Raw genomic sequence first — 55648 nt, 5'->3', positions numbered from 1 at the left:
CCCGTCCGTCAACGTCTTCGGCTGCTCCCAGACGGTCTTGCCACCGGGGAGCACGATGGTCGAGCGGTCACCGAAACCGCGCACGCCCTTGAGCGCGCCGAAATAGTGATCGAAGCTGCGGTTCTCCTGCATGATCACGACGACATGCTTGATGTCACGGATGTCGCCGTACGGCTTGGGCGGGTGACCGGGCTTCTTCTGCGTGGTGGCTGCGGCGGCGCTCGCGTTGGGCAACGCGACGCCGACGGCGGCCGCTCCTGTTACGGCAGCGGCAGTGCCGAGAAAATTCCTGCGGGACAGTTCAGGCATGGCTTAAGACCTCCGCGTGCGGGATGTGCCGCACGACGCTAGCCGCGAGATCTTGCCCGGAGACGACGGGAAGTCGAAGCCGACATTGCCGATTGGTGCTGTCCATATAGCTATGAACGCAGCCAAAGCGGACGAAAGGATTGAGCGGGCACCGCGTCAGATCTTGAGCATGTTCTCGCTCAGCTCCCAGAGCCGTTCGGCCGATTCCAGGTCGATGGCGTGGGGCGCGACGTCGGACGAGGGAAACTGGTCGGAGCCGAAGGCGACGTCTACTGGAGACTCGTCCAGCGGCGAGATGTCGTTGTCCTTCAGATAGACGCCGCCGATGTCGGCGAGCAGCGGGCTGGTCGCGGCGAACACGCTGGTGCTCGCGCCCTGCTGCGGCGTCTTCCGCTCGCGGTCGGGGTCGATGATTGGGCGGCCGGATTCGTCGAGGATCCCCATGGACCGCAGATCGTCGTCGCTCAGCCAGGCTTTTCGCTCCTCGCCATCGGTCAGCAAGGGGCCCAGGTCGGTGCCGAAGACGACGCCCGGGTGCACGGCGTAGCCGCGGATTCCGTCGGCGGCCCATCGACGGTCCAGCTCGACGGCGAACAGGACGTTGGCGGCCTTGGACTGGCCGTAGGCGAGCATGGGGTCGTACCCGGTGGTGAAGTGCGGGTCGTCCCAGCGGATGCCGGAGATTCGCTGGGCGCCGGATGACACGTTGACGACTCGGGCGCCGTGCGCGGCGCGCAGCGCGGGCAGCAGGCCCAAGGTCAGCTGGAAGTGGCCCAGATGGTTGAGCGCGAAGTGCGATTCGTAGCCGCGCGCGTCCCGGACGAGTTCGCCGCCCATGATGCCGGCGTTGTTGATCAGGATGTGGAGCGGACGGCCGGAGCCGAGATACCGGGTGACGAAGGCGTCGATCGATGCCGGGTCGAGGAGGTCCAGGCGAGCGGTGTCGACCAGCTCAATCCCGGCCAGCGCGGAGGCGGCGCGGCCGGGGTTGCGCGCGGCCACGGTGACCGAGGCGCCGGCCTTGCTGAGCGCACGAGTGGTCTCCAGGCCGATTCCACGGTGGCCGCCGGTGACGATGACGTTCTTACCGGACAGGTCGATGCCTTTGAGCACGTCGTCGGCCGTCGATGCCGCGGTGAATCCGGTTGCGATGGGGTGTTGTCTCTGGGTCATGGCACCATCGTGCTCGCGACCGTTCGTACTCTGAATAGTTGTGAGTCCGCATTTCTTGCGCGATAGTACGGTCATGGTCGCCGACCAACTGTCCGAGGTGTTCGATCTGGTCGAGGTCCGCGGCCTGCTGACCGGCGGGATCGCGATGCGGGGCCCGTGGGTGTCGTGCGCGGCCATCGACGCCCCGCTGAAGTTCTTCGCGATGGTGTACGGCCGGGCCCGGCTGACCATCGACGGTGTCGACGGGCCGATCGAGCTCGGGCCGGGCGAAGTCGCCGTACTGAACAACCGGTCGTGGATGGAGATCGAGGGTGGCTCCGGGGACGGACCGCGCCGTGAGGTCGTGCCCGAGGCGGACTTCTCGTCCGCCGGCCTCACCGGCGCCGACCGCGGTACCGACGACGTCCTCATCGGTGGACGCGTCGACCTCAACGCGGCCGGCCGGGCACTGCTGCTGCAGGCGCTTCCGCCGGTGGGGCACATCCGGGCGTCGACCAACGCGGCGTCCGACCTGCGTGGCGTCCTCGACCGGCTGTTCGACGAGGTGACCGGCAACCGGATGGGCTCGGCGTTCGCGATCCGCCAATACGGCCAGCTCCTGCTGCTCGAAGTGCTGCGCGCCTTTGTCGACCAGGCCGAGCTCCCCCCGGGATGGCTGCGGGTGCTGGCCGACGAACGCCTGCGCCCGGCGCTCCGTCTCATGCACGCCGAACCCGGAAGGCCTTGGGGCCTGGAGGAGTTGGCGCGGGCCGCGACGATGTCGCGGACGTCGTTCGCCGAACGGTTCCGCACCGTGTCGGGCATGCCGCCGCTGACGTACCTCAACCGCTGGCGAATGCTGCTGGCGCAGCGCGCTCTCCGCGACGGGGACGTCCGGGTCGGGTCGCTGGCGGCGGAGCTGGGGTACGCGTCCGAGAGTGCGTTCAGCACAGCGTTCAAACGTGAGGTCGGCGAGTCACCGCTGCGCTACCGCCACCGGGTGCGCACCGCACTCGCGGCCCGGTCTTCTCGCGCAGGTGATGCGTGATCGCGGGAACCGCCGCGGCGCCGCCCTACGCCGGAGCGGTGATCACGGTCAGGTGTTCTTCGGTACGGAAGCCGGCCGACTCGTATACGGACTCGGCCATCGTGCTCGCGTAGAGGTAGGCGGTGGTGGCGCCGGCGGCGTAGCCCGCGCGGACCATCGCCATCGTGACGGCCCTTCCGTACCCGCGCCGTCGGTAGCCCGGGAGCGTGGTGATGTTGAAGATTCCCGTCAAGCCCCCCGAAACGGCCGTCATTCCCGTTCCTACCGGTATGCCGCGCAGCTCTGCCAGGTAGAAGGTGCGCCCGTCGACGTTCGCGAGAGATCGGTCGGCCAACACCGTGAACATCTCGCGTGGCGCCTCGAAGCCGTCGGCGACAGTCTCGGCGTAGAGGTCGAGTTCATCGGCCGGCACGGCGCGAATACGCAGGGAGTCGACGGCCGGTTCGGCCGGAAGTCCTCGCTCGGGCCTGCGTATCATCAGCGGCTGCCTGGTGAATCGGGTCAGCCCATGCTTTGCGGCCACCTGGGTGACGAGAGACCCCGCCTCTCCGCGTACGTGGATGCTCCAGGGAACCTCCCATCGGCCTTCGGAGGCCGCCAGCGCCGCTATCTCGTCAGGGATCGGCTCCACGTCGGGGCTGATGATGGCGTTCAGCGTGGCGATCGGAGCCCCGGAGACGGCCAGTACAGCGCCGTTCGGCCCTCGTCGTGCGTGACCGGTGGCAGCGGCGAGCTTCTCGAAGGTGGCCGCATACGCCGCCACAACCGGCTTGATCGGGTCATCGGCCGGAATAGTCGGGGTAACCATACGTAACACCTGCTCGCAGTCCGTCAGGCGGTCGAAGGCCGGCGGTCGACCCAGTCGACGATGAGCCGGCGCTCGGCGAAAAGCCACCGGCCGTCCTGCCGGACGAAGGCGTCGTGGTAGCGAATCGACATGACCATGAGGGTGCGCTGCCCCTCCTCGGTCCAGAGATGGTGCGCCAGACAGTAGGTTTCCCCGGTCGCGCGGTCGCCGTCGACGGTCACCGTGCTCTGACCGATGAAGTGCGTCGTCTTGTCGTAGGTCCGCAGCGAGCCGAAGGCGGCGGCCAGCTCGTCGCGGCCGTTGAGGGTCTGCGCCGGGTCTGTGGTGCCGGGCTCGCCGTCGTACACCGCGACGCGGGCGTCGTCGGTGAAGAGCGCCGCCTGGCCCTGGGCGTCGCGTCGGTCCGCCAGATGGGCGTAGGCGTCGACCAGTGCGCGGATCGCCAGCCGATCGGCGAACTGTTCGGAGAACATGTCGGGACTGCTCATGGTGGTTCCTTGTGCTCGGCGGGGCGGTGTCCCCTGCTGCATTGCCAGGAGCGATACTGGCCCGGCCGGTTCCGGAGAGGCCAACAGCGATTGCCTGGCGCGGTGGCAGACGAGGCCTGTGGTCCCTGGCCGAGGTCAGCCGGTGGCGGTGAGGTCCGTCGTGGCGGCCAGGTCGGTCACCACGTCCACGATCCGGCGCAGCGCCGCCGAGGTGTTGCCGCGCCGCCAGACCATCTCGGTCGGCATGCTCTCCCCGGCGAGCGGGATGAACACCACGCCGGTGCGGCGCAGGTTGTGGGCCGACCAGCCGAGCCGGGTGATCCCGACACCGGCGGCGACGAGGCCGAGCAGCCCCTGCACGCTTGCGTCCCGGGCGACGACGTCGGGAGTGAACCCGGCGGCGCGGAAGCTCTCGTCGAACTTCTGATGCCAGGGTTCCCAGGAACTGCGCGGGGTCATCACCCAGCGTTCGTTCGCCAGCGCCGGCAGGGTCAGCTCGGTGTGGTCGGCGAGCGGATGCCCCTGGGGCAGGACGACGCACACCTGTTCGGTGGCAACGGTACGGGCGGCAAGGCCGGGAACCTGCGGCGGGCGGGTGAACGCGAGATCGTAGCGGCCGTCGAACAAGCCTTCGACGAGCGGCCCGATGGTGGTCTCCTCGGTGGTGAGTCTCAGGTGGGGGAGATGTTCCCGGGCGGCGCGGACAACCGGTGGGAGGAGGTGGTTGGCCGTCGTCGCCAGGAAGGCCAGACGGAGCTCGCCGATCTCCCCGCGTACGGCTCCTTGAACCACGGCGACGGCCTCGTCGGCACGGTCCAGCACCGCGCGTGCCTCGGGCAGGAACAACGCTCCGGTATCGGTCAGGCTGGTGCCGCGACTGTCTCGGTCGAACAGTCTCGCGCCCAAGATCCGTTCCAGTGTCTTGATCTGCTGCGACAGCGACTGCTGCGTGATCATCAGCCGAGTGGCGGCCCGAGTGAAGCTCGACTCCTCGGCGACGGCGACGAAATACCTGAGTTGTCGCAGGTCAGGGGTCACAGGCTGAGCCTACCGCCGCACCAGGCAACCGGTGTTGGCCGTGGTCGGCCACCCGCGGGCAGCATCGTCGGTGTTCACGACGACCACATAACGGGAGCGGAAAGATGCAGGACGACACGCAGGGCCGGGTCTGGTTGATCACCGGGTGTTCCTCCGGTTTCGGCCGCGAACTGGCCCTGGCGGCGGCGGCCGCCGGAGACCGGGTGATGGCCACCGCCCGGCGGCCGGAAACCCTGAGCGAGCTGGCCGGCCAGGGCGAGGGCCGGATCAGCACCGTGGCGCTCGAGGTCACCGAACCGGCCTCGATCGACGCCGCGGTGCGGGCCACGCTGGCGTTGTACGGCCGGATCGACGTCCTGGTGAACAACGCCGGGTTCACCATGATCGGGGCTGTCGAGGAAACCTCGATGGAGCAGCTGCGGGCACTGATGGAGGTGAACTTCTTCGGCGCCGCGGAGGTCACCAAGGCGATCGTCCCCCTGATGCGAGAGCAGCGCAGCGGGACGATCGTGCAGATGAGCTCCCTGGGCGGCCGGATGACCTACCCGGGGCTGGCCGGCTACGACGCGGCGAAGCACGCGCTCGAGGCCTTCAGCGAGGCGCTGTCGAGCGAACTGGCACCGCTGGGCATCCGGGTGCTGCTGGTGGAACCGGGCATGTTCCGCACCAAGATTTCCAGCAACATGGTTCTGGCCCCCGAGAACCCGGCCTACCAGGCGAGCTCGGGAGGTCTCCGGCAGATGGTCGCGGGGATCGCGGGCAACGAACCGGGTGACCCCGCGAAGGCCGCTGCGGCCATCATCAAGGTGCTCGACGCGGAGAACCCGCCGCTCCGCCTCGTGCTCGGCAGCGACGCGGTGGACGCGTTGCGTGCCCACCACGAGTCCCTGCTGGCCGACATGGTCACCTGGGAGACGCTCAGCCGTTCGACCGCGGTGTCGTGACCGCACCCGATTCGAGCGTGAGTGCGCCGTTCGCCAGGCGCGAGGCAGGCGAGACCCGCAGCATCCTTGAAGGAGAGAACTGACATGCCCAGTCCACAACAACCGGTCGGCTCCGGATTCGGCGCCGCGTCGACCGCCGCCGACGTGATCAGGGGGATCGACCTCTCGGGCAGAACCGCAGTCGTCACGGGCGGCCATTCCGGCCTCGGCCTCGAAACCACCCGGGCCCTGCGGTCCGCCGGCGCGACGGTCGTCGTCCCGGTGCGGTATCCGGACCGTGCCCGCGCCATGCTCGCGGGGATCGACGGCGTCGAGATCGACCAGGTGGATCTGATGGATCCGGCCTCGATCCACGCGTTCGCCGACAGGTTCCTCGCCACCGGGCGGCCGCTGGACATCCTGGTCAACAGCGCGGGGATCCAGAACGTGCCGCTGACCCGGGACGCCCGCGGGTATGAGGCGCAGTTCGCCACGAACCACCTGGGACATTTCCAGCTCACCACACGACTCTGGCCGGCCCTGCGCCGGGCCGGGGGCGCGCGGGTGGTCACGGTGTCGGCCTGGGCGCACCATCTCTCGCCCGTCATCTTCGACGACCCGAACTTCGAACGGCGCGAGTACGACGGGTGGCTGGGCTACGGCCAGTCGAAGACCGCCAACATCCTGTTCTCGGTCGGGCTGGACCGGCGTGGTGAGGCCGACGGCGTTCGCGGCTTCTCCCTGCATCCGGGCCTCATCATCGGCACCAACCTCAGCCCGTGGACCACACCGGAGTATCTGCGGACGAACGACTTCGTCGACGAGCACGGCAACCGGGTCGTCGACCCGCAGTCGGGACGCAAGACCGCCGAACAGGGAGCGTCGACCATCGTCTGGTGCGCCACCGCCCCTCGGCTGGACGGCATGGGTGGCGTCTACTGCGAGAACAACGAGATCTCCCCGGTGCTCACCTCGCACGACGAGACCGTCGACGTGATGACGGGCCGGGTGGAAACACCTGTCGGGGTGATGTCCTACGCTGTCGACCCGCAGCTCGCCGACCGCCTGTGGAACCTGAGCGAGCGGCTGACCGGCGGCACGATCTGAGGCTCCGGCGGCCATGGCGAGGAAAGGCCGCCGTCGCCGCGCGGACCGGATGCCGATCGCCCTCGGCTGACCTCCGTGCCTGTCCGAAGCGGCAGGCCGGAGGCCGGTTCCCGGTCAGACCTCCTCAGCTCAGCGCCTGCTTCAGGAGCGCGACGATCTTCGCCTCGACCTCGGGGGTCAGCTCGGTCAGGGCGTACGACGCCGGCCACATGGACCCGTCGTCGAGGTTCGCCGCGTCGCTGAAGCCGAGCGTCGCGTACCGGGCCTTGAACTTCGCCGCGGCCTGGAAGAAGCAGATCATCTTGCCGTTGTGGGCGTACGCCGGCATCCCGTACCACAGCTTCGGGGTCAGGGTGGGCGCGCTGGCCTTGATCACCGCGTGCAAGCGCTCGGCGATGACGCGGTCGAACTCCGGCATCTCGGCGATCTTCGCGAGCACCTCGCTCTCCGTGTCGGCCTTGGCGCCCCGCCGAGCGCTCGTCTTCAGCTCCTTGGCGCGCTCCTTCATCGCGTCGCGCTCTTCCTCGGTGAACCCGTCGTACTTCTGGCCCTTGGCGGTGGTGGTCTTCGGCGTGGTCGACATGACGACTTCCTCTCTCTGTGATGTGTGGCTTCAAACGGTGCTGGGGGACGGCGTCACCACTGGCCCGCCTGCCGGCGGGTCGGCACGTTGAGCCGGTTGAAGGCGTTGGCGATGGCGATGTTGAGCAGGAGCGCGGCCAGCTCCTTCTGGTCGAAGTGCGTGGCGGCCATGTCCCACACCTGGTCCGGCACCGGGTCCGGCCGGTCGGCGAGCCGGGTCACGGCCTCGGTCAGGGCCAGCGCGGCGCGCTCCTCGTCGCTGAACCACGGTGTCTCCCGCCACGCGGCGACGGCATGCATCTGGTCCGCCGTCACGCCGTGCCGCTGAGCCTGCTGGACGCCCCCGGCGACACAGGGAGCGCAGCCGTTGATTTGGCTGGCCCGCAGATGGCTCAGCGCCAGCAGCCTGCCGTCGACTCCGGCGCCTGTGACGGCCCTGTTGAGCGCCATCAGGGCCTCCGTCGCCTCGGGGATCAAGGCCGCGGGGTTCGGCATGCGCTCGGTCGACATCGCTTCTCCTTCGTCGCGGGGTTCCGGCAGTTCGTTTCGGGTGTTTCCGACAGGAGCTATCCGACCATCGGCGTGCCCGGTCCCGCCTGGTCCGTGGGACACCGTGGGACACCCAGAACCCGGCTGAGCTGCGCGAACGCGTCGCCGATCCGTCCGTGTGGGCCGGGACGGGTACGGTGTTGCACGTGTCCAGCCCCCAGGAACGACTGGTGGCTCAGCTCGCCCGGATCAAGGAGCTGAGCGGGCTCAGCCTGCGTGCCCTCGCCCGCCAGACGGGTCTGAGCAGCTCGTCGTTGTCGCGATATCTGACCGGCCGGCTCGTGCCGCCGTGGGATGCCGTCGTGGCGCTGTGCCGGGCCGTGGGACGCGATCCCCGGCCACTGCGCGCCCTGTGGGCCGAGGCGGCCGAAGCCGGCGCGGCGCCCGCCCGGCGCCGCAACGATCTGCCGGCGGACCTGTTCGATTTCACCGGCAGGGAAGCGGAGTGCGCGCTGGTCGAGGAGCTGATCCGCACCACCGGCGCGGCCGCGATCGACGGCATGGCGGGCGTCGGCAAGACCAGCCTGGCCGTGCATGCGGCCCATCGGCTCGTCCCCGCGTTTCCGGACGGCGGGCTCTATCTCGACCTGCAGGGATTCACCCCGGGGCAGGAGCCGCTGGAGCCGCACGCCGCGCTGGGCCGGCTGCTGGGCGCGCTGGACGTCACCCACCCCCCGGCCGGCACCGCAGAACGCGCGGCGCTGTGGCGGTCGGAGCTGTCCCGCCTGCGGGTTCTCGTCGTGCTCGACAACGCGGTCGACGCGGAGCAGGTGCGTCCGCTGCTCCCGGGCGCGGGGAAGTCCGCGGTCCTGGTCACCAGTCGTCACCGGCTGGTCAGCCTGGACGCGGTGCCGCCGGTGTCCCTGGAACCGCTGGCCGACGACGACGCGGCGCACCTGTTCGGCCGGGCGGCCGGGCTCTCGCTCGCAGAAGAGGAAGCGGTCGGTCAGGTGCTGCGGCAGTGCGGCGGGCTCCCGCTGGCGCTGCGGATGGCGGGCGCGCGGCTTCGCCACCGCCCGGGCTGGACGGTGGCCGTGCTGGCCGAGCGGCTGCGTGCCACCCCCAGCCGCTTCGACTCGGCCTTCGGCATGTCGCTGCAGCAGCTCGACACGGTCCAGCGCCGCATGTTCCGGCTGCTGGGCGTGCTGCCGGGCACCGACTTCGACGCGCCGGTGGCGGGCGCGCTCACCGACATGCCGCCCGACCGGGCCGGCGCGGCGCTGGAGGAGCTGGTCGACGCCCACCTGGTCCAGGAGCTCTCGCCCGGGCGATACCGGATGCACGACCTGATCCGGCAGTACGCGGCGGACCTCGCCGCCGACGAGGAGCCACGGGCCGAAGCCGCCCTGCGCCGGGTTCTGACGCACTACCTGACGCAGGCCGTCGCCCACGATCGGACCCTGCCTTCGCCGCACCGCAGGGAACCCTCGCCGGGAGATCCGGCGAAGGCCATGGCCTGGTTCGACCTCGAGTACGTCAACCTGGTGGCCTGCTTCGACTCCGCCGTACGGCTCGGCGTGGACGAGGTGGTGGCCGAGCTGCCGCAGGCCATGCGGGTCTGGTTCTTCCGGCACCGCGGAACCGACGACCAGGCCCGCCTGCTCGAAGCCGCCGCGGACGCCGCGGCGCGTCTCGGCCGCGATCAGCAGCGGGCCGCGCTGCTCGCGGACCTCGGCTTCGCCCGTGCCGCCGCCGGACGCCTCGGCGAGGCGCTCTCCGCCTACGAGGCGGCCGAGCGTTCGGGACCGGACGACGACACCGCGGCCGCCCTCGCGCTGCGCATCGGCTTCGTACGCCGCGATCTCGGCGACCTCGAAGCGGCGCAGGCGCACTTCCGGCGGGCACGCGAGCTGTTCGAGAAGCTCGGGCGCCGCATGGGGCAGTCGCAGGCGCTGGCCTTCGACGGATGGGTGACGCTTCACCTCGGGCGGCGCGGTGAGGCCGTCGAACTCGCCCGGGCGGCCATCGCGCTGGCGGACGGGCCCGCACAGGTCACCGGGCTCGTCACCCTCGGTCTCGCGCTGGCGCCGGACGACCCGGCGGAGTCGCTGCGCATCCTGCATGACGCGTTGAAGCTGTCCGAGCAGCACAGTCTCCAGCACAACCAGGCGTGGTGCCACAACTATCTCGGTGTCGCGCTGCGGATCACGGGTTCACACGAGAAGGCGCTCGAACACCACCGGCGGGCCTTCGAGCTGCTGGAGCCGCTGGCCGAGGTGCAGCTGGAGATCGATGTCCTGCACGCGTACGCCGAGACGTGCCGCGCGGCGGGCCGCTGTGACGAGGCGCTGGCGCTGCTCGACCGGACGATCGAGCTCGCGCGTGAGCTGGACCGGCCGCACGATGAGGAGCTCGCCCGCGCGGCGCGGGAGGCCGTGCGCGCCGCCTGCTGAACCGTCCCCGCCGTCCGCAGGCCTCTCCTGTCGGCGAGCCGGAACGGCTGTGGAGCGTACGGGTGTACACGCGGGCCGATGACGAAGCGGATCCGCGGGAGCAGTTCTTGGTCCAGTTCTGGCCGTGGGAGCCCTCGACATAGATCCGGATCTTGCCTGCGCAGGGTCGGGAGAGAACAAGATCCGGCCAACTGTTGGCACGGCCACACGTGTCGTGCCGCTCCTCTCGTCCACGTCGGACGAATCTTCCGTGCGGTGCCAGCGCCGGTCGTACGGCCTGGTGAATCGCCACGACGAGAGGACGCTAATGATGAGGCACATCCACAGGATGTGTTACCCCGTCGCCGCCCTGGTGGCGGCGGCGGTCCCCCTGGCGCTGTCCGGAGCGGTCCCCGCCGACGCCGCGCCCGCCCGCACCGAGGCCGTGGCCACGGTGACGCCGCGGGCGGCGGCGCCGGACCCCGCGTCGTGTCCTGAGCAGGTGGCGCTGGTCAACGGCGGTTTCGAGAAGCCCGGCGTCGCCGGGACGTGGGCTCCGTTCCCCGACGCCTCGCAGAAGAACCCGAATGCGGTGCCGGGCTGGCGGACGACCGCCACCGACCACATGATCGAGCTCTGGAGCCCCCGGATGAACGTTCCGGCGGTCGAGGGCGCGCAGTTCGCGGAGCTGAACGCCAACCAGGTCTCGACCCTCTACCAGGACCGTCCGACCACCCCCGGGCAGAAGCTCTACTGGCGGCTGTCCCACCGCGGGCGGCTCGGCACCGACCAGATGGCGCTGGACATCGGCGCTCCCTCGGGTCCCGTCCAGCAGGGGACCATGTCCGACGGCAACGGGAAGTGGGGCACCTACCACGGCACCTACACCGTGCCCGCCGGGCAGACGACCACCAGGTTCGCCTTCCGCTCCATTTCCGCCGCCGGCGGCAACGCGTCGGTCGGCAACTTCCTCGACGACGTCTTCTTCGGCACCCCCGCGTGCGTGGTCGTCACCAAGTCGGCGAGCCCGCAGGGGCCGGTGAACGTCGGCGCCGAGATCACCTACCGGCTGACCGCCGTCAACAAGGGCGGCGACGTGGCGCAGAACGTCCGGCTCACCGACAAGGTCCCGGCGGGGACCGCCTACGTGCCGGGCTCGCTGCGCGTCGTGGGCGGCCCGGGCAGCGGCGCCATGACCGACCAGGCCGGCGACGACCAGGCCGAGTTCGACGCCGCCACCGGTGTGATCTCCTTCAGGCTGGGAGAGGGCGCCACGGGCACGGCGGGAGGCAGGCTGGCCAACGACACCGCCCTGCCGGACGGCGCCACCGTGGAGTTCCGGGTCAAGGTCGGCAGGCAGGCCGCGGGCAAGCAGGTCGTCAACAGCGGCGCGGTCGCCTACGAGAACCGGCTCGGCTCCGAGCCCGAGCCGCTGGCCTCCACCAGCGGTGAGGCCGTCACCGGGGTCAACCCGGCGGTCGACCTGAGCGTGGTCAAGTCCGCGGACAAGACCGAGGTCACCGTGGGCGAGACCGTCATCTACCGCGTCACGGTCGCCAACGCCGGGCCCGACGACGCCACCGGCGTCGCCGTCAAGGACGTCCTGCCGGCCAACCTCGCCTTCGTGTCGTCCACGCGCTCGACCGGCACGTACGCCGGGGGAACGTGGAACGTGGGAACGCTGGCCAGTGGCGCGACGGCCACGCTGGTCGTCCGGGCCAAGGCCACCGCGGTCGGAGAGACGGTCAACACCGCCACCGTCAGCGGCAAGGAGCTCGACCTCGACCGGGCCAACGACAGCGACGCGGTCAAGGTGTGCGTCCAGCGCGAGCCGTTCTGCCCGTTCTGCGCGCCCGGGAGCACGCGGAACGCCGGGTAGTGAGCCGCTGAAACCGCTACTGGCCGCCGGGACTACCGTTGTCGCCGAAGACGCGCCACGACGGAGAGGACCGACATGGCAGGCACTCTTCTGGACGACCTGTACGAGGCCGAGCGGCGGCTGCAGAAGGCGCAGCTCCTGGGTGACGTGGAGGAGCTCGACCGGCTGCTCGACGAGCGGCTGGTCTTCACGGGACCGCCGGACGGCCGGCTGCACACGGAGGCCAAGCCGCTCGATCTCCACAACCACCGTTCGCGTACGCAGGTGATGACGAAGGTGGCCGAGGAGGACCTCACCGTCGTCGTCTCGGGGACGACCGGAGTCACGTGCTTCCTCGGCACCCTTGAAGGCGCCTTCGCCGGCGAGCCGTTCGCCGGCCGGCTGCGCTACACGCGCACATGGGTGCACACCGACGAGTACGGCTGGCGCGTCCTGGCGGCCCACGCCAGCGAGGCGTGACGCGAGGTCTCGACGTCGTGAGGCCCCTCCGGACCATCATCCGGAGGGGCCTTCACGCGTGCCGGGCCGGAAACCCGCGAGCAGCGGATCGGCGGGGGTGCGCGTTCACACTGCATGGATCGTGAATCCCAATGGCCGACGGCGCTCGCGCCGCCAGGACCTCCTCCCCAGGCCGATCTGGCGGCTCTGTATCGCGAGCACCGGGTCAGTCTGGTGCGGCTCGCGGTGCTGCTCGTCGGCGACCTGGAGACGGCCGAGGACGTGGTGCAGGACGTCTTCGCCCGGCTGCACGGCCGGCGGCGGCCCCTGGATCTGAGGCTCGCCTATCTGCGGACCTGTGTGCTCAACGGGTCGCGGTCGGTGCTGCGCCGCCGCGCGGTCATGCTGCGGCGCACGCAGCGGGTCACCGACCTCGCCGACTCGGCGGAGACCGCCGTCCTCATCGGCGAATCCCGCAGGCAGGTGCTGCTGGCGCTGGCCCGGCTGCCCCGGCGCCAGCGGGAGGCGCTGGTGCTGCGCTACTACCTCGACCTGGCGGACTCCGAGATCGCCCTGGTCATGGGGGTGGGGCAGAGCACCGTCAGATCCACGACCGCACGGGCCCTGGCCAGACTCCTTCGCGAACTGGGAGAAGACGATTGAGCACCATCGAGGATCGGCTGCGTGACGCCATGGCGGCCCGCGCGCGTACGGTGCCGGACGACGACCTCGACCACGCGCTGCCCGCCCCGCGCGGCATGCGGCCGCGCGGCCTCGCGATCGCCGCGGCGGCCCTCGCGGTGGCGACCACGATCGTGGGCGTGGCACGGCTGGCAGAGCCCTCTCCGGACCCCTCCCCGGACGCCCGGGAGGCCGGCGTCGCGGCGGTCTCGTCCGGCTGGGCCGACGTCTCGGTCTTCCTCTGTACGGATCCCTCCCCCTTCGAGGGCTGCAAGGACGGCGCGGCCACCGACAGGGAGAAGGGGAACATCATGCGGGCCCTTCAGACCCGCCCCGACGTGCGGACCGTCGTGTTCGAGGACCGGTGGACGGCGTTCGAGAACTACCGAAAGAGCGAGACGAACCCCGGGCCGCTGAAGGAGACCAGGGCCGAGGACATGTCGGAGTCCTTCCGCGTCAGGGTCGCCCCCGGCGCCGACCCCCTGGCCGTGGCCAGGGCGGCGAGCGAACTGGCCGGGGTGTCCGACGTCGTCGACGAAGGGTGCCTGAGGGACAACCCGACGGACAGCTCCGGGCAGTGCGACTTCCGGGGCAGGGGACGCTGAGCGTGCCCGGACACGCGGAAGGGGCACGGGCGGGAACGCCCGTGCCCCTTCGTGGCCCTACTGGCTGTCAGGACCTCGCTTCCCGGCTCACGGGTCGCAGTCCTCGCTGCTGGAGGAGTGCATCATGGGCCGGCTGTAGCTGGTGACCTGCCGCGACTCGGTGACGTACCGTGTCTCGGTAATCGGGCGCTGGTAGGTCATCATGCGGGTGTAGCTGACCGGACGGCTCTCGGTGACGAAGCGCGTGGACTGCACCTCGCGAGTCTCCGGCACCATCCGGGTGTAGCTGACCGGACGGCTTTCCGTGACGAAGCGCGTCTCGGTGACCGGACGCTTGAAGGTCTCCTGACGGGTCACCGGACGTGACTCGGTGACGTACCGCGTCTCGGTGACGGGCCGCTGGAAGGTCTCCTGGCGGGTGACCGGACGGCTCTCGGTGACGTAGCTCACCACGGGACGCTGGTAGGTGACGTACCGGGTCACCGGACGTGACTCGGTGACGTACCGCGTCTGGGTGACGGGCCGCTGGAAGGTCTCCTGGTGGGTGACCGGACGGCTCTCGGTGACCATGCGCGTGTAGCTCACGGGACGCTGGTAGGACACCTGGCGCGTTTCGGTGACCGGACGCATCCGGGTGACCGTCTGCGTCTCGGTGACCGGGCGCTGGAAGGTGATCTGCCGGGTGAACGTGACCGGACGGCTCTCCGTCACCATACGCGTCTGCGTGACCGGACGCTGGTAGGTGATCGTCCGCGTGGAGCTGATCGGACGGCTGTACGACGACTCCTCGCTGAGCCTCGGATTGCTGCTCCGCAGCAGCGACGAGCGCAGCGACGACTCGCGCAGTGACGACGAGCGCAGTGACGACTCGCGCAGCGATGCCCGCGAGCGCTGGTAGCCGAGGTTGCTCTCCGACTGGCTGCCGCTCGACTCCTCGCTCGACGAGCCCTTCTCTTCCTGGGCGCTCTCCCGCCCGTACCCGCTCTCCTCCTCGTACGCGCGTCCGCTCTGCTGAGCCGCCTCCTCCGACTGTTCGCCGAGGCTGGTGCCCGGCTCCTCGGCCCGCGGCGCGCTGAGCGCGGCGGCGAGGCCGGAGGGCTGGGCGGCGGTGGCGGCCGATGCGATGGCCGGCCAGAGCGTGACTGCGGACAGGACTGCCGGACCCAGCAGTAATGAGAATCGAGTGCCGTGCATAGAGATACTCCTCTCCGATCAGCGATCGGGTCGTATCTCAATCGTTGTCACACGCCTCGGGAGCCCGTCCAGGCAAGTTGACCCCTCTCGGCCCGTTCGCTGTGGCATTCCATGTGCGCAGTTGGGCGTGGCTGTCGATGACGACGCGGATGACCGGGCTCCGTTTTGCCCCCGCATTCCGCCGGCAATGCGCTTCGACTAATTGCCGAGACGTTTACGGAATCGGCATTGCGTGTTTTCCGCAGAATACGCAGCTCAGCGGTTGGCGATTACGGCGTATCGTTCGTCGTGGATGGGCCTGCCCCACAGCACCGGGTCGGGCAGCGGCTCCACCGCCACACTCGCGGCGTACGGCCGCAGCACCTCGACGAGAGGTCCGGCGCTCACCCCGCCCAGCCAGGGCAGGGCGCCGGCGCCCGGCACGTACGGCGGGCCGTCCCCGGAGGCCTGCCAGTTGCCCTCGATGAGGATCAGCCGGCCTTGCGGGCGCAGCAGACCCATCCAGGTGCGCAACGCGCGCTCCGGGGCGGGCAGGGTCCACAGCAGATGCCGGGCCAGGACGACGTCGAAGGAGGTTCCGGCGGCGGCCGGCGGGTCGCTCGCATCGCCGGTGAGGACGGGCGCGGCGAAGCCCGCGGCGGCGAGCTTGCCCCGGGCCGCCTCGGCCATCCTGGGGGACAGGTCCACGCCCACCGGCCGATGTCCCTGCTCGGCCAGCAGCAGCGTCAGCGAGCCGGTGCCGCAGCCCAGGTCGAGGACGTCGGCGGGAGGACGCGGCATCCAGGACCGCAGCCGCCCCGCCCAGGCCGCCCGGACCCGGAGGTCGCGGAGCCCGTGGTCGGCCTCGTCGTCGAAGGTGTCTGCCTCCGCATCCCAGTAGGAGGCGATCGACTGCGGATCCAAATCAGGCACGGACGCATCTTGTCACCCGCAGCCGACAAAAGTGGATGCAAAGGGGTAAGGCGGGTGATATTCGCGGGGGTCAGGCGGCCTGCGGCGGTGAACGGTTCACCCCCGGGGGCGCGTGGAGGCCCCGGTAGACGCCAGGACCCCGGCAGGAGGATCTCCTGCCGGGGTCCCGCACGTGTGGTGCCGGTGCCGGGTCGCCTCTCGGCGAAAGGCACAACGCGGCTCCAGCCGAACGGTAGTCCGCGAAGGCAAATTAGGTGAGGCCCGGGGACACCTGCACACCGGCCACGCTTCATCCAACCATGTCTCCGCACTCGTTGTTCCCGGGCCACGCCATCTTTTTCCGAGCCGGTCGCCGAAGCCCGTGCTCAACCACGGAGGAAGAGGGTCTTTCCGGGCTCGGCGTCCGGCAGGGAAGGCGCGGCCGGGGGAAAAGGTGTTGCCCGCTCTCGTCGTGCTCGGGGAGCCTCCCTCCTGTGGAACGAGTGATGCTGACCGGGGCGGACGGCGCTCCCGCCGTCAGTTATGTGAATAACCAGCGGTACGGGCTGCCGTGCGCCGACCTGGTCGAGGTCGTGGGCCCGGGGGCGGTCGACGCGATCATGACGAAGCTGCCGGGCTGGGCGGTGGCGGGGCCGGTGGACCTGGGCGAGGCGCTCGTCGCGCGCGGCGCCCGCGTGATGCGGCACGCCCACGAGATGACCTGTGAGCTGCGTACGGCGCCGCCCGCCGAGGCCGGCGCCCCCGGCGGCCTACGGTTCACGCCCTGCGACCGCCCTGCGGAAGAGCTGTTCGACGCGTGGCGGGCGGCCTATCCGCCGGGTCATCCCGACCACCGGCACGTGGACGACGCCGCCGCGCTGCGCGACGTCCTCACCCCGTTGCTGGAGGGGAAGGTGACCGGTGAGCTCCTCCCCTGCAGCGTGCTCGCCGTGGACCGGGACGATGTGGTGGCCGGCGGCGTGCTGGTCACGCTCTTCAACGGCCGGCCCTGGGTGGTCGAGGTCTTCCGGCACCCCGCCCGCACGCCCTCCGGCCTCGGGGCGCGCATGCTGGCCGCCGTACGGGAGAGGGCGGCGGCCGATGGATGGGAGCGGCTGGGCCTTGCCGTGTCCGAGGGCAACCCGGCCAGACGTGTGTACGAACGGCTCGGCTTCACCCTGGTCGCCAGCTCGATGACCGTGGTCGTCCCGGGCTGACCCCTACAGGAGCTCCCGAGCGCGTCGTCACAGGGACGAGACGAACTCCTTCAACTCCCGCTCGTAACGCCCGGGGTCCGCGTTCCAGGAGCCCGTGTGCCCGCCTCCGCTCGTCCGTACGAGCCTGACGATGTCGGGGCGAGCCTCGGCGAACCGCAGCGCCGGACCGACCGGCACGGTCGCGTCGTCGTCGTCCACGAAGACCAGCGTGGGGATCGTGAACTCCCGGGCGTGCCGCAGGTGGTCGACGTCGTCGAAGGACACGCCGGTGCGCCGCGCGATGACCCATTCGCCCACCGACACGAGGAAGCCGGGCACGCCCATCTGCTCGGCTCCGAGGGCGATCGGCGCCCGCCAGTCGATGACCGGGCTGTCGAGGATCATGGCCTTGATGGGTTCGCCGGGCAGGTTGCGCACGGTCATCGGCACGATGCCCCCGCCCATCGACCAGCCGTACAGGACGATGCCGGTCGCGCCCTGCTTCCTGGCGTACGTGATGGCCGCCGCGACGTCCTGCCATTCGGTGGCGCCGAGGTGGAGCTTGCCGTCCGAGCTCGCGGGGGCGCCCTCGTCGTTGCGGTAGGTGATGCCCAGCACCGGCATCCCCAGGCTGTGGAAAACCGGCAGCACGCGCAGGGCCTCCCCCGGGCCGCCGTTGCGGCCGTGTACGGCGATCACCCAGGTCGCCGAGGTGCCCTCGGTCCGCCAGCCGGGGAAGTCGCCGAGCGGTGAGGGGACCTTCACGTCCGTGTACGGCACGCCGACGGCGGCCGGGGTCGCGTGGCCCCACATCCATCGGTCGAGGTAGGCGTGCACGCCGGGACGCAGCTCGCCGCGGACGACCTCGGTGACCTTCCTGGTCACCGTGCCGGCTCCGCTCGCGATCACCTGGCCCAGCAGTGCGTTGCCGTCCGCCCAGGTCAGGCCGTACGTGCCGGGGGCGGCCGTGTCGGCGCCGCCCTTGATCGTGACCTGGTCGCCGCTGACGGCCGTCACCTCCAGGGGATAGCCGGAGGTGTGGACGGGGTCGATGACCAGGCCGGAGTAGTACCAGCCCGCGCCGCCGACGGCGGCCACCGCGAGCACCACGACGACGGCGAGCGCCTGCAGCAGGCGGCGCCGCCACCGTCTCGTCTTGCGCATGGCCCAGAATCTACTGGGCCTTTATCGGTTGGTTAAGTGCGGATGACACCTTTTGTACGCATGAGGAACTCGCCGAGGTAGGAGTCGTGCGGAACCCACGGCGGCATCAGATACGTGGGGGTGTCGCCCAGGTAGACGTTCCTGATCGACGGATCCTCCACCAGGTGGTCGACCAGCCCGTCGTCATCCGTGATCGCGGTCAGCACGAGCGTGTCCCGCAGCGGTTCGACGCCGTCCGCCCGGCTCCAGGGCGCGAACCACACGCAGGGAAACGACAGCTCGATGCCCGTCTGGGGCGCGTCAGGCCGGTCCACCCGGAAGACGGCGGGTCGCAGGACCGCGCTCCCGTCGCCCAGGTCGTCCACCACGCCGTCGCCGCCGAGCACGGGCGTGGCGCCGTTCACGTGGTCGAGCAGGTACTTCTCGATCGCGTGCGCGTCCGCGACCGGCTGGACGGGCAGCACCGCGCCGTCGTCCTCCGGCGGCAGGCTCGGGATCGCCGAGAGCCGTTCCGCGACGGCCTCGGCCACCGGTGCGGGATCGCCCTCCACGAAGACGGCGGTCGTGTTCACGCAGGCCGTCCCTCCGAAGGCGCTGACCGAGTCCACGATTGTTTCCAGGTGGGACTCCCAGTCGTGCCCGGTGAGCAGGATCTTGGACCGTCCCGGGCCCTGCGGCAGCACCCTGACGTCGTTGCCGTACTTGTTCACGACCTCCTCGCCGCCGTACACCATGGCGAGGTCGGCGTCGCGGATGACGTCGTCGGCCACCGCGTAGTCGGTCGGCAGGAGCACCACCTGGTCGTCGCCGAACCCCGACTCCCGCAGCGCCGTGATCAGGCGGTGCGGGGTGAACGGCTCGCGCCGCGACGGGCGCACCGCGACCCGGTAGCCGAGCGCCAGGGCCTCCAGCCACAGCGTGTGCACGCCCGGGTGGTTGCCCGCGGCGTGTACGGCGAAGACGTCGCCGCGCCGCGTCCAGACCGCCTGGCCGTTGCGGGTGAGCGGGTCGCGCCAGTCGTCCACCGCGCCCTGCGGCCGGGCGTACCGGGTGGTGCGGTACGCCTCTCCTGCCCGCCGCCCGATGCCCGCGGTAGCCGACCGGACCACGGTGATCGGCATCCCCGAGACGCGGCTGACGATGTGCTGGTATTCCTCCGCCGGGATGCCGTCCACCACGCCGGTCGCGAAGAGCCGCCCCGCGCGGGCGAGTGCCGTCGCCCGCTCGTGAGCCGGCAGGGTCCGTGCCTCGCGCAGGGCCGCCATCGTCCGCTGGACGAACAGTCGCGGCACCAGGCTCAGCTCGGCGGCCGGCGTCCCGGTCAGCTCGGTGATCGTCAACCGGCTGCGGCTGTGGTAGGAGCCGCCCGCGCCCAGTGCGTCGAGCCGGATCAGCTCGTCCATCAGTACACCCCCTCGATGACCGTCTCGTTCTCGAAGGTGGGGAGCGGGCCGACGTCGGCGACGGAGTCGCCCAGCTGCCCCGGCGGCGGCGCCACACGGGTGGCCAGGTCGCGTTCGAGGTTGTTGGGCAGCAGGAAGCTCTTGCTGACGTGGTGCATCACGACCTGGCCGCGGTCGCCGTACCGGACGGCCTCGCCGGTTTCCTGGTCCACCACCGAGAACATGATGTAGGGCGAGAACGCGTCGAAGATGACGAGGTCCTCCTCCGGTGGCACGACCCGCTCTGCCAGTCCGCCGAGGATCATCGTGCTGCCGTACGTGCCGTACAGCTTGACGTTCGGGAAGACCTCGGTGCGGAGCAGGTAGCGGGTGTCGGGGTCCATGTGCGCGCCGCCCCAGCTGATCGCGGCGACCTTCGCGTTGATCAGCTCGACGAGCGCGCTCCTGCGGGCCAGCCGGGTCAGCAGCGGCGGTGTGGTCACCAGGACCCGCACGTCCTGGGTCTCCAGGATGTAGGTGCTCTGGTCGATCAGGTGCTCGGCGTAGCGCTCGGCCTCGTCTCCACGGCCCTCGGCGATGCACCTCTTCACCCACCGGGGATCCATGTCGACCGTGAACCGGATGCCGCCCCGCCGCGCGGCCTGCCAGCGGACCAGCTCGCCGAAGACGTGCGGCCCGGTCGGCCCGAGCGCCAGCCAGTGGCCGCTCTCGGGATAGCCCCTCTCCTGCAGACCCTGCTGGGTCCGGTGCATCAGCCTTTCCAGCCAGTCGCGCAGCAGCACGACGCGCTTGGGCGGCCCCGTCGTGCCACCGCTCTCGTACACGCCGATCACGTCCGCGTCCGGGCCGTACCCCCGGGGGATGAGGTCCTCCACCCGGACGTCGCGCAGCTCGTTGGCCACGTTGGGGAAGCGGCGCAGGTCCTCGAAGGTGCGCACGTCCTCACGCGGGTCGAAGCCGAGTGTCTTCGCCCGCTCCAGCCAGAACGGCGAGCCGGTATCCGGGCTGAAGTGCCACCGCATGGCGGCCTCGATGAACTCCGGACCCTCCGGGACCTGGTCGAGCGGGCAGTCGAGGATCGGATCTGTTGACATATCCGGCCCCTTTGACTCGGAAATCCCCTGAAATGCCAGGCTATTTCCGGGCGATTCGCCACCAGGTCAAGGGATTCTGGAACTGTGGAAAAAGATCGGGCACCAGATCTCAGAGCCGCATCTCAGAGCGGATCCGGGGCCGGATCCAGGGCCTGATTCCGGGGGCGGCTCTCGGCAGGGTCCTCAGCGGTCGGATCTCAGGGGCCGCATGGACGAGGGGAGGTGCGCTGCCAGAGCCGGCCCTGGCCCTTCCCCGTCGCGGCCCGGCAGTGGGGACACACCCTCCGCACCTCGTCAGCCGCCCACGGCGGCAGGCGTCGCGGCACAAACGCCTCATGGGCGGTAGGGGAGCGGACGCGCGGGTGGTGCCTGGCGAGTGTCACCCAGGGGGGCTGGCGAGGGCACGCTCGAATCCGGTGAGAGCGCTGATGAGATCCGGTACCTCGAATGCGCGGTTGCGTCTTCCAATAGTGGTCTGTTTGAGCACACCTGCTGCCGTGAGCTGGTTGACAGCGTCGTTGGCGCGCTGCGTGGATCGTCCGATCAGATCGGCGGCGGTGGCGACTGTGAGTACGGGAGCGGAGGGAAGCACTCGCAGGAGGAGATCGACGGACGACTCCGCACGAACTCTCCCCAGCTTCTTCCGCCACTCCGTTTCCATGGCGTCCAGCTCCGCGCCGAATCGGTCTGTGTCGATGACGGCCCGAGTGGTGTCCGCGGTGAATCGATCGATGCAGGCGCCGATTCCCTCCTGGTCTCGGCGTGAGTCGGCGGCTCCTTTGTAGCGGTACGCGGTGAGCGCGGAGACGTAGGCATTGTTTCCAAGGACGGCGTAGGCCGTGTCGTCATGCGTCTCTATGCCGGTACGTGATGCCACATCCGCCTTGGCCAGTCGCCAGACGTTGATCTGCAGACCTTCGATGAAGGAACTCGCCACGGCTTCGGCTCTCAGGAGGAGCCTGGCCAGGGCTCACAGGTGTTCCTTCCCCTGATCCATGTGAACACTTGTATGTCAACTGTTCGTATGGCAGTGAGGGGCGGAACACTTCGAGCCGCGGTGATCGGTCCAGATCGCCCGGGGCGAGGCCGCCCCCTCCCTTCGCTCCTTAGGAACACTTGGTCCCGAACCGTTCCTTCCGGCCGTTCCTCGGTGGCTCCGCCCGAAGAGTGTCTCGACGGCGTGGCCGGCGAAAAAGAGATGCCGCGTGTAGATGTGGTGAGTAGCCTGCGCGGGAAGCGCACGAACACATCCGAGCAGGAGATCCGCGGTGGGGCATGTCGAGGTCGGGCATCTGACGCATGTGCTGCCGGACGGCAGGATGCTGCTGAACGACATCTCGTTCCGGGTGGGGGAGGGCGTCAAGGCGGCCCTGGTCGGCCCGAACGGCGCGGGCAAGACGACCCTGCTGCGGATGATCGCGGGCGATCTCCAGCCGGTCGAGGGCTCGGTGGCCCATTCGGGCGGGCTCGGCGTGATGCGGCAGTTCGTCGGCAACATCAGGGACGGCCGTACGGTCCAGGACCTGCTGCTCAGCGTCGCGCCGGAACGGGTCAGGACGGCGGCGGAACGGCTCGACGCCGCCGAGCTGGTGATGATGGAGCGGGACGACGAGAAGACCCAGATGCGGTACGCCCAGGCGATCACCGACTACACCGACGCCGGGGGCTACGACATCGAGGTGCTCTGGGACGCCTGCGCGATGGCCGCACTCGGCACGCCGTACGACCGGGTGAAGTATCGCGAGGTCGCCACGCTGTCGGGCGGCGAGCAGAAGAGGCTGGTGCTGGAGGCCCTGCTGCGCGGGCCCGACCAGGTGCTGCTGCTCGACGAGCCGGACAACTACCTCGACGTGCCGGGCAAGGTGTGGCTGGAGACGGCGCTGCGCGAGACGCCGAAGACCGTGCTGCTGGTCTCCCACGACCGGCAACTGCTTGCCAACGCCGCCGACCGGATCGTCACGGTCGAGTCAGGCAACGTCTGGATCCACGGCGGCGGCTTCGCGACGTACGCCGAGGCGCGGCGGGAGCGCAACGAGCGGCTCGACGAGCTGCGCAGGCGCTGGGACGAGGAGCACGCCAAGCTCAGGCGCCTGGTGGTCATGCTCAAGCAGAAGGCCACCTACAACGACGGCATGAGCTCCGCCTATCACGCCGCGCAGACCCGGCTGCGCCGGTTCGAGGAGGCCGGGCCGCCGGAGCTCTCGGCGAAGGACCAGGTCATCAGCATGCGGCTGCGCGGCGGACGCACCGGCAAGCGCGCGGTGATGTGCGAGGGCCTGGAGCTGACCGGCCTCATGAAGCCCTTCGACCTGGAGGTCTGGTACGGCGAGCGGGTCGCCGTGCTCGGCTCGAACGGGTCCGGCAAGTCGCACTTCCTGCGGCTGCTGGCCGGGGAGGACGTGCGTCATTCGGGCGCGATGCGGCTCGGCGCGCGGGTGGTCCCCGGGCACTTCGCGCAGACCCACGCCCGGCCCGAACTGCTCGGCCGTACGCCCTGTGAGATCGTCATGACCGAGCACGCCCGGCTGAAGAACGAGGCGATGAAGGCCCTGGCCCGCTACGAGCTCGCCGGCCGGGTCGCCGAGCAGCGGTTCGAGACGCTGTCGGGCGGCCAGCAGGCCCGCCTGCAGATCCTGCTGCTCGAACTGTCGGGCGCCACGCTGCTGCTGCTCGACGAGCCGACCGACAACCTCGACCTGGCCAGCGCCGAGGCCCTGCAACAGGGCCTGGACGCCTTCGCGGGCACCGTGCTGGCGGTGACGCACGACCGCTGGTTCGCGGCCGACTTCGACCGCTACCTGGTCTTCGGCTCCGACGGGCGGGTGTACGAGTCGCCGGAGCCGGTCTGGGACGAGACACGCGTGGTCCGCCCGCGGTAGCCGCGTCTTCTCGACAGGGTCAGGCGTCGGTTCAGGTGGCGCTGTGCGGACCGAGCAGGTCCGCCAGTCCGATGCGGGTGAGGAAGCGGGCGCGGATGCGGTCGGCGACCTCGCTCACCTCGGCCGACCCGTCGTCGAGCGGATCCACGTGCACCCGGAAGGGCCGCGTGCCGTGCGGGGTGTCCACGACCTGGACGACGGCGTCGGCGACCAGGGACACGTCGGCGCCGGGCGGCTGCAGCGCGGCCAGCCGTTCGCCCACCTGCTCCATCAGCGCGCCGTACCGCTCCTCGTAGGCCGCGAGCACCGTCTGCTCGGCCGGGTGTCCGGCGTTGGCGAAGTGGTTCGTGCCCGAGGTGAACGCGCCGGGGATGACGATGGTGGTCTCGATGTCGAAGCGGGCCAGCTCGGCCGCGTACGACACCGCGAGGGCGTCGGCCGCCGCCTTGGCGGCGAAGTAGGGCGCGAGGTACGGCGGGGTGCCGCCCCTGGTGGAGCTGGAGCCGATCCACAGCAGCAGGCCCTGCCGCCGCTCGCGCATGTGCGGCAGGACCGCCCGGTTGAGCCGCTGGCTGCCCAGCACGTTCGTGTCGTAGACGGCGGCGAGCTCCTCGGGGGTGAACGCCTCGGCGGGGCCGAGCACCATGTGGCCGGCGTTGTGCACGACCACGTCGATGGCGCCCGTCTCGGCCAGGACGGTCGCGACCGCGGCGTTCACCGACTCCTGCGAGAGCACGTCCAGCTCGACGGTGCGCAGGTCCACGCCGAGTTCCTTGGCGTAGCCGGCCGCCTCGGCGACGTGCTGGGCGTTGCGGCCGGTGGTGGCGCGCATGGCCGCGTACACGGTGTGCCCGGCCCGGGCCAGGGCGCGCGCGGACAGCGCGCCGAATCCGGAGCTCGCCCCGGTGATCAGGATGGTCTTGCTCATCGATATTCCTTACGAGTCACGCGAAAGTGATGACGCGGCGGCCGCCGCCGGACCCGCCGCCCATGGCGTCGAGAACCGCTGGTGCCTCGTCGAGGCCGATCGGCGTGACCTTGGGCAGGATGCGGTGCTGGGCGGAGAAGGCCAGCGTGTCGCGCAGATCGTGGGGCGATCCGGACGGAGAGGCCATGACGTGCAGCCGGTTGAGGACCATCGGCTGGGCGCTGAGGGTGAGCGGGGTGTTGTCGTAGCCGCAGAGCACCATCGTGCCGTCGGGGGCGAGCCCGGTGAGGACGGCGGAGGCGGCCTCGTTTGAAGGTGCGGCGTTCAGGATGACGTCAGCGCCGCCGCCCCACGCCTTGAGGGCGGCGGCCGGGTCGGTGTCCCGGCTGGCCACGTACATCTCCGCGCCGAGTTCCTTGGCGGTCCCCTCGCCCGTGGCCGACCGGCCGATCACGGCGACCCGGGCGCCCATGGCGACGGCGTACTGGACGGCGAGGGCGCCGATGCCGCCGGCGCCGATGATCGCCACCCGGGAGCTCGCGGTGGCCCCGGCCCGGCGCAGGCCGTTGAACGCGGTGAGGCCCGCGCACATCAGCGGCGCCGCGGCCACCGGGTCGAGCCCGGCCGGGAGCGGGGTCACATATCCGCCCTTGAACAGGCCGTACTCGGCATAGCCGCCGTCGGCCGTGACGCCGGTGATGCGCTTGGCCGGGCAGAGGATCTGGTCGCCGGACACGCAGTAGTCGCAATGGCCACAGGAGTCGTACAAGAACTGGGCCCCGACCGCGTCGCCCACGGACAGGCCGGTGACGCCGCTGCCGAGCGCCGCGACCGTGCCGGTGATCTCATGGCCGGGCACGATCGGGAAGCGGGCGAACGGGAAGTGCCCGCGGAGCAGGTTGAAGTCCGTGAAGCACACGCCGCAGGCGGTGATCTTCACCAGGACCTCGCCCGGGCCCGGCTCCGGGATCTCACGTTCGATCAGGGACAGCGGGGCGCCGACCCCGCTGGCGAGTGCTGCACGCATGTTTCCTCCGTCTGCACGGCTGACGCCCCCGCGCCGCCTTCACCAGCGTGCTGGGCATGCTCCGGTGCTGCCAGGGGTGCTCAACCCCAGGTTCCGGCCAGCCCGAACGCCGGCCCGGGCGTGTCGCGCCAGACGTCGGCGGGGTCGAGCGAGCGCAGTCTCGGCACGACGCCGGCGTCGTCGGGGACGAACCAGAGCAGCCGCTGGGCGGCGTCGGCGGTGACGATGCTGTTGCAGGTGACCTTGAGGGTGCCGAGCACCGGGTTCACGACCCGCTTGTACTCCTCGTGGCGGACCTTGACCTCGTGCGCCCGCCACAGCCCGGCGAACTCGTCGCTGGCGTCCAGCAGGTGGCCGACCAACTCGCGGCTGACGGCGTCCGTCGGGCCACGACGAGCGACCGCGGCGCGCAGATCGGAGACGAGCAGCCGGGAGTGGTAGTCGTGGTCCTCCGGGGGATAGAGGTCGCGGGTGGCCGGGACGGTGAACCAGTGGTAGAGGAAGCTGGCCCGAATTCCGGTCAGCCCCGCCTGCGGGCCGACGAGGACCTGCGCGGTGTGGTTCTGCACCACCACCTCGTGGATGTCGGTGATCACCATCGCGGGTGTGTTCTCGAGCCGCGTCATGAGCTGCTGCAGCGCCGACTGCATCTGCACGGGCTCGGCCCCGAACGGCGCCGGATGGCCCGCCAGGTGGAACAGGTGGGCGGTCTCGTCCGGGCCCAGGCGCAGCGCGCGGGCCAGGGCGTGCACGACCGGCTCCGACGGGGTCTGGCCGCGCCCCTGCTCCAGCTCCGTGTAGTAGTCGGCGGACAGGCTCGCCAGCTCCGCCACCTCGTCCCTGCGCAGGCCGGGCACCCTTCGCCGGCCGCCGCCCGGCAGGCCGACGGCCTCCGGGCGCAGCCGGTCCCTGCGCGACCTCAGGAACGACCCCAGTTCCCCGAGATCCACCGTGTCCTCCCCGTTCCTCCTCGGCCGGTTTCCGCATGTCCCCGCTTCCATACTTCCCCACCGCACTTCGATGGGCTCGCGGGGGGAAGAGGAGCGGAGAGGGCGCGGCGTCGTGGCCGGTCCGGGACGAGACACGCGTGGTCCGCCCGCGATAGACGGCCGGTAAAGATACCGGCGGGGGCGCGCGTGTCCCGGAGGCGACGTCCCATTCAGCGGTTATGACGGCTAAGTGACGCGACGTTGCCACATGACCGTCGCACTCGCCCTCGCCGCTCTGGCGATGGCGTCGTGCGCGAGGGAAGACAAGCAGGAGGGCCCGCAGCCGCTGGCCCTCAAGGAGCAGGTGTCCTCGATCGTGCGCTCGGGGGCCGGGTACGCGGTGACCTGGGCGGGGGTGCTGAGCAACCCGAACCGCTGGCACTTCGGGGAGAACGCCATCGCCGTGATCACGGCCGTGGACGCCGCCGGCAAGGAGGTCGTCCACCTGGAGCAGCCGCTGGACGCGGTGCCGCCCGGCCGCCCGCTGGCCTTCAGCGGCCAGGCCGCGAGCCCCGCCCAGCCGGTCCGCGTGAAGATCGACTATCGTCCCGCCTCGTGGCGGTCCATCCCGCGCATCCCGTCGGCGTTCCTTAAATTTCCGATCTCGGACGTCCGCACGGACAAGCTGACGAACGGGTCCTATCTCGTCACCGGCTACGTGCTCAACCCGTTCCGCAAGCCCGCCTCCGCCCTCGCCGTCACGGCCCTGCTGCGTGACACGGCGGGCAAGCTCGTCGGCGGGGCCACGTCGTACGTGGACGACGTGCGGCCGGGGGGCAAGCGCAGGTTCGTCATCACCGTCGAGGGTGTGCGCGGATCGGCGGGCGCGACCGACGTGCAGGCCACGACCTGGGGCTCGACCGCCAAGACATACGAGGACCTGGCCCAGGCGGGAGCCGTTCCGCTGCACACGGTCGCGCCGACGACGGAGCCGTTCGCGAAGGACCGCGGGTATCCGCCGCCCAACGACCGGCGCCAGTGAGCGGCCCACTGCCGATCTTGAGCGGACAGGCGGGTTACCGTAGCGGGATGGCCACCCCCAGGATCGTGCTGTTCGGAGCCACCGGCTTCACCGGCAGGCTCACCGCCGAGGCGCTCGCCGCGCGCGGGGCCCGGCCGCTGCTGGCCGGGCGGGACCAGACGCGGCTCGCCGCTCTCGCCGACGCGCTGGGTGGAGACCTGTCCATCGCGGTCGCCGACGTCGGCCGCCCCGAGTCCGTACGAAAGATCGTCGCGCCGGGAGACGTGCTGATCTCGACCGTCGGCCCGTTCGTCCGGCGGGGGGAGGCCGCGGTCGCCGCCGCGACCGAGACGGGCGCGATCTACCTCGACACCACCGGAGAGCCGACGTTCGTCAAGCGGATCTTCCAGCGGTACGGTCCCGCCGCGGCGGCCAGGGGCGCGGCCCTGGTCACCGCCTTCGGATACGACTACGTTCCCGGCAACCTCGCCGCGGCCCTGGCCCTGCGCAAGGCCGGGGCGGGAGCCGTACGCGTGGACGTCGGCTACTTCGTGGAGGGCAGCGGCGCGGCGCGGCGCGCGAGCGCCGGGACCCGCGCCTCGGCGCTGGGAATGGTCCTCGAACCGATGTACGGCTTCCGTGAGGGCCGGATCGTCCCCGAGCACGGCCGCACCCGCAGGTTCCTCGTGGACGGCCGTGTGCGGCACGGCCTGGCCATCGGGGCCTCCGAGCACTTCACGCTGCCGCCCGCGCATCCCGGTCTGCGCGAGGTGAACGTCTACCTCGGCTGGTTGGGCGGGCTGACCAGGGTCGCGGGTGTGCTGGCCAAGGCGACGCCCGTCATCGCCGCGCTGCCCGGGATCCGCCGGGCGACCGAGGCGCTGGCCGATCGGGTGCTCCGTACGGGCGGGAGCGCCGCCCCGGCTCCCGCCGGAGCGGGCGTGTCGTCGAGCGTCGTCGCCGAGGCGTACGACGCGGGAGGCCGCCGCCTGGCCGCAGTCCACCTGGTCGGAGGCGATCCGTACGAGTTCACGGCCGGCGTGCTGGCCTGGGCGGCGACGACGGCGCTGGCGAAGGGTGTGCACGGCACCGGCGCCCTGGGGCCCGTGGACGCCTTCGGCCTCGACGCGCTCACGCGCGGCTGCGCCGAGGCGGGAATGGCCGTGCGCGAGTGAGAGGCGCCCGTACGGCGTCTTGTGCCACGGGCCGGTTTTTTCGCGATTAGTCATGCAATAGAACGGCGAAGTCCGGCAAATGAACCGGATGGCAGAGTGTAAAAGCTGACGATGTAGGTGTGTGACTTCGCAAGAACGGGTGGAGCGGGGAGTTACTGAGCATTTACTCTCAGTTATATGAATGATGGCGTCCTGGTCGAGGCGTTGCAGGCCCGGGATCCGGGAGCGCTGGCCGCCCTTTATGACACATATGCGGGCAATCTCTACCGGTACTGCCGCACGTTGCTGGCCGGGCCCGACGCCGCCCAGGTCGCCCTGCGCGACACGCTGATCGCCGCGGAGGCCCTTGTCGGCTCGCTGGCCGACACGGACAGGTTCCGTCCCTGGCTGTACGCCCTGGCCCGCGGCGAGTGCATGCGCCGCCGGACGCCGGGCGAGGAGGGCGTGCCGGAGGACACCGGGCCGCTCCCCGTCGCGACCGTGCCATTCCCCGGCGTCACGGCCGAAGGCGCCGAGGCCGACCTGCGTCTCGTCGCGAGCAGCGCCGTGGGCGCGCTGTCGGTCGAGGACCGGGAGGTGCTCGAACTCGTGGCCCGGCACGGGATGACCGGCCGTGATCTGGCCGCCGTGCTCGGCACCGGCGAGCGGTATGCCGAGGCGCTCCTCGACGCGGCCACGGAACGCCTGCGTGAGACGGTGACCGTCGAGATCCTGGCCAGGCGTGCCACGCACGACTGCGCGCGGGCGTCCGACATCCTCGCCGGGTTCACGGGAGAGCTCACCCCGCAGACGCGGATCCAGCTCATCCGGCATCTCGCGCGGTGCGAGACCTGCGCGCAGCAGCGCGTCCGGCAGGTCTCCCCGGCCAAGGTGTTCGGCCTGCTCCCGCAGATCGCCCTCCCCGAGACCCTGCGGGTGCGGGTGCTCAGCAGCTTCATCGACCCCGAACTCGTCCCCTATCGGCGGTACGTCGCCAAGCGCGTCGGCGGGCTCAGCGCCGCGGGCTTCCCGAGAGCCGGCCGCCGCGAGGGCAGGCTGGCGCAGGCGGTGGCGGGCGCCGTGGCCGCCCTCGCGGCGGTGGCGACGATCGCGCTCGTGTTCGCCCAGTTCGCCGGCGACCTGCGTGAGCAGGCCGCCGACACGATCGGCTCGCTCCGGCTCCCCACGGCGGAGGCCCCGGCCGGCCCGTCCGGCGGCACCGCCTCCCCCGAGGGGACGCCGGACGAGGACGACGGGGACGACGGGCGCTCGCCCGCGCCTCCGGTCTCCCCGGACCTGGCCGAGCCGATCGTGCCCGTGGCTCCCGCGCGGCCGGTCGCCCTGCCGCGCCCGGCGCCGCTGCCCGCTCCCGTGCCGCCCTCCGCCGTCCGGCCGCACCGGCCCGCGCCGCACGGGAACCCGTCCGCGCACCCCACAGGCTCCTCGCAGGGCCCGGGCGTCTCACCGTCCGGCCCGACGCCCGAGCCCACCATCACTCCCGGCACTCCCGGCACCCCCGGCACCGGGCCGGGGGAGCAGCCCACCCCCGGCGGCTCCGGCTCCGGCGGGCCGGGCTCCGGCGGGCCGGGCTCCGGTGGGCCCGGTTCCGGTTGGCCGGGCTCCGGTGGGCCCGGTTCCGGTTGGCCGGGCTCCGGTTGGCCGGGTTCCGGTGGACACGGCTCCGGCGGACACGGTTCCGGCGGCCCGGGCCCTGGCTGGCCGCCCCGGGGCGGACCGCCTCCCGCGCATTGGCCGGGACACCGTCCGCCCTGGCATGACCACCAGCACCATCCCCGTCCCCACAGGGACTGGCCCCCGGCTGCCGCGCCTTCCCGCAAGCCCTCCGGTGGCCACGGCGGGCCATCGTCCGTCCCGCCGTGGCGCGGTGGAAGCGGCGGCCGGTACGAGGCGCAGGGCGCCTGGAAGGCTCGGGAATCCTCAGGCGGGAGGCCATCCACAGGCTGGAGGCCACAGAGCGCCGGAGGCGGTGGAAAGGCAGGGAGCGCCGGAGGCAGCGGGAGGCCACAGAGCGCCGGAGGCGGTGGAAAGGCACGGAGCGGCGGAAACGGTGGCCCGCCGCGGCAGGTCCGGCCCGGCGGCCCCGCCCCGGACGGCTCGCACCGCGACGGTCCGGGTCCCGGTCGTCCCGGCCGGGACGGCTCCCCGCCGGGCGTGCCCGGCGGAACCCGGGACGGCGGCTCCGACCGCGGACCGGAGCGTCGTGACACCTCCGGCGCCCCGGCCGGAGGCTCCGGAGGGCCTGGAAGGGCTTTCCCTGTCTAAACGGGACGACCTACCACATAGGTTGATTACTGGGCGTAACTTCAATGTGTACGGAGAGTAGTCGCCGGGAAGTGAGGGGAGTGGAGCAGGGAAGGGGAAGGAATTGCCACTCCTCAGAGCATCGGGGCTGGTCGCCGGGCTCGGGTCAAGTCTCGTCCTGACCTTCGGAGCCCCGGCGGGAGCCGATCCGAAGCCGTCCGCCAAGGACGTCGCCAAGGCGCGCCAGCAGGTGCAGGAGCGCGTACGGGAACTGGGCAAGGCCGAGGCCGATCTCGCGAGCGCGCAGGCCCGCCGGGAGGACTTGGACGCCGAGGCCGAGCGGCTCGTGGAGACGTACAACGGACAACTCGTGCAGCTTGAGCAGGCGCGTGCCGCGTACGAGCAGTCGGCGCGGCGGGTCCGCCAGGCGTCCGACCAGGTCGACCGGCTGCGCGGAGAGGTGGCCGCGAGGGTGGCCGAGGGGTACGGCGCGGTGCGGCTGTCACCGTCCGCCGCGGCCATGATCGGCGGCATCGGCGACGTGCGCGGTTTCCTGCGAAGAGCCAGCATGCTGACGCAGCTCGGCGACGAACAGACCGCTTCGCTGCAACGGCTGAAAGACGCGCAACAGGTCTTCGAGATCCTCCGAGAACAGGCGGCCCGTGCCTACACCGAGCAGTCGCACAGCGCCGACGAGGTGCGACAGGCGAAGGACGCGGCACAGCGGGCCGTCGACGAACAGCTTGAACAGACCAAGCAGATCGAGCAGGAGAAAGCGGACATCTCCAAACGTCTGGAGGCCGCACGCGACCGCGTCGACAAGCTGAAACAGGCGAGGACCGAGGCCCGCCAGTCGGCCAGGCGGACGGCGCTCCCCGCACGCATAAGCCTGAAGCCGCCGGCCTGGACCGGGCGGTTCGGCTCGGGGCCCGGCGAGATGGCCGCCCAATGGGCGCTCAAACAGATCGGCAAGCCGTACGTGTGGGCCGCCGCAGGCCCGTCCGGGTTCGACTGCTCGGGGCTGACGATGCGGGCCTGGCAGCGGGCCGGGGTGTCACTCGATCACTGGACCGGCACGCAGTGGACGTCGGGACAGCACGTCCCGCTTAAGGAACTGCGCACCGGCGACCTCATCTTCTACGGCCGGCTGAGCCGGAATCCCGGCGACATCCACCATGTGGGCATCTACATCGGGCGCGGCATGATGGTCCACGCCCCCCAGACGGGGGACGTGGTGCGCATCTCGCCCATCTGGCGCCACGATCTGGTCGGCGCCACCCGGCCCGGCTAGGGACGCGCCCCTTGGATCCTTCGCCTACCGCGGTCGCCCAGGCGGCGCCTCGCTACGGCACGATCCGCGGGACGCTCCCTGAGTCAGTGCTCCTCGTCGTGGTGCTCGGTCTCCTCGAAGCGCTTGATGCTGGCGACGATCTCGGCCTCGGCCTCGACGCGGCCGACCCAGTTGGCGCCCTCGACCGACTTGCCGGGCTCCAGGTCCTTGTAGACCTCGAAGAAGTGCTGGATCTCCAGCCGGTCGAACTCGGCGACGTGATGGATGTCGCGGATGTGCTCCATCCGCGGATCGGTCGCCGGAACGCAAAGGACCTTGTCGTCGCCGCCCTTCTCGTCAGTCATCCGGAACATCCCGACGGCGCGGCAGCGGATCAGGCAACCGGGAAAGGTCGGCTCCTGGAGCAGGACCAGCGCGTCGAGCGGGTCTCCGTCCTCACCGAGGGTGTTCTCGATGAAGCCGTAGTCGGCGGGGTACTGGGTAGACGTGAAAAGCAGGCGGTCCAGACGTATGCGGCCGGTCTTGTGGTCAACCTCGTACTTGTTCCGTTGTCCCTTGGGGATCTCAACGACAACGTCGAACTCCACTCGTTCCTCCGCATGAGTCCCCGGTCTCCCGGGCTGGCGTTAATGTCTCGTAGGCGTGGTCAAGGTCGGCGCGAAATGAGGGTGTAGTGGTGCGACGTGAGCGGTGGATGGTGGTGGCCACCCTCGCCCTGCTGCAGATCTTCGTCGTCCTCGCGGGCACGTATCTGATCACCCATGACGCCGACAGGACCCCGGCTCCGGTCGCGTCTCCGAAGCCGGCCCCGATCCCCCTGGTGACCGCGGGTCCTGTTCTGGCCGCGGCGGGGGAAGGGGCTCTCCCCGCCAAGGGTACTTTGACCACGCGGCTCACCGCTGCGATGGGTGACCCCGCCCTCGGCGGCAGTGTGGCGGGGATCGTGCTCGACGTCGCGACGGGAACGCCGATCTTCGACGGCCGTTCGGGCACCGCCATCACCCCGGCCTCGACCACCAAGCTCGTCACCGCGCTGACGGTGCTGGCCACCGTGGGGCCGGACGCCCGCCTGGCCACCCGGGTCGTACGGGGAGCATCCGCCGGATCGATCGTCCTGGTCGGCGGCGGCGACCCCACCCTGGCCGGCCCGGGCACGAGCGCCCGCGAGCAGGAGGAGACCTACCCCCGGCCGGCGTCGCTCGCCCGGCTCGCGTCGAGTACGGCCAAGGCGCTCAAGGCGGCGAAGCTCACCTCGGTGGACCTGTCGTACGACGCGTCCCTGTTCGGCGGACCGCGTACGGCGCCGGGCTGGAAACCGACGTACATCCCTGAGGGCAGCGTCGCCCCGGTGGCAGCGCTCATGATGGACGAGGGCCGGGCGGCCAACGGCGCCCGCTACCCGGACCCGGCCCAGGCCACCGCCGACGCGTTCGCCACGTTGCTCAGGAAGAACGGCATCAAGGTGGGCAAGGGGGTCGACTCCGCGAAGGCTGCGCCCACCGCGCAGGAGCTGGCCCGGGTGGAGTCCGGCCCGATCTACGCGCTCGTGGAGCGGACGCTCACCCACAGCGACAACGATCTCGCCGAGGCGCTCGCCCGTCATGCCGCCATCAAGGAAGGCCTCCCGCACACCTTCCAGGGCGTGCCCACGGCGGTCGGGCGCGTGCTCACCCGTCTCGGCGTGGGCGGCGGGGTGGAGGTCCACGACGGCAGCGGGCTGTCCACGAGGAACAGAATCACGCCGACGGCACTCGCCCACATCCTGTCCGTGGCGGCGTCCCCCGCCCATCCGGAGCTGCACTCGCTGATCAGCGGTCTGCCGATCGCGCATTTCACGGGAACTCTGCACAATCGATATGAGAAGTCCGATTCGAAGGCCGGCGCCGGATTGGTGCGCGCCAAGACGGGCACTTTGAACGGGGTGAACACCCTGGCGGGCATCGCGTACACATCCGAGGGCCGGTTGCTGACCTTCGCGTTCATGGCCGACCAGGTGGCCAATCCGCCGGAGGCGATCACCGCCCTCGACAAGATGGCCACAATCGTCTCCCAGAGCTAACGATCCCCCTCACGCCTGCATGCGCGGCGAGAAGTCGGAGAACGTACGGTGGTGGGTATGCAGGTGATCGACTGGGATCTGGCCGTCGCGACCGGGGTGCGCCTTGTGCGGCCCGGCCCTCAGGTGAGCCGCGAGGAGGCCAGGCAGGCGGTCCTCGAACTGCGGCGGCTGTCGCGGGACGCCGAGGGGCACGTGCGGGAGTTCACCCGCATCGACTCGGCGACGCCCGAGGCGGCGACCGTGGTCGACCGTCCCGGGTGGATCCGCGCGAACGTGGACGGCTTCCGCGTGGTGCTGGAGCCGCTGACGCAGAAGATGTCGAACATGCCGGCGGTTGTCGGCGCGGTCGGCTCGCGCATCACCGGGCTCGAGGTCGGCGCGGTGCTGGCCTTCCTCGCCTCCCGGGTGCTCGGGCAGTACGAGCTGTTCCTCCCGCCCGACCCCTCGGGCAACGCCCCGACCGGCCGCCTGACGCTGGTGGCGCCCAACATCGTGCACGCCGAGCGCGAGCTGGGCGTCGACCCCCGCGACTTCCGGCTGTGGGTGTGCCTGCACGAGGAGACCCACCGGGTGCAGTTCACCGGCGTCCCCTGGCTCCGGGAGTACGTCCGCGGCCAGATGACCGAGTTCCTCCTCGCGTCCGAGATGGACCTGGCGACCCTGCTGGAGCGCCTGCGCGCCGCCTCCGACGCCGTGGCCGACGCCTTCAGGGGCGGCGAGGGCAACCTCATCGAGGCCATCCAGACGCCCGAGCAGAAGGCCGTGCTCGACCGCGTGACGGCCGTGATGACGCTGGTGGAGGGGCACGGCGACTACGTCATGGACGCGGTGGGCCCGTCCGTCGTGCCGTCGGTCGCCGAGATCCGCGCCAAGTTCCAGCGCCGCCGCGAGGGCGGCTCGCGCTTCGACCAGCTCGTCCGCCGGCTGCTCGGCATCGAGCTGAAGATGAAGCAGTACGCCGAGGGCTCCCACTTCGTCCGCACCGTCGTGGACGAGGCCGGCATGGAGTCGTTCAACAAGGTCTGGACCTCGCCGGAGACCCTGCCCGACCGCGGGGAGATCGCCGACCCCCACGCCTGGATGTCCCGCGTCCTCACCTCCGCCTAACCCCCCACCCCACCGCCGTGATCTTGTAGTTTGTCGCAGGGATCCCCTCTGACCTGCGGCGCATCCCTCCGTGATCATGCGATAAACCGGCCACCTCCGGGCTGACCTGGGCCGACGTCTGTCGTGATCATGCAGTCGCCGGGCCGGGAAGTTGCCCGGCCCACGGGCGGCACCGTCAGAATGGCCGCATGGGCCCGCATCCCGCCGTCGCCGACGTCCGCCGCGCCGTACGGCTGTCGCTCGCGGACCTCGCCGCCTCTCGGAGGGCGGGGGAGACGTCCGGCGCGCTCGTCCTCGTGGCCTGCAGCGGCGGCGCCGACTCGCTGGCGCTGGCGGCGGCCACCGGCTTCGCCGCCCCGCGCCTCGGCCTGCGCGCCGGGCTGCTCACCGTCGACCACGGCCTGCAGGAGGGCTCGGCCGGCCGGGCCAGTGACCTCGTACGGCTCGCGCCCACGCTCGGTCTCGACCCGGCCGAGGCGCTGACCGTCGCGGTCGGCACGGCCGGAGGCCCCGAGGCCGCGGCGCGGGAGGCCCGCTACGCCGCGCTGTCCGACGCGGCCGGCCGGCTGGGCGCCGCCGCGGTCCTGCTCGGCCACACGCGCGACGACCAGGCGGAGACCGTGCTGCTGCGCCTGGCCCGCGGCAGCGGCACGCGGTCCCTGTCCGGCATGGCGGAGGTCTCGGGGATCTACCGGCGGCCCCTGCTGGGGCTCGGCCGGGCGCGCACCAGGCAGGCGTGTGACGCGCTCGGCCTGCGTCCCTGGGACGACCCGCACAACGACGACCCGGCGTACACCAGGGTCAGGGTGCGGCGCGACGCCCTGCCGGCGCTGGAGGCGGCGCTGGGGCCGGGGATCGCCGACGCGCTCGCCCGTACGGCCCGGCTGTGCAGGGACGACGCCGACGCCCTGGACGCGTGGGCGGACGCCGTCCACGCGCAGTCACGGGGCCCGGCGGGGGAGCTGGAGGTGTCCGTGCTGGCGGACGTGCCGGGGGCGGTGCGGCGGCGGGTCATCCAGCGGGCAGCCGTGGAGGCCGGGGCGCACGCCGCCGCGCTCGCGGCGGTGCACATCGAGGCGGTCGAGCGGCTGGTGACCGGCTGGCACGGGCAGAAGGGGGTGGACCTACCCGGGGGGGTGGGGGTGGTCAGGCGCTGTGGCACCCTTGTGTTCGCCGTGGACAAACTCTCGCTCGCGTAAGGAAAACCCCAGGTGGACGCAGCCGACATGGGCAAGGACCTCTCCCGAGTCCTCATCTCCGAGCAGGAGCTACAGGAGAAGATCAGAGAACTGGCGGGCCAGGTCGACGCCGACTACGCCGGTAAGGAAGTGTTGATCGTCGGCGTGCTCAAGGGCGCGGTCATGGTCATGGCCGATCTCGCCCGCGCGCTGCACGTGCCCGTGCAGATGGACTGGATGGCCGTTTCCTCGTACGGCGCGGGGACCGTGTCGTCCGGCGTGGTGCGGGTGCTGAAGGATCTCGACACCGACATCGCCGGCAAGCATGTGCTCGTGGTCGAGGACATCATCGATTCCGGCTTGACCCTCTCGTGGCTAATGAACAACCTGAAGTCGCGCAACCCGGCGTCCGTGGAGATCTGCACGCTGCTGCGCAAGCCGGACGCGGTGAAGGTCGAGTTGGACGTCCGTTACGTCGGTTTTGACATCCCCAACGAGTTCGTCATCGGGTACGGGCTCGATTACGCGGAGCGGTATCGCAACCTGCCCTTCATCGGGACTCTTGCGCCTCATGTGTACGGAGGGGAGTAAGCCCTTAGCGAAGTGACCCTCGAATCAGGCGTTATTGGGCGCCGGGACGGGGAACACGGGGTTGGCTGACGTACGTTGGAAAGGCAAAGCCGGAGCCGCTCGGGCAGTTACCCGACGCGGCTGCCGGGTGTACCTTCGGATATCCGTGGGAGGCCGGTCGGCCGTCCCGCGGTAGCCAGAAGGAGCGGTAAGGGATGCCGCGACCCCGGGGTTTCCCGGGGCAGGCCTTGGTCAGGAAGGGACGGGCCCGCCGGGGTTCCGCAACGGATGGATCTCAAGCGATTTACACGTGGCCCACTGCTGTGGATCCTGGGCATCGTATTGCTTCTCCTGCTCGTCACCACGATGTTCGGCGGCGGCGGCAACTACACCACCGCCGACACCTCGACGGTCGTCCAGCAGATTCAGCAGGGCAATGTCAAGAGCGCGACCGTGGTCGACAAGGACCAGCGCGTCGAGCTGACACTTAACCGGCCCGTCGAGGTCGGAGGCAAGACGACCGACCGCATCCAGGCCCTGTGGGTCGAGGGTCAGGGCGTCCAGCTCACGCAGGCGCTCGAGCAGGCCAAGCCCACCCAGGGCTGGACGGTCGATGTGGCGAAGGAGAACTTCCTCGTCAGCCTGCTGGTCAGCTTCCTGCCGATCATCATCATCGTCCTGATCTTCCTGTTCATCATGAACCAGATGCAGGGCGGCGGCTCCCGGGTCATGAACTTCGGCAAGTCGCGGGCGAAGCTCATCACCAAGGACACCCCGAAGACGACCTTCGCCGACGTCGCGGGGGCCGATGAGGCCATCGAGGAGCTCCAGGAGATCAAGGAGTTCCTCCAGGCGCCGGCGAAGTTCCAGGCCATCGGCGCGAAGATCCCCAAGGGTGTGCTGCTGTACGGCCCGCCCGGCACCGGCAAGACCCTGCTCGCCCGAGCCGTCGCGGGTGAGGCGGGCGTGCCGTTCTACTCGATCTCCGGTTCCGACTTCGTCGAGATGTTCGTCGGCGTCGGCGCCTCCCGCGTCCGCGACCTGTTCGAGCAGGCCAAGGCGAACGCCCCGGCGATCATCTTCATCGACGAGATCGACGCCGTCGGCCGGCACCGCGGCGCGGGCCTCGGCGGCGGCCACGACGAGCGCGAGCAGACCCTGAACCAGCTCCTCGTCGAGATGGACGGCTTCGACGTCAAGGGCGGCGTGATCCTCATCGCCGCGACCAACCGCCCCGACATCCTCGACCCCGCGCTGCTGCGCCCCGGCCGCTTCGACCGGCAGGTCGTCATCGACCGGCCCGACCTGGAGGGCCGCAAGGGCATCCTGCGCGTCCACGGCCGCGGCAAGCCGTTCGCGCAGGACGTCGACCTCGACGTGATCGCCCGCAGGACGCCCGGCTTCACCGGCGCCGACCTCGCGAACGTGATCAACGAGGCGGCCCTGCTGACCGCCCGGCAGGACCAGAAGCTCATCACGATGAACACTCTCGAAGAGTCGATCGACCGCGTGATGGCCGGTCCCGAGCGCAAGTCCCGGGTCATGTCGGACCAGGAGAAGAAGATCATCGCCTACCACGAGGGCGGCCACGCCCTGGTGGCCCACGCGCTGCCCAACTCCGACCCGGTCCACAAGATCACGATCCTGTCCCGCGGCCGCGCCCTCGGTTACACGATGACGCTGCCGATGGAGGACAAGTTCCTCGCGACCCGGTCGGAGATGCTCGACCAGCTCGCCATGCTGCTCGGCGGCCGCACCGCGGAGGAGCTCGTCTTCCACGAGCCCACCACCGGCGCGTCCAACGACATCGAGAAGGCGACCTCGATCGCCCGCCGCATGGTCACCGAATACGGCATGAGCGAGCGGCTCGGCGCCCGCAAGTTCGGCAGCGGCAACGGCGAGGTCTTCCTCGGCCGTGAGATGGGCCACGAGCGCGACTACTCCGAGCAGATCGCCTCGGCGATCGACGAGGAGGTCCGCCGCTACATCGAGAGCGCGCACGACCAGGCGTGGGAAATCCTCGTCCAGTACCGCGACGTGCTCGACAACCTCGTGCTCGAACTGATGGAGAAGGAGACGCTCTCCCGGGAGCAGGTCCTCGAGATCTTCTCGCCCGTCGTGCCGAAGGAGAAGCGTCCCTCCTACGCCGGCTACGGCAAGCGTCTGCCGTCCGACCGTCCTCCGGTCATCACGCCGAAGGAGCGCGCGAACGGCAACGGCTCCGCGCTGCCCGCCGGCGGCGCCGGCTCCACTCCGTGGGTCAACGACCAGTCGACGCAGCGGGACGAGGCCTGACCATGGCCGAACCCATGGCGGGGCCGCCTCCCGGCTTCGACCACGACCGGATCGAGAAGGCGGTCCGGGAGATCCTGTTCGCGATCGGGGAGGACCCCGATCGCGACGGGCTCCGGGACACCCCGGCCCGCGTGGCCCGCGCGTTCTCCGAGCAGTTCGCCGGTTTGGGCCAGCGGCCCGAGGACGCGCTGACCACGATGTTCGACGCGGACCACGACGAGATGGTGCTCGTCAAGGACATCGAGGTGATGTCCACCTGCGAGCACCATCTGCTCCCGTTCCACGGGGTGGCCCACATCGGCTACACCCCGAACGAGAAGGGGCGCATCACCGGCCTGTCCAAGCTGGCCAGGCTGGTGGACGTCTACGCCCGCAGGCCGCAGGTCCAGGAGCGGATGACCTCCCAGATCGCCGACGGCCTGATGCAGGTGCTGGAGCCGCGCGGTGTGATCGTGGTCATCGAGGCCGAGCACATGTGCATGACCATGCGCGGCGTGCGCAAGCCCGGGGCCAAGACGATCACATCGGCCGTCCGGGGTGACTTCCGTTCCAGCGAGGCGACCAGGGCCGAGGCCATGTCGCTGATCCTGCGCGGCTGAGCGCGGGCGACGGCCGATTGGGACGCCGCTCCTGCCTGACGGGCACCGGGTCTCGGGGCACTAGTCTTGACCCCATGACCGCAGCGAGTGTGCCCGGTATGCCCGAGTCTGGGCGCTGTCTGGTCATGGGCGTGGTCAACGTCACCCCCGACTCCTTCTCCGACGGCGGGCAGTGGTTCGACGCCGACGTCGCGATCAGGCACGGCCTCGACCTCGTGGCCGAGGGCGCCGACATCGTCGACGTGGGCGGCGAGTCCACCCGCCCGGGCGCGGCGCGGGTGTCCCTCGACGAGGAGCTGCGCCGCGTCGAGCCGGTGATCCGCACGCTCACCGAGGAGGGCGTGACGGTCAGCGTCGACACCATGCGCGCGGAGGTGGCCGAGGCGGCCGTCGCGGCGGGGGCGAAGCTCGTCAACGACGTGAGCGGCGGGCTGGCCGATCCGGTGATGCCGCGGGTGGTGGCCGCGACCGGCGTGCCGTACGTGGTGATGCACTGGCGCGGGCACAGCCGCGACATGGACAGCCGGGCCATCTACGGCGACGTCGTGACCGAGGTGGCGGAGGAGCTGCGCAAGCGGGTCGACTCCGTGCTGGCCGAGGGCGTGCGGGAGGAGCAGATCGTGCTCGACCCGGGCCTCGGGTTCTCCAAGAACGCCGCGCACAACTGGGCCCTGCTGGCCGGGATCGACGAGCTTAACCGCCTCGGCCGCCCGTTGCTGATCGGGGCGTCGAGGAAACGCTTCCTCGGCCGACTGCTGGCGGGACCGGACGGCGAGCCCCGGCCGTTCGACGGCAGCGACGACGCCACACTCGCCGTCACCGCGCTCGCGGCGCGGGCCGGCGCATGGTGCGTGCGGGTGCACCGGGTGCGGGCGAACGCCGACGCGGTGCGTGTGGCCGCCGCGTGGGGGGCAGCACCCGTACGACATGCTGACGAGGGCCGGTGACGAGATGCCGACAGGGACGCCGATGAAGGACATCGAGGAGCTCAACCAGGCGTTCTACAACGCCATCGAGAGCGGCGACCTCGACAAGATGTCGGAGATCTGGATCGAGGACGTCCCGGGACGTCCGGCCACGTGCGTCCACCCCGGCTGGCCGATGCTGACCGGGCGGTCGGAGGTGCTGCGCTCCTGGGCGCTCATCATGGCCAACACGCCGTACATCCAGTTCGTGCTGACCGACGTGCAGACGACCGTGATCGGGGACGTCGCCGTGGTCACCTGTGCGGAGAACATCCTCACGGCGGCCGACACCGACGAGCCGGGCTTCGCGGCGGGCCGGGTCGTCGCCTCCAGCACCTATGTGCGGACCGGGACCGGCTGGCGGCTGTGGCTCTACCACGGCTCACCGGTCCTGCAGAGCGACGACGACGAGGAGGACCAGGAGCAGTGACGGCGCGGGCGGTGACCGGTCGTGACACCGTGCGATTGACGGGTCTGCGGGCCCGTGGCAGGCACGGCTGCCTGCCCGCGGAGCGCGAGCTGGGCCAGGAGTTCGTGATCGACGTGGCCCTGTCGTTCGACACCGCTCCGGCGGCTGCGGCCGACGACCTGACGCTCACCGTGGACTACGGGGCGCTCGCGGCGGAGCTCGTCCGCATCGTGGAGGGCGAGCCGGTCAACCTCATCGAAACCCTCGCAGAACGGCTGGCGGCGGCCTGCCTGGCCCATGAGCTGGTCGAGGAGGCGGAGGTCAGCGTGCACAAGCCGGCGGCGCCCATCCCGCTGCCGTTCGGCGACGTGGTGGTGACGATCAGAAGGGGCCGCGCATGAGGGTCGTGATCGCGCTCGGCAGCAACCTCGGCCGCCGCATAGACAACCTCCAGGGAGCCGTCGACTCGCTGTTCGACGCCCCCGGGCTCACGTTCGTGGCGGTGTCGCCGGTCTACGAGACCGATCCGGTCGGCGGCCCCGAGCAGGGCCCCTACCTCAACGCGGTCGTGGTCGCCGAGAGCATGCTCGATCCCCGCACGCTGCTCGACCGCGCGCAGAGCGTCGAGAACGCGTTCGGCCGCGAGCGCAGGGAGCGGTGGGGCCCGCGCACGCTCGACGTGGACCTCATCACGGTCGGGAACCTCATGTCGGACGACCCCGAGCTCACGCTCCCGCACCCCCGGGCGCACGAGCGGGCGTTCGTGCTGGTCCCGTGGGCACAGGCCGATCCGGCGGCGGTGCTGCCCGGACGCGGGTCGGTGGCGGCCCTGCTGGCCGACATGGACCAGAGCGGGGTGCGGCTGCGGCCCGACCTCGTGCTCGAACCCCCGGCCTGATCGACGAGGAGTCCCCGCGTGAAGCCCAGCAATCCCGGCGTGCTCGTCGGCCTCGTGCTCGTGTTCGGCCTGCTCACCTGGGGGCTGCTGCTGCAGTTCTACTCCGAGGTGCCGACCCTGCCGTGGACCGCGATTCCCACCACGCTGCTGCTGGCCGTCGGCGAGGCGTACACGGGCTGGCTGACCCGGGCGAGGATTCTGCGCCGCCCGAACACCAAGCCCGTCGAGCCGCTGGCCGTCGCCCGCCTGGCGGCGCTGGCCAAGGCGACGGCGTACGCCGGAGCGGCGTTCGGCGGCATCTTCGCCGGGTTCGTGGTGCACGTGCTCGAACTGCTCGACCTGGACAAGCCCCGCCAGGACGCGCTCGTCGGAGGCGGGTCGTTCGTGGCCTGCGTGATCCTGATCTGCGCGGCGCTGTTCCTCGAGCACTGCTGCCGGGTGCCCGGCGAGCCGTCCGGGGAAGCCTGATTCCCTACTTGTCGATGTCTCCCACCACGAAGAACATCGAGCCGAGGATGGCGATCATGTCGGCGACCAGGTTGCCCGGCAGTATCTCCCGCAGCACCTGGATGTTGTTGTAGGAGGCGCTGCGCAGTTTGAGCCGCCAGGGCGTCTTCTCGCCGCGCGACACGAGGTAGTAGCCGTTCAGGCCGAGCGGGTTCTCGGTCCAGGCGTACGTGTGGCCCTCGGGCGCCTTCAGCACCTTCGGCAGCCGCTGGTTGATCGGTCCTGGCGGCAGATGCCGCAGGCGCTCGACGCAGGCGTCGGCGAGGTCGAGGGAGACCTTGACCTGTTCGAGCAGCACCTGGAACCGGGCCTGGCAGTCCCCGGCCGACCGGGTCACGACCTTCACCGGCAGCTCGCCGTACGCGAGGTAGGGCTCGTCGCGCCGCAGGTCGAAATCGACGCCCGAGGCCCGCGCGATGGGGCCGCTCACGCCGTACTGCATGATCGTCTCGCGGTCGAGCACGCCGACGCCGCGAGTGCGGGCCAGGAAGATCTCGTTGCCGGCGATCAGTTCCTCGATGTCGGGCAGCCGCCGCCGCACGGCGGCGACGGCGGCGGTGACGCGGTCGAGCCAGCCCAGGGGTAGCTCCTCCTTCAGCCCGCCCACTCGGTTGAACATGTAGTGCATGCGGCCGCCGGAGATCTCCTCCATGACGTGTTGCAGGGTCTCCCGCTCGCGGAAGGCGTAGAAGACCGGCGTGATCGCGCCGAGCTCCAGGGGATAGCTGCCGAGGAACATCAGGTGGCTGAGCACGCGGTTGAGCTCGGCGAGCAGCGTCCTGGCCCACACCGCCCTGGGCGGGGGCTGCATGCCCAGCATGCGCTCGACCGCGAGCACGACGCCCAGTTCGTTGGCGAACGCCGACAGCCAGTCGTGCCGGTTGGCGAGCACGATGATCTGCCGGTAGTCGCGCACCTCGAACAGCTTCTCCGCCCCGCGGTGCATGTAGCCGACGATCGGCTCGGCGGCCGTGATGCGCTCGCCGTCGAGGACGAGCCGCAGCCGCAGCACGCCGTGGGTGGAAGGATGCTGCGGGCCGATGTTGAGGATCATGTCCTCGGTGGCCAGCTCCCTCGCCTGCACGGCGTCGGCTCCCGCGCCGAGCCCCACGATGCGTTCGGTGCGCCCGCCCTCCTGTCCGGTCGGCACGCCGTCCTGCTCGGTCGTCATACCGTCCATGGTTTCACGCCCACCCGCCATTCCGCCCCCTCCCCTTCACCCCCGCCGTGATCTTGTACTTCACGAAAGGCGGATGCCCTGGTCGGACGGTGTGGGCGCGATTTATTGCATGATCACGAAGGATCGCGCCGCAGGTCATAGGGCATGCTTGCGACAAACTACAAGATCACGCCCGGGTTAGGTCGCGTAGGGCGTCGATGAGGCGGTCGACGTGTTCGGTGGTGGTGCCGATGCCGATCGAGGCGCGTACGGCGCTGACCGTGCCGTCCGCGCAGCCGCCGTCCTCCCCGCCGCCGAGGAGGTGGCGGACGAACGGATGGGCGCAGAACTTGCCGTCCCTGACGCCGATGCCCCACTCGGCCGACAGCGCCTCGGCGACCTCCCTGGCGGTGCGGCCCTCGACGGTGAACGACACGATGCCGACGCGCGGGTGGTCCTGACCCCACAGCGACAGCTCGCGGACGCCGGGGATCGCGGCGAGCCCGGCACGCAGGCGGGCGAGCAGCCGCTCCTCCTCCCGCACAAGCGCGGCCCAGCCCGTCGCGGTCAGCGCGTCGCAGGCGGCGGCGAGCGCGATCGCGCCGAGCACGTTGGGGGTGCCCGCTTCGTGCCGCGTCTCGGGGTCGTCGCTCCAGTCCACCGTCTCGCCCACGGACCGTACGGCTCCGCCGCCGCGCAGGTACGGATCGGCGTCGGCGAGCCAGTCGGGGCGGCCCACGAGCACCCCTGCGCCGAACGGGGCGTAGAGCTTGTGCCCGGAGAAGGCCACGTAGTCGAGGTCGAGCGCGGCGAGGTTGAGCCCGCGGTGGGGGACGAGCTGGGCGGCGTCCACGGCGATCCGCGCGCCGTGCCGGTGGGCGATGTGGGCCAGCCCGGCGATCGGCCACAGCTCGCCGGTGACGTTGGAGGCCGCGGTCACGACGAGCAGGGCCGGGCCGTCGATCGCGGCCAGCGCCTCGTCGGCCGCGCGAAGCGCCTCGCCGGGGAAGGCGGGCGGCGCGAGCCGTACGGCGTCGGGCCAGGGCAGCAGCGAGGCGTGGTGCTCGGTCTCGAACACGACGACGGTCGTGCCCTCGGGGAGGCTGCGGGCCAGCAGGTTCATGGCGTCGGTCGTGTTGCGCACGAAGACCAGCGCGTCGCCGGGCCGGGCGCCGACGAAGGCCCGCACGGTGTGCCTGGCCTGCTCATACCTGGACGTCGTGAGCTGCGAGGCGTAGCCCGCGCCCCGGTGGACGCTGGAGTAGGCCGGCAGCGCCGCCGCGACGGCGGCGTTCACCGGCTCCAGACAGGGCGCGCTCGCCGCGTAGTCGAGGTTCGCGTACGGCACGAGCCTGCCGCCCCTGACGGGCACCTCCAGATCGGCGCCCACGACGGCCGGCAGGTGCATGGGGGCGACATCGGGCTCGGAGATGCGGGTGACGGCCTGCTGGACGAAGGTGAGTGCGGACACGCCAATCCTCCTGGGTCGGGGACCCCGGCCATGGCGTCGGAAGGCGGAGCCCGCGCTTGCCCGGCACACCTCGTGCCGGACCCGGTCCTCACCCGGGGCACCCCGCCGCGAGCGCGAGGGTTGCCGGCCAGCAAGCCGGGGCTTGACGCTGGCACTCATGACCTGGACGGCACTATAACCCGACCCCGCCCTCCGGCCGCAAGTGCGGGCGGCTCGGGCGAGGTCAGCCGTCGTCGACCGTGACCCCCAGGACGTGGGCGAACATCGGAGCGAGTTCCATCAGCTGGACACCGCTGACGGTCGCGCCGCGCAGCGCGTCGTAGCCGTCGGAGATGCCCAGGGACACGGCGCCGCGCAGGTCGACCCGGGACATGCGCGCCTTGTCGAACCGCACCCGTTCGAGCGTGGATCCGGGGAAGTCGACGCCGGTCAGCGTGGCGCCCGCGAAGTCCACGTCGCGCAGCGTGCACTCGACGAACGAGACCTCCCGCAGGTCGGCCGCGCGGAGGTTGACCGAGTCGAGCTTGCAGCGGTGGAAGAACACCTGGTGCATCTCGGCGCCGGGCAGCGCCGTGCCGGCCGGGGCACTCATGACGATCTCCGCGTCCACCCAGACGGACTCGGTGAGGTCGCCGCCCACCCAGCGCACGCCGTTCATCCACACGTCGGAGAACCGGGCGCGCCGATAGCGGCCGCCGGTGAACGTCACCGAGGTGAACGCCGACTCCATGAACCGGGCGCCTCCGGCGTCGGCGTCCTCGAACTCCTGCCCGTCGAACAGGACCGTGTCGTAGTCGCCGCCCTGGCTGAGCCGGCCGTCGAACGGCTCCAGGTGATCGGCATAAGGCAGATCGCCGAGTTCGCGAGGTTCCCTGCGATGCTGTTCGCGGCGCTTCGGCATCGCCCCAACCTACGGCATGAGGCACCCGTACGCCCGTACTCCCAGGCCAGGCCTTTTATCCGTATTGTTGTCCATTGTGAAGTTTGATCCCTGGAATGCCGAGTTCATCGCGTACCCCTATGACGCCTACCGCGACCTGCGCGACAACGATCCGGTCAGCTTCTTCGAGCCGACAGGGCAGTGGCTGATCGCCCGCCACGCCGATGTGAACGCGCTGCTGCGCGACCGGCGCCTCGGCCGGTCCTACCTGCACGTGGCGACGCACGAGGCGTTCGGCCGCGAGCCCGAGCCGGAGTTCCAGGAACCGTTCTGGCGGGTGATCCGGGCCGGGATGCTCGACGTCGAGCCGCCGGTCCACACGCGGCTGCGCCGCCTGGTGTCCAAGGCGTTCACGCCCCGCATGGTCGAGTCGCTGCGGCCCCGGGTGCGGAGGATCGCGACCGAGCTGACCGAGGGACTGGTCGAGCGCGGCGGCGGCGACCTGCTGGCCGAGGTGGCCGAGCCGCTGCCGGTCACCGTGATCGCCGAGATGCTGGGCGTGCCCGAGGCCGACCGGCACCTGCTGCGCCCCTGGTCGGCCGACATCTGCGGGATGTACGAGCTGAACCCCTCGCTGGAGGCCCAGCACACGGCCGTACGCGCGGCCACGGAGTTCGCCGGCTACCTGCGCGAGCTGGCCAGGGCGCGCAGGGACCGGCCGGGCGACGACATGATCTCGGCGCTGGCCCAGGTGGTGGACGACGGCGACCGGCTGACCGAGGACGAGCTGATCGGCACCTGCGTGCTGCTGCTCAACGCCGGTCACGAGGCCACGGTCAACGCCACCGGCAGCGGATGGTGGGCGCTGTTCCGCAACCCGGGTGAGCTGGAGCGGCTGCGCGCCGACCCCGGCCTGATGCCGACGGCGGTCGAGGAGGTGCTGCGCTACGACACCCCGGCGCAGATGTTCGAGCGGTGGGTGCTGGAGGACATCGAGGTCGGCGGGGTGACGATCCCCAAGGGTCTGGAGATCGCGCTGCTGTTCGGCTCGGCCAACCGAGACCCCGAGGTCTTCGCCGACCCCGACCGTCTCGACATCGGCCGGGCGGACAACCCGCACATCTCGTTCGGCGCCGGCATCCACTTCTGCCTCGGCGCGCCGCTCGCGCGGGTCGAGATGGCCGAGTCGTTCGCCGCCCTGCTCCGGCTGGCGCCCAAGCTGGAGCTCGCCGAGGAGCCCACCTGGAAGCCCAGCTACATCATGCGCGGCCTGGAGTCGCTCAAGGTCACCGTCTGACGGTCTGACTGAGCCAGCCGAAGCCGCCGAGACCGGCCAGGTCGATCAGTTCGGCCTCCTGTGCGGCCCGGCCGAGCGCGCGCACGTATCCGGCGGGATCGGCCGACGCCTGCGCGAGCGGCGGCCGGGCGCCGGTGACCCCCAGCTCCCGCAGCGCCTCCCGCTGCGTGGTGAGCGTGGACGCCCGCGCCCCCGCCCGCTCTCCGGCCGCCGCGCAGGCGTCCAGCGCGACGTGGGCCGTGATGTCGCACGACCCGTCCGGCGTGGCCGGGACCAGCGCGCCGTCGCGATATCCGGCGATCGTGCCGAGCGGGGGCCGCCGCCCGGCCAGGTGGGCGTAGTCCACGGCGACCGCCGTGCCGCGCGCCATCCGCGCGATCAGCGAGGCCCACGCCTCGTCGCGCGGGCGGCCGATCTCGGCGCGTTCCCCCGGCGAACGCAGCGGCCACCAGCGCTCCAGCCAGGCCAGGTCCTCAGGGCCGGGAGCGGGCCCGAGCCTCTCGTCGCCGGTCGAGGGGTCCACGAGCACCAGGCGAGGGCCGTCCGGCGTCATCTCGGCGACGTCGAGCGGCACGTTGTCCAGCCACTCGTTGGCGATCACCAGGCCCCCGATCCCGTACGGCGCCTCCGGCTCCCAGGCGACGCGGGGGTCGAGATCGGCCGGCCGGGGGGACAGGTCGACGGCGGTGACCCGAAGCCGCTCCGCGAGGTCCGGCGGCGCGGCGGCGAGCACGCGGGCGGCCAGCAGGCCGGTGCCGCTGCCCATGTCCACGAGATCGACCCGGTCGGGCCGGCCGAGGGCGGCGTCGGCCCGCAGGAGCAGGCGCAGCACGGCCTCGGCGAAGACCGGCGAGGCCTGCACCGACGTGCGGAAATGCCGGTCGGGGCGCTCCCGTAGGTAGAAACCCTCCGCGCCGTAGAGCGCCCGCCGCATGGCCTCCCGCCAGGTGACCTCCACAGCGTCGTACGTTACCGACACGCCGAGGCCGTGACGAAAAGTAGTCACTTTCGTACTTATGGCTCAACATAGGCCCGTGAGAAACGGGACAAAATCCGACCGTTGGGCCACGCCCGGGCCGGCGGGAGCGCCGCCGCTACGCTGAACCGAGGGGAGGCGTCATGGACACAAGTGACCGCCCGGCGCGGCTCGCCGTGGGAGTGCTCGGCGCGGGACGGGTCGGCTCCGTGCTCGGAGCCGCGCTCATGCTCGCGGGTCATCGGGTGGTGGCCGCCAGCGGCGTATCCGACGCGTCGGCGCGGCGCGCCGCCGACCGCCTCGGCCTGAAGCTCAGCAGGCCGGACGAGGTGATAGCCAGGTCCGAGCTCGTGCTGCTGACCGTGCCGGACGACGTCCTGCCCGGCCTCGTCTCCGGCCTCGCCGCCACCGGCGCCGACCTGCGCGGCAAGCTGCTCGTGCACGCCAGCGGCGCGTACGGCCTGGGCGTGCTCGACCCCGCGGCCGAGGCGGGGGCGCTGCCGCTCGCGCTGCATCCCGTGATGACGTTCACCGGCAGGAGCGACGACCTGACCCGGCTCAACGGCTGCTCGTTCGGCGTCACGGCGCCCGACGTGCTGCGGCCGGTGGCCGAGGCGCTGGTGATCGAGATGGGCGGCGAGCCGGTGTGGATCGCCGACCGGGACCGGCCGCTCTACCACGCCGCCCTGGCCGGCGCCGCGAACCACATGGTGACGCTCGTGGCCGAGTCGCAGGAACTGCTCGCGAAGATCGGCGTGGAGCATCCTGGCCGGATGCTCGGCCCGCTGCTGAGCGCGGCACTCGACAACGTGCTGCGTCTCGGCATCAGCGGGCTCACCGGGCCCGTGGTCCGCGGCGACGCGGGCACCGTGCGCAAGCACGTCGACGCGCTCATCCTGGCCGCCCCCGAGGCCGCGGACGCGTACGTCGCCCTGGCGCGGCTCACCGCCGACCGGGCGCTCGCGGCGGGCCTGCTCAAGCCGGAGGCGGCCGAACGCCTTCTGGACGCCCTGGGAGGGAACATATGGACCTGACCGTCGCCGCCGACCGCGCCGCCCTCGACAAGGCGAGGGACGCGCTCGGCCCCGGGAGGATCGCCCTGGTCCCCACGATGGGGGCGCTCCACGAGGGCCACCGGTCGTTGGTGCGGCTGGCGCGCGAGCACGCCGACCACGTGGTGGTGAGCGTGTTCGTCAATCCCCTGCAGTTCGCCCCCAACGAGGACTTCTCCCGCTATCCCCGTACGTTCGACGCCGACCTCCGGGCGTGCGAGGAAGAGGGCGTGGCTGTGGTCTTCGCGCCCTCGGCCGAGGACATGTACCTGCCGGACCGCCAGGTGGAGGTCTCGGCCGGCGGCATGGGCGGCGTGGTCGAGGGCGCCTTCCGGCCCGGCCACTTCGACGGCGTGCTGACCGTGGTGCTCAAGCTGTTCAACCTGGTGCGGCCGGACGTCGCGGTCTTCGGGCAGAAGGACGCCCAGCAGCTCGCGCTGATCCGGCGGATGGTGGCCGACCTCGACGTCCCGGTGTCGATCGTCGGCGCCCCGACCGTGCGGGAGCCCGACGGTCTCGCGCTGTCCAGCCGCAACAGGTATCTGTCCGAGGCCGACCGCGCCACCGCGCTCGCGCTGTCGCGGGCGCTGCGGGCAGGCGCGGCGCGGGCCGAGACCGCGGGGCCGGCCGGGATCCTCGACGCCGCCAGGGCCGTGCTGGAGGAGGCGGCCCGCTTCGACCCGCCGCTGCTGCTCGACTACCTGATCCTGGCCGACCCCGCGACGTTCGCCCCGGTCGCCGACGGCCACCACGGCGAGGCGATCCTCGCCGTGGCCGCCAAGGTGGGCACCACCCGCCTCATCGACAACGTGGTCCTGACCCTGTAGGGGGTGCGACGCCTCAGGCCGCCCCGGCCCGCAGCGTGAACCAGAAGGTGGGGAACGGGTTCGTCCCGGGCGTGACGTCGGCCAGCTCCCAGCCGGCGAACCTGGCGCGCAGCTCGTCGGCGGTGACGCCGGCGAACGTGTCGCCGAGCGTTCCGGGGCCGTACCCGAACATCAGCAGCCGTGCGCCGGGAGCGGCGCGGCGGGTGAGCCCGGCGGCGTACGCGTCCCGGCGGTGCGGCGGGATGCCGCAGTAGCAGCTCAAGTCGAAGAACAAGTCGTAGGGGCCGGGCGCGTCCAGCTCGTCGAGCCGGGTGGCGTCGCCCTGCAGCAGCCGTACGGCCGCTCCCGCCGCGACGGCCCTCTCCCGGGCCTGCTCGATCGCGCGGTCGACCAGGTCGACCGCCACGACCTCCCAGCCGTGACGGGCCAGGTAGATGGCGTTGGTTCCGGTGCCGCAGCCGAGCTCCAGGGCCCGGCCGGGCGGCAGCGCCCCGTTCCCCGCCCCGTTCCCCGGCTCGTGCCCCTCGATCAGGGCGACCAGCTCGGGCGGCGTCACGCCGGTGTCCCACGGCGGCTTGCCGTCCCGGTAGTAGTTCTCCAGCGCTCGGCGTACGGCCTCCTCCTCGTCCAGCCGGGTGTCCGTGCCCGCGGTGTCGTGCTTGTCCATGGCTCCGCTCCAGGTTTTTAGAGTCCAACTCTAGTGACTGACTCTAGAGATATACTCGCGCCATGGACACCGTCAAGCGGCCGGACAAACGGGCCGAGCGTTCCCGCCGCACCCGCGAGAAGGTCATCCAGGCGGCGCGGGAGCTGTTCGTGGCGCACGGCTACGGGGCGACGAGCCTGCAGGAGGTCGCCGACCGGGCGGGGGTGGCCGTTCAGACCGTCTACTTCGTCTTCGGCAACAAACGCACGCTGTTCAAGGACGTCGTCGACACGTCCATCGCCGGTGACACCGAGCCGGTGGCCGTCATGGACCGTGAGTGGTTCCGCGCCGCGTGCGCCGAGCGGACCGCGGCCGGTCAGCTGCGCGCGCACGTCCGCGGCACGAGTGAGATCCTCGCCCGGGTCGCCCCGCTCATGCCGATGATCGAGTCCGCAGGGGCCGCCGACCCGCAGATCGCCGCGCAATGGCCGGACGGCCCCGACCCGCGTTACGTCGTGCAGCACGCCGCGGCCCAGGCGCTGGCCGGCAAACCCGGCGCCCGCCCCGACGTCTCCGTCGCGACTGCGGCGGACCTGCTGTTCTGCCTGCTCAGCCCGCAGCTGTACCTGCTCTTCGTGCAGGATCGCGGCTGGTCGCAGGACCGGTGGGAGGAATGGGCCCACGCCACTCTGGCCGCCCAGCTCTGCAGCGACCCTGCGACAGGCACGGGCTCCGCGGCGTCCTCCTCGTAGGAGGGGGCCGGGGCGTCACCATCGCCCGGGGGGCGTTATCGTCATTGTGACGAAAGGGGATCCCCTCATGGTGGCGCTCGCACGCAGACTCACCGCCCCCGCACCCGGCTGGACCGTCGAGGCCGACGCCGTCGTGATCGGGTCGGGCATCGCCGGCCTCACCGTGGCGCTGCGCCACGTCGAACTCGACCCGCTGGCGCGGGTGCTCGTGGTCACCAAGGACGTGCTGTCGGCCGGGTCCACCCGGTGGGCCCAGGGCGGCATCGCCGCCGTCCTCGACCCCGAGGACACCCCCGACGAGCACCTGAGGGACACGCTCGTCGCCGGGGTCGGCCTGTGCGACGAGGAGGCCGTACGCGTCCTGGTCACCGAGGGCCCCGACGCGCTCAAGCGGCTGATGAGCCACGGCGCCGAGTTCGACCGAGACACCGATGGCGAGCTCCAGCTCACCCGGGAGGGCGGCCACCACCGCAACCGCATCGTCCACGCGGGCGGCGACGCGACCGGCGCGGAGGTGCAGCGGGCCCTGGCCGAGGCGGTGCTGGCCGAGCCCCGCATCGAGATCATCGAGCACGCCCTCGCCCTCGACCTGCTCCTCGACGCCGAGGGCCGCGCCTGCGGGGTCACGCTCCACGTGATGGGCGAGGGCGCCCGCGACGGCGTCGGCGCCGTACGGGCCGGGGCCGTGGTGCTGGCCAGCGGCGGCATGGGCCAGATCTACGCGGCCACCACCAACCCCGTCGTGTCCACCGGGGACGGCGTGGCGCTGGCGCTGCGGGCCGGCGCGGTGGTCAGGGACATCGAGTTCGTGCAGTTCCACCCCACGGTCCTGTGGCTGGGCGAGGGTGCGACCGGCCAGCAGCCGCTGGTCTCCGAGGCTGTGCGCGGCGAGGGCGCCGTGCTGATCGACGCGAACGGCGAGCGCTTCATGCAGGGCGTGCACGAGCTGGCCGACCTCGCGCCCCGCGACGTCGTCGCCAAGGCGATCATGCGCCAGATGGCGCGGACCGGTGCCGACCACGTCTACCTCGACGCCACCCACTTCGGCGAGGAGAAGTGGAGCTCCAGATTCCCCACCATCCTCGCCGTCTGCCGCGAGCACGGCATCGACCCCGTCACCGAGCCCATCCCTGTCGCCCCCGCCGCCCACTACGCGAGCGGCGGCGTGCGCACCGACCTGTACGGCAGGACCAGCGTGCCCGGCCTGTACGCCTGCGGAGAGGTGGCCTGCACGGGCGTGCACGGCGCCAACCGGCTGGCCTCCAACTCCCTCCTCGAAGGGCTCGTCTACGGTGAGCGCATCGCCGCCCACCTGGCCGTGGAGAAGCTCGGCCCGCGTGAGCCCGGGCAGGACGACCGGCCCGAGGGCCTCGTGGACCCGCGTACGCGGCCGAGGGTCCAGGGCCACATGAGCCGGGGCGCCGGGGTGCTGCGCAGCGACCAGAGCCTCGCCCAGGTCGCCCGCGCGCTCTCCGACGCCCGCTGGACGCCGGTGGCGGTCGAGCCCTGCACCGAGTCGTGGGAGGCGACCAACCTCCTCACGGTGGCGTCCGCGCTGGTCGCCGCGGCGGCCGTGCGTGAGGAGACCCGCGGCTCGCACTGGCGGGAGGACCACCCCGACCGCGACGACGCCCACTGGCGGGCACACATCGACATCGCTCTGACGGCGGAGGGACTGACCTTGACGTACACGCCTCACGAGGAACTGCGGACCGAGCTGGAGAAGGCCGGCCTCGACCCGGACGCCGTGCTCGGTCTCGTCCGGGCCGCGCTGGAGGAGGACCTGGCCGGGGGACAGGACGTGACCTCGGTCGCCACCATCCCCGCCGGCCAGCGGGCCGCCGCCGACGTCGTGGCCCGCAAGGAGGGCGTGGTCGCCGGCCTGGCCGTGGCCGAGACCGTCTTCCACCAGGCCGCCGGGCCGGTCGAGGTCGAGCGGCACGCGGCCGACGGCGACCGCGTGCGCCCCGGCGACGTGGTGATGACCGTGCGGGGCGCGACCAGGGACCTGCTCACGATGGAGCGCACCGCGCTCAACTTCCTCACCCACCTGTCCGGCATCGCGACCCAGACCCGCCGCTGGGCGGACGCCATCGAGGGCACCGGCGCGCGCGTCCGCGACAGCCGCAAGACCCTGCCGGGGCTGCGCGCCCTGGAGAAGTACGCCGTGCGGGCCGGCGGCGGGGTCAACCACCGGATGGGCCTGCACGACGCCGGCCTGATCAAGGACAACCACGTCGTCGCCGCCGGAGGCGTCGCCGAGGCGTTCCGCGCCGTACGGCAGGCCTTCCCCGGCCTGCCGATCGAGGTCGAGGTGGACCGCATCGACCAGATCGAGCCGGTCCTGGCCGAGGGCGCCGAGGAGATCCTGCTCGACAACTTCACCGTGGACCAGCTCGCCGAGGCCGTACGGCTGGTGGCCGGCCGGGCACGGCTGGAGTCGAGCGGCGGGCTGACCCTCGACGTGGCCCGCGCGGTCGCCGAGACCGGGGTCGACTACCTGTCCGTCGGCGCGCTCACGCACTCGGCCCCGGCACTCGACCTTGCTCTAGATCTTCGTGAGGCATAATCAGGGAATGCTGCTCACCATCGACGTCAGCAACACCCACACGGTGCTGGGCCTGTTCGAGGGTGAAGAGGTGATCGAGCACTGGAGGATCGCCACCGACCCCCGCCGTACGGCGGACGAGATCGCGGTGGTGCTCCAGGGTCTCCTCGGGCAGTCGCCGCTTCTCAAGGACGCCGACATCAGCGGCATCGCGATCTGCTCCACGGTGCCGTCGGTGCTCAACGAGATGCGGGAGATGTCCCGGCGCTACTACGGCGACGTCACGGCGGTGGTCGTCGAGCCGGGCGTCCGCACCGGCGTCCCGGTCCGGATGGACAACCCCAAGGAGGTCGGCAGCGACCGCATCGTGAACGCGCTCGCCGCCACCACCCTCTACGGCGGGCCGTGTGTGATCGTCGACTTCGGCACGGCCACCTCGTTCGACGCGGTCTCGGCCCGGGGCGAGTACGTCGGGGCGGTGACCGCGCCCGGCCTGGAGATCTCGGTGGACGCGCTGGCCACGGCCGGGGCCCAGCTCCACAAGGTGGAGCTGGTGCGGCCGCGGTCGGTCATCGCCAAGAACACCGTCGAGGCGCTCCAGTCGGGCATCATCTACGGCTTCGCGGGCCTGGTCGACGGCATCGTGGACCGTATGACGGCCGAGCTGGCCTCCGACCCCGACGACGTCACCGTGGTCGCCACGGGCACCGGTGCGCCGCTCGTGATCGGCGAGGCCCGTACGATCGACGTACACGAGCCATGGCTCACGCTGATCGGCCTTCGGCTGGTCTACGCCAGGAACACGTCCTGACGACTCCCTCGCGTACGGGACCATAGAAGGCAGGATCCCGTTCAGAGAGGACTGACGTGATGGACGCCGACTGGGTGGCGCGTTTCGCCGATGAGGTCATCGCCGAGGCCGAACGGCGCGCACCGGGCAAACCCGTCGTCTGCGCGTCCGGCCTCAGCCCGTCCGGACCGATCCACCTTGGAAACCTGCGCGAGGTCATGACCCCGCACCTGGTGGCCGACGAGATCAGG

The 55648-nt window shown here is 71.3% G+C and carries 54 protein-coding genes and 1 riboswitch (2 of these 55 only partly in view); of the genes, 32 read left to right on the top strand and 22 right to left on the bottom strand.

Annotated features, from left to right (window positions below):
- Both ACIBK1_RS01115 and ACIBK1_RS01110 read right to left on the bottom strand, forming a co-directional pair.
- Window positions 1–309, bottom strand: the start of a protein-coding gene (locus tag ACIBK1_RS01115) for a phosphocholine-specific phospholipase C (protein WP_030507918.1). It extends 1854 nt beyond the left edge of the window; only the first 309 of its 2163 coding nucleotides appear in the window; its start codon is at window positions 307–309; its stop codon lies beyond the left edge, outside the window.
- Window positions 310–465: 156 nt separating this feature from the next.
- Window positions 466–1482, bottom strand: a complete 1017-nt coding sequence (locus tag ACIBK1_RS01110) for an SDR family NAD(P)-dependent oxidoreductase (protein ID WP_030507919.1) — start codon at window positions 1480–1482, stop codon at window positions 466–468.
- 73 nt (window positions 1483–1555) lie between these two features.
- On the opposite strand from ACIBK1_RS01110, the gene ACIBK1_RS01105 reads away from it, so the two are divergent.
- Window positions 1556–2509, top strand: a complete 954-nt coding sequence (locus tag ACIBK1_RS01105) for an AraC family transcriptional regulator (protein ID WP_051761688.1) — start codon at window positions 1556–1558, stop codon at window positions 2507–2509.
- Between the two features lie 25 nt (window positions 2510–2534).
- Here ACIBK1_RS01105 and ACIBK1_RS01100 read toward each other — a convergent pair whose 3' ends face one another.
- The 3 genes from ACIBK1_RS01100 to ACIBK1_RS01090 all read right to left on the bottom strand — a co-directional run bounded on the left by ACIBK1_RS01100 (window position 2535) and on the right by ACIBK1_RS01090 (window position 4843).
- Window positions 2535–3404: a GNAT family N-acetyltransferase gene (locus ACIBK1_RS01100; RefSeq protein ID WP_396731396.1), complete on the bottom strand. Its 870-nt coding sequence runs from the start codon at window positions 3402–3404 to the stop codon at window positions 2535–2537.
- Window positions 3341–3805, bottom strand: coding sequence for a nuclear transport factor 2 family protein (locus tag ACIBK1_RS01095; protein WP_030507922.1), 465 nt, complete (start codon window positions 3803–3805; stop codon window positions 3341–3343). The genes ACIBK1_RS01100 and ACIBK1_RS01095 overlap by 64 nt, the downstream gene beginning before the upstream one ends.
- A 135-nt stretch (window positions 3806–3940) precedes the next feature.
- On the bottom strand, window positions 3941–4843 hold the full coding sequence (locus ACIBK1_RS01090; protein ID WP_030507923.1) for a LysR family transcriptional regulator: 903 nt from the start codon (window positions 4841–4843) through the stop codon (window positions 3941–3943).
- A 104-nt stretch (window positions 4844–4947) separates the two neighbouring features.
- Here ACIBK1_RS01090 and ACIBK1_RS01085 point away from each other — a divergent pair, with 104 nt between their 5' ends.
- A complete protein-coding gene (locus ACIBK1_RS01085) occupies window positions 4948–5787 on the top strand; it encodes an oxidoreductase (protein WP_396731392.1) in 840 nt (279 codons plus the stop codon).
- An 84-nt stretch (window positions 5788–5871) separates the two neighbouring features.
- Entirely contained in the window at window positions 5872–6873 is a 1002-nt protein-coding gene (locus ACIBK1_RS01080; protein WP_396731389.1) for an SDR family NAD(P)-dependent oxidoreductase, read from the top strand.
- Between the two features lie 124 nt (window positions 6874–6997).
- On the opposite strand, the gene ACIBK1_RS01075 is transcribed toward ACIBK1_RS01080, so the two are convergent.
- The gene (locus tag ACIBK1_RS01075) at window positions 6998–7456 is read right to left on the bottom strand and encodes an iron chaperone (protein WP_396731386.1); all 459 of its coding nucleotides are present in this window, start codon (window positions 7454–7456) and stop codon (window positions 6998–7000) included.
- Between the two features lie 53 nt (window positions 7457–7509).
- Window positions 7510–7965, bottom strand: coding sequence for a carboxymuconolactone decarboxylase family protein (locus ACIBK1_RS01070; protein ID WP_396731383.1), 456 nt, complete (start codon window positions 7963–7965; stop codon window positions 7510–7512).
- 185 nt (window positions 7966–8150) lie between these two features.
- Here ACIBK1_RS01070 and ACIBK1_RS01065 point away from each other — a divergent pair, with 185 nt between their 5' ends.
- From ACIBK1_RS01065 to ACIBK1_RS01045, 5 genes are all read left to right on the top strand, one after another.
- Window positions 8151–10397 carry an ATP-binding protein gene (locus tag ACIBK1_RS01065; RefSeq protein ID WP_396731380.1) on the top strand — a complete coding sequence of 749 codons (2247 nt, stop codon included), beginning with the start codon at window positions 8151–8153 and terminating at the stop codon, window positions 10395–10397.
- 310 nt (window positions 10398–10707) lie between these two features.
- A complete protein-coding gene (locus ACIBK1_RS01060; RefSeq protein WP_204053865.1) occupies window positions 10708–12255 on the top strand; it encodes a DUF11 domain-containing protein in 1548 nt (515 codons plus the stop codon).
- A 75-nt stretch (window positions 12256–12330) separates the two neighbouring features.
- The gene (locus tag ACIBK1_RS01055) at window positions 12331–12714 is read left to right on the top strand and encodes a nuclear transport factor 2 family protein (RefSeq protein ID WP_076439154.1); all 384 of its coding nucleotides are present in this window, start codon (window positions 12331–12333) and stop codon (window positions 12712–12714) included.
- Between the two features lie 114 nt (window positions 12715–12828).
- Complete coding sequence (locus ACIBK1_RS01050; protein WP_396731375.1) at window positions 12829–13356, top strand: sigma-70 family RNA polymerase sigma factor; 528 nt, start codon at window positions 12829–12831, stop codon at window positions 13354–13356.
- Window positions 13353–13979, top strand: a complete 627-nt coding sequence (locus ACIBK1_RS01045) for a permease-like cell division protein FtsX (RefSeq protein ID WP_396731372.1) — start codon at window positions 13353–13355, stop codon at window positions 13977–13979. The genes ACIBK1_RS01050 and ACIBK1_RS01045 overlap by 4 nt, the downstream gene beginning before the upstream one ends.
- Before the next feature lie 87 nt (window positions 13980–14066).
- Here the strand turns inward: ACIBK1_RS01045 and ACIBK1_RS01040 are convergent, their stop codons facing one another.
- Together ACIBK1_RS01040 and ACIBK1_RS01035 are read right to left on the bottom strand one after the other, a co-directional pair.
- Complete coding sequence (locus tag ACIBK1_RS01040; RefSeq protein ID WP_396731369.1) at window positions 14067–15173, bottom strand: hypothetical protein; 1107 nt, start codon at window positions 15171–15173, stop codon at window positions 14067–14069.
- 255 nt (window positions 15174–15428) lie between these two features.
- A complete protein-coding gene (locus ACIBK1_RS01035; protein WP_197042596.1) occupies window positions 15429–16085 on the bottom strand; it encodes a class I SAM-dependent methyltransferase in 657 nt (218 codons plus the stop codon).
- A gap of 473 nt (window positions 16086–16558) precedes the next feature.
- On the opposite strand from ACIBK1_RS01035, the gene ACIBK1_RS01030 reads away from it, so the two are divergent.
- Window positions 16559–17281 (top strand): GNAT family N-acetyltransferase, encoded by a 723-nt coding sequence (locus tag ACIBK1_RS01030; RefSeq protein ID WP_197042597.1) that lies wholly within the window; start codon window positions 16559–16561, stop codon window positions 17279–17281.
- A 27-nt stretch (window positions 17282–17308) separates the two neighbouring features.
- On the opposite strand, the gene ACIBK1_RS01025 is transcribed toward ACIBK1_RS01030, so the two are convergent.
- The 4 genes from ACIBK1_RS01025 to ACIBK1_RS01010 form a co-directional block, all read right to left on the bottom strand.
- Window positions 17309–18424, bottom strand: coding sequence for an alpha/beta hydrolase family protein (locus tag ACIBK1_RS01025; protein ID WP_396731365.1), 1116 nt, complete (start codon window positions 18422–18424; stop codon window positions 17309–17311).
- Between the two features lie 32 nt (window positions 18425–18456).
- Complete coding sequence (locus ACIBK1_RS01020) at window positions 18457–19827, bottom strand: aldehyde dehydrogenase family protein (RefSeq protein ID WP_396731362.1); 1371 nt, start codon at window positions 19825–19827, stop codon at window positions 18457–18459.
- The gene (locus ACIBK1_RS01015) at window positions 19827–20921 is read right to left on the bottom strand and encodes a phenazine antibiotic biosynthesis protein (RefSeq protein WP_396731359.1); all 1095 of its coding nucleotides are present in this window, start codon (window positions 20919–20921) and stop codon (window positions 19827–19829) included. The genes ACIBK1_RS01020 and ACIBK1_RS01015 overlap by 1 nt, the downstream gene beginning before the upstream one ends.
- Before the next feature lie 379 nt (window positions 20922–21300).
- Window positions 21301–21858: a hypothetical protein gene (locus ACIBK1_RS01010; RefSeq protein WP_396731356.1), complete on the bottom strand. Its 558-nt coding sequence runs from the start codon at window positions 21856–21858 to the stop codon at window positions 21301–21303.
- A gap of 331 nt (window positions 21859–22189) precedes the next feature.
- Here ACIBK1_RS01010 and ACIBK1_RS01005 point away from each other — a divergent pair, with 331 nt between their 5' ends.
- Complete coding sequence (locus tag ACIBK1_RS01005; protein WP_030507940.1) at window positions 22190–23800, top strand: ABC-F family ATP-binding cassette domain-containing protein; 1611 nt, start codon at window positions 22190–22192, stop codon at window positions 23798–23800.
- Window positions 23801–23831: 31 nt separating this feature from the next.
- Here ACIBK1_RS01005 and ACIBK1_RS01000 read toward each other — a convergent pair whose 3' ends face one another.
- The 3 genes from ACIBK1_RS01000 to ACIBK1_RS00990 form a co-directional block, all read right to left on the bottom strand.
- The gene (locus ACIBK1_RS01000) at window positions 23832–24728 is read right to left on the bottom strand and encodes an SDR family NAD(P)-dependent oxidoreductase (RefSeq protein WP_396731353.1); all 897 of its coding nucleotides are present in this window, start codon (window positions 24726–24728) and stop codon (window positions 23832–23834) included.
- Between the two features lie 16 nt (window positions 24729–24744).
- On the bottom strand, window positions 24745–25755 hold the full coding sequence (locus ACIBK1_RS00995) for an alcohol dehydrogenase catalytic domain-containing protein (RefSeq protein WP_396731350.1): 1011 nt from the start codon (window positions 25753–25755) through the stop codon (window positions 24745–24747).
- Between the two features lie 80 nt (window positions 25756–25835).
- The gene (locus ACIBK1_RS00990; protein WP_396731348.1) at window positions 25836–26705 is read right to left on the bottom strand and encodes a helix-turn-helix transcriptional regulator; all 870 of its coding nucleotides are present in this window, start codon (window positions 26703–26705) and stop codon (window positions 25836–25838) included.
- Between the two features lie 247 nt (window positions 26706–26952).
- Here ACIBK1_RS00990 and ACIBK1_RS00985 point away from each other — a divergent pair, with 247 nt between their 5' ends.
- From ACIBK1_RS00985 to ACIBK1_RS00970, 4 genes are all read left to right on the top strand, one after another.
- On the top strand, window positions 26953–27726 hold the full coding sequence (locus ACIBK1_RS00985) for an FxLYD domain-containing protein (protein WP_076439127.1): 774 nt from the start codon (window positions 26953–26955) through the stop codon (window positions 27724–27726).
- A gap of 47 nt (window positions 27727–27773) precedes the next feature.
- Window positions 27774–28880 carry a saccharopine dehydrogenase NADP-binding domain-containing protein gene (locus ACIBK1_RS00980; protein WP_030507945.1) on the top strand — a complete coding sequence of 369 codons (1107 nt, stop codon included), beginning with the start codon at window positions 27774–27776 and terminating at the stop codon, window positions 28878–28880.
- Window positions 28881–29057: 177 nt separating this feature from the next.
- A complete protein-coding gene (locus tag ACIBK1_RS00975) occupies window positions 29058–31142 on the top strand; it encodes a hypothetical protein (protein WP_396731345.1) in 2085 nt (694 codons plus the stop codon).
- Window positions 31143–31245: 103 nt separating this feature from the next.
- Window positions 31246–32412: a C40 family peptidase gene (locus tag ACIBK1_RS00970; RefSeq protein WP_051761691.1), complete on the top strand. Its 1167-nt coding sequence runs from the start codon at window positions 31246–31248 to the stop codon at window positions 32410–32412.
- 83 nt (window positions 32413–32495) lie between these two features.
- Here the strand turns inward: ACIBK1_RS00970 and ACIBK1_RS00965 are convergent, their stop codons facing one another.
- Entirely contained in the window at window positions 32496–32999 is a 504-nt protein-coding gene (locus ACIBK1_RS00965) for an inorganic diphosphatase (RefSeq protein ID WP_030507948.1), read from the bottom strand.
- A gap of 86 nt (window positions 33000–33085) precedes the next feature.
- Here ACIBK1_RS00965 and dacB point away from each other — a divergent pair, with 86 nt between their 5' ends.
- From dacB to ACIBK1_RS00910, 11 genes are all read left to right on the top strand, one after another.
- On the top strand, window positions 33086–34471 hold the full coding sequence (dacB, locus tag ACIBK1_RS00960; RefSeq protein ID WP_396731342.1) for a D-alanyl-D-alanine carboxypeptidase/D-alanyl-D-alanine endopeptidase: 1386 nt from the start codon (window positions 33086–33088) through the stop codon (window positions 34469–34471).
- A gap of 57 nt (window positions 34472–34528) precedes the next feature.
- Entirely contained in the window at window positions 34529–35578 is a 1050-nt protein-coding gene (locus tag ACIBK1_RS00955; protein WP_030507950.1) for a zinc-dependent metalloprotease, read from the top strand.
- Between the two features lie 188 nt (window positions 35579–35766).
- Window positions 35767–36777 carry a tRNA lysidine(34) synthetase TilS gene (gene tilS, locus ACIBK1_RS00950; RefSeq protein ID WP_396731339.1) on the top strand — a complete coding sequence of 337 codons (1011 nt, stop codon included), beginning with the start codon at window positions 35767–35769 and terminating at the stop codon, window positions 36775–36777.
- Between the two features lie 12 nt (window positions 36778–36789).
- Entirely contained in the window at window positions 36790–37347 is a 558-nt protein-coding gene (gene hpt / locus ACIBK1_RS00945) for a hypoxanthine phosphoribosyltransferase (RefSeq protein WP_051761693.1), read from the top strand.
- A gap of 267 nt (window positions 37348–37614) precedes the next feature.
- Window positions 37615–39621 (top strand): ATP-dependent zinc metalloprotease FtsH, encoded by a 2007-nt coding sequence (ftsH, locus tag ACIBK1_RS00940; RefSeq protein ID WP_076439115.1) that lies wholly within the window; start codon window positions 37615–37617, stop codon window positions 39619–39621.
- A 2-nt stretch (window positions 39622–39623) separates the two neighbouring features.
- On the top strand, window positions 39624–40220 hold the full coding sequence (gene folE / locus ACIBK1_RS00935) for a GTP cyclohydrolase I FolE (protein ID WP_030507954.1): 597 nt from the start codon (window positions 39624–39626) through the stop codon (window positions 40218–40220).
- A 74-nt stretch (window positions 40221–40294) separates the two neighbouring features.
- A complete protein-coding gene (gene folP, locus ACIBK1_RS00930) occupies window positions 40295–41167 on the top strand; it encodes a dihydropteroate synthase (protein ID WP_030507955.1) in 873 nt (290 codons plus the stop codon).
- Entirely contained in the window at window positions 41148–41615 is a 468-nt protein-coding gene (locus ACIBK1_RS00925) for a nuclear transport factor 2 family protein (protein WP_231513874.1), read from the top strand. Before folP ends, ACIBK1_RS00925 begins: the two co-directional genes overlap by 20 nt.
- Window positions 41612–41995: a dihydroneopterin aldolase gene (folB, locus tag ACIBK1_RS00920; protein WP_396731334.1), complete on the top strand. Its 384-nt coding sequence runs from the start codon at window positions 41612–41614 to the stop codon at window positions 41993–41995. The genes ACIBK1_RS00925 and folB overlap by 4 nt, the downstream gene beginning before the upstream one ends.
- Window positions 41992–42492 carry a 2-amino-4-hydroxy-6-hydroxymethyldihydropteridine diphosphokinase gene (gene folK / locus ACIBK1_RS00915; protein ID WP_030507958.1) on the top strand — a complete coding sequence of 167 codons (501 nt, stop codon included), beginning with the start codon at window positions 41992–41994 and terminating at the stop codon, window positions 42490–42492. The genes folB and folK overlap by 4 nt, the downstream gene beginning before the upstream one ends.
- An 18-nt stretch (window positions 42493–42510) precedes the next feature.
- Window positions 42511–42960, top strand: coding sequence for a DUF3180 domain-containing protein (locus tag ACIBK1_RS00910; protein ID WP_030507959.1), 450 nt, complete (start codon window positions 42511–42513; stop codon window positions 42958–42960).
- A 4-nt stretch (window positions 42961–42964) separates the two neighbouring features.
- Here ACIBK1_RS00910 and ACIBK1_RS00905 read toward each other — a convergent pair whose 3' ends face one another.
- The 3 genes from ACIBK1_RS00905 to ACIBK1_RS00895 form a co-directional block, all read right to left on the bottom strand.
- Window positions 42965–44170 (bottom strand): NADH-quinone oxidoreductase subunit D, encoded by a 1206-nt coding sequence (locus tag ACIBK1_RS00905; protein WP_051761696.1) that lies wholly within the window; start codon window positions 44168–44170, stop codon window positions 42965–42967.
- A gap of 175 nt (window positions 44171–44345) precedes the next feature.
- Window positions 44346–45629, bottom strand: coding sequence for an aminotransferase class V-fold PLP-dependent enzyme (locus ACIBK1_RS00900; protein WP_396731330.1), 1284 nt, complete (start codon window positions 45627–45629; stop codon window positions 44346–44348).
- 47 nt (window positions 45630–45676) lie between these two features.
- Window positions 45677–45792, bottom strand: a riboswitch (SAM riboswitch).
- Between the two features lie 60 nt (window positions 45793–45852).
- On the bottom strand, window positions 45853–46530 hold the full coding sequence (locus ACIBK1_RS00895; protein WP_030507962.1) for a pentapeptide repeat-containing protein: 678 nt from the start codon (window positions 46528–46530) through the stop codon (window positions 45853–45855).
- A gap of 76 nt (window positions 46531–46606) precedes the next feature.
- Here ACIBK1_RS00895 and ACIBK1_RS00890 point away from each other — a divergent pair, with 76 nt between their 5' ends.
- Window positions 46607–47806: a cytochrome P450 gene (locus ACIBK1_RS00890; protein ID WP_030507963.1), complete on the top strand. Its 1200-nt coding sequence runs from the start codon at window positions 46607–46609 to the stop codon at window positions 47804–47806.
- On the opposite strand, the gene ACIBK1_RS00885 is transcribed toward ACIBK1_RS00890, so the two are convergent.
- A complete protein-coding gene (locus tag ACIBK1_RS00885) occupies window positions 47796–48812 on the bottom strand; it encodes an SAM-dependent methyltransferase (RefSeq protein WP_396731327.1) in 1017 nt (338 codons plus the stop codon). The two genes, ACIBK1_RS00890 and ACIBK1_RS00885, sit on opposite strands and share 11 nt — an antisense overlap.
- A 113-nt stretch (window positions 48813–48925) precedes the next feature.
- Between ACIBK1_RS00885 and ACIBK1_RS00880 the strand changes: the two genes are divergently transcribed.
- Together ACIBK1_RS00880 and panC are read left to right on the top strand one after the other, a co-directional pair.
- Complete coding sequence (locus tag ACIBK1_RS00880) at window positions 48926–49816, top strand: Rossmann-like and DUF2520 domain-containing protein (protein WP_030507965.1); 891 nt, start codon at window positions 48926–48928, stop codon at window positions 49814–49816.
- Entirely contained in the window at window positions 49807–50661 is an 855-nt protein-coding gene (gene panC / locus ACIBK1_RS00875; RefSeq protein ID WP_363423449.1) for a pantoate--beta-alanine ligase, read from the top strand. Before ACIBK1_RS00880 ends, panC begins: the two co-directional genes overlap by 10 nt.
- 13 nt (window positions 50662–50674) lie before the next feature.
- Here the strand turns inward: panC and ACIBK1_RS00870 are convergent, their stop codons facing one another.
- Window positions 50675–51328, bottom strand: coding sequence for a class I SAM-dependent methyltransferase (locus tag ACIBK1_RS00870; protein ID WP_051761698.1), 654 nt, complete (start codon window positions 51326–51328; stop codon window positions 50675–50677).
- Between the two features lie 62 nt (window positions 51329–51390).
- Between ACIBK1_RS00870 and ACIBK1_RS00865 the strand changes: the two genes are divergently transcribed.
- From ACIBK1_RS00865 to lysS, 4 genes are all read left to right on the top strand, one after another.
- Entirely contained in the window at window positions 51391–52059 is a 669-nt protein-coding gene (locus tag ACIBK1_RS00865; RefSeq protein WP_357323354.1) for a TetR/AcrR family transcriptional regulator, read from the top strand.
- A gap of 67 nt (window positions 52060–52126) precedes the next feature.
- Window positions 52127–54628, top strand: coding sequence for an L-aspartate oxidase (locus ACIBK1_RS00860; protein WP_396731322.1), 2502 nt, complete (start codon window positions 52127–52129; stop codon window positions 54626–54628).
- A 7-nt stretch (window positions 54629–54635) separates the two neighbouring features.
- Window positions 54636–55418: a type III pantothenate kinase gene (locus ACIBK1_RS00855; protein WP_030507970.1), complete on the top strand. Its 783-nt coding sequence runs from the start codon at window positions 54636–54638 to the stop codon at window positions 55416–55418.
- Between the two features lie 59 nt (window positions 55419–55477).
- A protein-coding gene (gene lysS, locus ACIBK1_RS00850) for a lysine--tRNA ligase (RefSeq protein ID WP_030507971.1) crosses the window boundary here: on the top strand, window positions 55478–55648 show its 5' end (the start). The gene runs 1515 nt beyond the window's last position; only the first 171 of its 1686 coding nucleotides appear in the window; the start codon lies at window positions 55478–55480; its stop codon lies off the right edge, out of view.

The sequence above is a fragment of the Microbispora rosea genome, from assembly GCF_044460045.1.
Taxonomy (GTDB): domain Bacteria; phylum Actinomycetota; class Actinomycetes; order Streptosporangiales; family Streptosporangiaceae; genus Microbispora; species Microbispora rosea.
This window is presented reverse-complemented; position numbering and strand designations above follow the sequence as displayed.

What these genes read in the sequence shown, in the direction of transcription:
- ACIBK1_RS01110 (WP_030507919.1), bottom strand. Translation starts at nt 1,482, where the DNA reads ATGACCCAGAGACAACACCCCATCGCAACCGGATTCACCGCGGCATCG.
- ACIBK1_RS01105 (WP_051761688.1), top strand. Translation starts at nt 1,556, where the DNA reads ATGGTCGCCGACCAACTGTCCGAGGTGTTCGATCTGGTCGAGGTCCGC.
- ACIBK1_RS01095 (WP_030507922.1), bottom strand. Translation starts at nt 3,805, where the DNA reads ATGAGCAGTCCCGACATGTTCTCCGAACAGTTCGCCGATCGGCTGGCG.
- ACIBK1_RS01085 (WP_396731392.1), top strand. Translation starts at nt 4,948, where the DNA reads ATGCAGGACGACACGCAGGGCCGGGTCTGGTTGATCACCGGGTGTTCC.
- ACIBK1_RS01080 (WP_396731389.1), top strand. Translation starts at nt 5,872, where the DNA reads ATGCCCAGTCCACAACAACCGGTCGGCTCCGGATTCGGCGCCGCGTCG.
- ACIBK1_RS01075 (WP_396731386.1), bottom strand. Translation starts at nt 7,456, where the DNA reads ATGTCGACCACGCCGAAGACCACCACCGCCAAGGGCCAGAAGTACGAC.
- ACIBK1_RS01070 (WP_396731383.1), bottom strand. Translation starts at nt 7,965, where the DNA reads ATGTCGACCGAGCGCATGCCGAACCCCGCGGCCTTGATCCCCGAGGCG.
- ACIBK1_RS01060 (WP_204053865.1), top strand. Translation starts at nt 10,708, where the DNA reads ATGAGGCACATCCACAGGATGTGTTACCCCGTCGCCGCCCTGGTGGCG.
- ACIBK1_RS01055 (WP_076439154.1), top strand. Translation starts at nt 12,331, where the DNA reads ATGGCAGGCACTCTTCTGGACGACCTGTACGAGGCCGAGCGGCGGCTG.
- ACIBK1_RS01050 (WP_396731375.1), top strand. Translation starts at nt 12,829, where the DNA reads ATGGATCGTGAATCCCAATGGCCGACGGCGCTCGCGCCGCCAGGACCT.
- ACIBK1_RS01040 (WP_396731369.1), bottom strand. Translation starts at nt 15,173, where the DNA reads ATGCACGGCACTCGATTCTCATTACTGCTGGGTCCGGCAGTCCTGTCC.
- ACIBK1_RS01025 (WP_396731365.1), bottom strand. Translation starts at nt 18,424, where the DNA reads ATGCGCAAGACGAGACGGTGGCGGCGCCGCCTGCTGCAGGCGCTCGCC.
- ACIBK1_RS01020 (WP_396731362.1), bottom strand. Translation starts at nt 19,827, where the DNA reads ATGGACGAGCTGATCCGGCTCGACGCACTGGGCGCGGGCGGCTCCTAC.
- ACIBK1_RS01015 (WP_396731359.1), bottom strand. Translation starts at nt 20,921, where the DNA reads ATGTCAACAGATCCGATCCTCGACTGCCCGCTCGACCAGGTCCCGGAG.
- ACIBK1_RS01000 (WP_396731353.1), bottom strand. Translation starts at nt 24,728, where the DNA reads ATGAGCAAGACCATCCTGATCACCGGGGCGAGCTCCGGATTCGGCGCG.
- ACIBK1_RS00995 (WP_396731350.1), bottom strand. Translation starts at nt 25,755, where the DNA reads ATGCGTGCAGCACTCGCCAGCGGGGTCGGCGCCCCGCTGTCCCTGATC.
- ACIBK1_RS00985 (WP_076439127.1), top strand. Translation starts at nt 26,953, where the DNA reads ATGACCGTCGCACTCGCCCTCGCCGCTCTGGCGATGGCGTCGTGCGCG.
- ACIBK1_RS00980 (WP_030507945.1), top strand. Translation starts at nt 27,774, where the DNA reads ATGGCCACCCCCAGGATCGTGCTGTTCGGAGCCACCGGCTTCACCGGC.
- ACIBK1_RS00975 (WP_396731345.1), top strand. Translation starts at nt 29,058, where the DNA reads ATGAATGATGGCGTCCTGGTCGAGGCGTTGCAGGCCCGGGATCCGGGA.
- ACIBK1_RS00955 (WP_030507950.1), top strand. Translation starts at nt 34,529, where the DNA reads ATGCAGGTGATCGACTGGGATCTGGCCGTCGCGACCGGGGTGCGCCTT.
- tilS (WP_396731339.1), top strand. Translation starts at nt 35,767, where the DNA reads ATGGGCCCGCATCCCGCCGTCGCCGACGTCCGCCGCGCCGTACGGCTG.
- ftsH (WP_076439115.1), top strand. Translation starts at nt 37,615, where the DNA reads ATGGATCTCAAGCGATTTACACGTGGCCCACTGCTGTGGATCCTGGGC.
- folE (WP_030507954.1), top strand. Translation starts at nt 39,624, where the DNA reads ATGGCCGAACCCATGGCGGGGCCGCCTCCCGGCTTCGACCACGACCGG.
- folP (WP_030507955.1), top strand. Translation starts at nt 40,295, where the DNA reads ATGACCGCAGCGAGTGTGCCCGGTATGCCCGAGTCTGGGCGCTGTCTG.
- ACIBK1_RS00925 (WP_231513874.1), top strand. Translation starts at nt 41,148, where the DNA reads ATGCTGACGAGGGCCGGTGACGAGATGCCGACAGGGACGCCGATGAAG.
- folK (WP_030507958.1), top strand. Translation starts at nt 41,992, where the DNA reads ATGAGGGTCGTGATCGCGCTCGGCAGCAACCTCGGCCGCCGCATAGAC.
- ACIBK1_RS00905 (WP_051761696.1), bottom strand. Translation starts at nt 44,170, where the DNA reads ATGACGACCGAGCAGGACGGCGTGCCGACCGGACAGGAGGGCGGGCGC.
- ACIBK1_RS00895 (WP_030507962.1), bottom strand. Translation starts at nt 46,530, where the DNA reads ATGCCGAAGCGCCGCGAACAGCATCGCAGGGAACCTCGCGAACTCGGC.
- ACIBK1_RS00880 (WP_030507965.1), top strand. Translation starts at nt 48,926, where the DNA reads ATGGACACAAGTGACCGCCCGGCGCGGCTCGCCGTGGGAGTGCTCGGC.
- panC (WP_363423449.1), top strand. Translation starts at nt 49,807, where the DNA reads ATGGACCTGACCGTCGCCGCCGACCGCGCCGCCCTCGACAAGGCGAGG.
- ACIBK1_RS00870 (WP_051761698.1), bottom strand. Translation starts at nt 51,328, where the DNA reads ATGGACAAGCACGACACCGCGGGCACGGACACCCGGCTGGACGAGGAG.
- ACIBK1_RS00865 (WP_357323354.1), top strand. Translation starts at nt 51,391, where the DNA reads ATGGACACCGTCAAGCGGCCGGACAAACGGGCCGAGCGTTCCCGCCGC.
- ACIBK1_RS00860 (WP_396731322.1), top strand. Translation starts at nt 52,127, where the DNA reads ATGGTGGCGCTCGCACGCAGACTCACCGCCCCCGCACCCGGCTGGACC.
- ACIBK1_RS00855 (WP_030507970.1), top strand. Translation starts at nt 54,636, where the DNA reads ATGCTGCTCACCATCGACGTCAGCAACACCCACACGGTGCTGGGCCTG.